Annotated in this window: 54 protein-coding genes and 1 other RNA gene (2 of these 55 running past the window's edge); 38 read left to right on the forward strand and 17 right to left on the reverse strand. The window is 68.6% G+C overall.

Annotated features, from left to right (window positions below; genetic code table 11):
- A protein-coding gene (locus tag ACLJRM_RS41335; RefSeq protein ID WP_410666149.1) for a sensor histidine kinase crosses the window boundary here: on the forward strand, window positions 1–1,331 show its 3' portion. Its footprint begins 142 nt before the window's first position; the window shows 1,331 of its 1,473 coding nt (coding positions 143–1,473); its start codon lies beyond the left edge, outside the window; it ends in the stop codon at window positions 1,329–1,331.
- A 1-nt stretch (window position 1,332) separates the two neighbouring features.
- Here ACLJRM_RS41335 and ACLJRM_RS41340 read toward each other — a convergent pair whose 3' ends face one another.
- Window positions 1,333–2,223, reverse strand: a complete 891-nt coding sequence (locus tag ACLJRM_RS41340; RefSeq protein ID WP_410666150.1) for a serine/threonine dehydratase — start codon at window positions 2,221–2,223, stop codon at window positions 1,333–1,335.
- 46 nt (window positions 2,224–2,269) lie between these two features.
- Here ACLJRM_RS41340 and ffs point away from each other — a divergent pair.
- Window positions 2,270–2,364: signal recognition particle sRNA small type (gene ffs, locus ACLJRM_RS41345), an RNA gene on the forward strand.
- Window positions 2,365–2,477: 113 nt separating this feature from the next.
- Here the strand turns inward: ffs and ACLJRM_RS41350 are convergent.
- The gene (locus ACLJRM_RS41350) at window positions 2,478–3,311 is read right to left on the reverse strand and encodes a spermidine synthase (protein WP_410666151.1); all 834 of its coding nucleotides are present in this window, start codon (window positions 3,309–3,311) and stop codon (window positions 2,478–2,480) included.
- Between the two features lie 30 nt (window positions 3,312–3,341).
- On the opposite strand from ACLJRM_RS41350, the gene ACLJRM_RS41355 reads away from it, so the two are divergent.
- Window positions 3,342–5,420 carry a DNA polymerase III subunit gamma and tau gene (locus ACLJRM_RS41355; protein ID WP_410666152.1) on the forward strand — a complete coding sequence of 693 codons (2,079 nt, stop codon included), beginning with the start codon at window positions 3,342–3,344 and terminating at the stop codon, window positions 5,418–5,420.
- A gap of 60 nt (window positions 5,421–5,480) precedes the next feature.
- On the opposite strand, the gene ACLJRM_RS41360 is transcribed toward ACLJRM_RS41355, so the two are convergent.
- Window positions 5,481–6,323, reverse strand: a complete 843-nt coding sequence (locus tag ACLJRM_RS41360; protein WP_101611197.1) for an N-acetylmuramoyl-L-alanine amidase — start codon at window positions 6,321–6,323, stop codon at window positions 5,481–5,483.
- A gap of 89 nt (window positions 6,324–6,412) precedes the next feature.
- Between ACLJRM_RS41360 and ACLJRM_RS41365 the strand changes: the two genes are divergently transcribed.
- Window positions 6,413–6,769: a YbaB/EbfC family nucleoid-associated protein gene (locus tag ACLJRM_RS41365; RefSeq protein ID WP_005166259.1), complete on the forward strand. Its 357-nt coding sequence runs from the start codon at window positions 6,413–6,415 to the stop codon at window positions 6,767–6,769.
- A 1-nt stretch (window position 6,770) separates the two neighbouring features.
- Window positions 6,771–7,367 (forward strand): recombination mediator RecR, encoded by a 597-nt coding sequence (gene recR, locus ACLJRM_RS41370; protein ID WP_101611196.1) that lies wholly within the window; start codon window positions 6,771–6,773, stop codon window positions 7,365–7,367.
- A gap of 89 nt (window positions 7,368–7,456) precedes the next feature.
- On the opposite strand, the gene ACLJRM_RS41375 is transcribed toward recR, so the two are convergent.
- A complete protein-coding gene (locus ACLJRM_RS41375) occupies window positions 7,457–8,569 on the reverse strand; it encodes a UDP-N-acetylglucosamine 2-epimerase (RefSeq protein ID WP_101611195.1) in 1,113 nt (370 codons plus the stop codon).
- A 61-nt stretch (window positions 8,570–8,630) separates the two neighbouring features.
- Here ACLJRM_RS41375 and ACLJRM_RS41380 point away from each other — a divergent pair, with 61 nt between their 5' ends.
- The 12 genes from ACLJRM_RS41380 to ACLJRM_RS41435 all read left to right on the forward strand — a co-directional run bounded on the left by ACLJRM_RS41380 (window position 8,631) and on the right by ACLJRM_RS41435 (window position 21,653).
- The gene (locus ACLJRM_RS41380; RefSeq protein WP_101611194.1) at window positions 8,631–9,647 is read left to right on the forward strand and encodes a glycosyltransferase family 2 protein; all 1,017 of its coding nucleotides are present in this window, start codon (window positions 8,631–8,633) and stop codon (window positions 9,645–9,647) included.
- Window positions 9,644–10,942 (forward strand): hypothetical protein, encoded by a 1,299-nt coding sequence (locus ACLJRM_RS41385; protein WP_410666153.1) that lies wholly within the window; start codon window positions 9,644–9,646, stop codon window positions 10,940–10,942. The genes ACLJRM_RS41380 and ACLJRM_RS41385 overlap by 4 nt, the downstream gene beginning before the upstream one ends.
- A 73-nt stretch (window positions 10,943–11,015) precedes the next feature.
- Window positions 11,016–12,992: a DUF6541 family protein gene (locus tag ACLJRM_RS41390; protein ID WP_101611192.1), complete on the forward strand. Its 1,977-nt coding sequence runs from the start codon at window positions 11,016–11,018 to the stop codon at window positions 12,990–12,992.
- A gap of 59 nt (window positions 12,993–13,051) precedes the next feature.
- Window positions 13,052–13,753, forward strand: coding sequence for a glycosyltransferase family 2 protein (locus ACLJRM_RS41395; RefSeq protein ID WP_101613585.1), 702 nt, complete (start codon window positions 13,052–13,054; stop codon window positions 13,751–13,753).
- 12 nt (window positions 13,754–13,765) lie between these two features.
- Window positions 13,766–14,203 carry a DUF2304 domain-containing protein gene (locus ACLJRM_RS41400; protein WP_101611191.1) on the forward strand — a complete coding sequence of 146 codons (438 nt, stop codon included), beginning with the start codon at window positions 13,766–13,768 and terminating at the stop codon, window positions 14,201–14,203.
- Window positions 14,204–14,247: 44 nt separating this feature from the next.
- On the forward strand, window positions 14,248–14,745 hold the full coding sequence (locus ACLJRM_RS41405) for a uridine kinase (protein ID WP_174720477.1): 498 nt from the start codon (window positions 14,248–14,250) through the stop codon (window positions 14,743–14,745).
- Between the two features lie 447 nt (window positions 14,746–15,192).
- A complete protein-coding gene (locus tag ACLJRM_RS41410) occupies window positions 15,193–16,734 on the forward strand; it encodes an ABC transporter substrate-binding protein (RefSeq protein WP_101611189.1) in 1,542 nt (513 codons plus the stop codon).
- A gap of 85 nt (window positions 16,735–16,819) precedes the next feature.
- A complete protein-coding gene (locus ACLJRM_RS41415) occupies window positions 16,820–17,821 on the forward strand; it encodes an ABC transporter permease (protein WP_101611188.1) in 1,002 nt (333 codons plus the stop codon).
- Window positions 17,818–18,753, forward strand: coding sequence for an ABC transporter permease (locus ACLJRM_RS41420; protein WP_101611187.1), 936 nt, complete (start codon window positions 17,818–17,820; stop codon window positions 18,751–18,753). Before ACLJRM_RS41415 ends, ACLJRM_RS41420 begins: the two co-directional genes overlap by 4 nt.
- 6 nt (window positions 18,754–18,759) lie before the next feature.
- Window positions 18,760–19,755 carry an ABC transporter ATP-binding protein gene (locus tag ACLJRM_RS41425; RefSeq protein ID WP_101611186.1) on the forward strand — a complete coding sequence of 332 codons (996 nt, stop codon included), beginning with the start codon at window positions 18,760–18,762 and terminating at the stop codon, window positions 19,753–19,755.
- Entirely contained in the window at window positions 19,752–20,870 is a 1,119-nt protein-coding gene (locus ACLJRM_RS41430; RefSeq protein WP_101611185.1) for an ABC transporter ATP-binding protein, read from the forward strand. The genes ACLJRM_RS41425 and ACLJRM_RS41430 overlap by 4 nt, the downstream gene beginning before the upstream one ends.
- 141 nt (window positions 20,871–21,011) lie before the next feature.
- Entirely contained in the window at window positions 21,012–21,653 is a 642-nt protein-coding gene (locus tag ACLJRM_RS41435; protein WP_410666154.1) for an SDR family oxidoreductase, read from the forward strand.
- On the opposite strand, the gene ACLJRM_RS41440 is transcribed toward ACLJRM_RS41435, so the two are convergent.
- The gene (locus ACLJRM_RS41440; RefSeq protein WP_101611183.1) at window positions 21,646–22,209 is read right to left on the reverse strand and encodes a CGNR zinc finger domain-containing protein; all 564 of its coding nucleotides are present in this window, start codon (window positions 22,207–22,209) and stop codon (window positions 21,646–21,648) included. The two genes, ACLJRM_RS41435 and ACLJRM_RS41440, sit on opposite strands and share 8 nt — an antisense overlap.
- Window positions 22,210–22,296: 87 nt before the next feature.
- Between ACLJRM_RS41440 and ACLJRM_RS41445 the strand changes: the two genes are divergently transcribed.
- Entirely contained in the window at window positions 22,297–22,995 is a 699-nt protein-coding gene (locus ACLJRM_RS41445; RefSeq protein WP_101611182.1) for an SDR family oxidoreductase, read from the forward strand.
- Window positions 22,996–23,176: 181 nt separating this feature from the next.
- Window positions 23,177–23,923, forward strand: coding sequence for a 23S ribosomal RNA methyltransferase Erm (gene erm, locus ACLJRM_RS41450; RefSeq protein ID WP_410666155.1), 747 nt, complete (start codon window positions 23,177–23,179; stop codon window positions 23,921–23,923).
- On the opposite strand, the gene ACLJRM_RS41455 is transcribed toward erm, so the two are convergent.
- On the reverse strand, window positions 23,826–24,749 hold the full coding sequence (locus tag ACLJRM_RS41455) for an EamA family transporter (protein ID WP_410666156.1): 924 nt from the start codon (window positions 24,747–24,749) through the stop codon (window positions 23,826–23,828). The two genes, erm and ACLJRM_RS41455, sit on opposite strands and share 98 nt — an antisense overlap.
- 87 nt (window positions 24,750–24,836) lie before the next feature.
- On the opposite strand from ACLJRM_RS41455, the gene ACLJRM_RS41460 reads away from it, so the two are divergent.
- A complete protein-coding gene (locus tag ACLJRM_RS41460) occupies window positions 24,837–25,775 on the forward strand; it encodes a LysR family transcriptional regulator (protein ID WP_101611178.1) in 939 nt (312 codons plus the stop codon).
- On the opposite strand, the gene ACLJRM_RS41465 is transcribed toward ACLJRM_RS41460, so the two are convergent.
- Window positions 25,732–26,337 (reverse strand): TetR/AcrR family transcriptional regulator, encoded by a 606-nt coding sequence (locus ACLJRM_RS41465; RefSeq protein ID WP_410666157.1) that lies wholly within the window; start codon window positions 26,335–26,337, stop codon window positions 25,732–25,734. The genes ACLJRM_RS41460 and ACLJRM_RS41465 overlap by 44 nt on opposite strands.
- Before the next feature lie 58 nt (window positions 26,338–26,395).
- On the opposite strand from ACLJRM_RS41465, the gene ACLJRM_RS41470 reads away from it, so the two are divergent.
- The gene (locus ACLJRM_RS41470) at window positions 26,396–27,022 is read left to right on the forward strand and encodes a peroxiredoxin-like family protein (protein WP_410666158.1); all 627 of its coding nucleotides are present in this window, start codon (window positions 26,396–26,398) and stop codon (window positions 27,020–27,022) included.
- 90 nt (window positions 27,023–27,112) lie between these two features.
- On the opposite strand, the gene leuA is transcribed toward ACLJRM_RS41470, so the two are convergent.
- Window positions 27,113–28,870 (reverse strand): 2-isopropylmalate synthase, encoded by a 1,758-nt coding sequence (gene leuA, locus ACLJRM_RS41475; RefSeq protein WP_410666159.1) that lies wholly within the window; start codon window positions 28,868–28,870, stop codon window positions 27,113–27,115.
- A 245-nt stretch (window positions 28,871–29,115) separates the two neighbouring features.
- Between leuA and ACLJRM_RS41480 the strand changes: the two genes are divergently transcribed.
- Genes ACLJRM_RS41480 through ACLJRM_RS41490 form a run of 3 tightly spaced genes read left to right on the forward strand, consistent with a single transcriptional unit; the run spans window position 29,116 to window position 31,957 of the window.
- The gene (locus tag ACLJRM_RS41480) at window positions 29,116–29,481 is read left to right on the forward strand and encodes a hypothetical protein (RefSeq protein ID WP_410604919.1); all 366 of its coding nucleotides are present in this window, start codon (window positions 29,116–29,118) and stop codon (window positions 29,479–29,481) included.
- Between the two features lie 23 nt (window positions 29,482–29,504).
- Window positions 29,505–30,110, forward strand: a complete 606-nt coding sequence (locus ACLJRM_RS41485) for a chemotaxis protein CheB (RefSeq protein ID WP_410666160.1) — start codon at window positions 29,505–29,507, stop codon at window positions 30,108–30,110.
- Window positions 30,107–31,957, forward strand: a complete 1,851-nt coding sequence (locus tag ACLJRM_RS41490) for a CheR family methyltransferase (RefSeq protein WP_410666161.1) — start codon at window positions 30,107–30,109, stop codon at window positions 31,955–31,957. Before ACLJRM_RS41485 ends, ACLJRM_RS41490 begins: the two co-directional genes overlap by 4 nt.
- A 1-nt stretch (window position 31,958) precedes the next feature.
- Here the strand turns inward: ACLJRM_RS41490 and ACLJRM_RS41495 are convergent, their stop codons facing one another.
- Window positions 31,959–32,720 carry an ANTAR domain-containing protein gene (locus tag ACLJRM_RS41495; RefSeq protein WP_410666162.1) on the reverse strand — a complete coding sequence of 254 codons (762 nt, stop codon included), beginning with the start codon at window positions 32,718–32,720 and terminating at the stop codon, window positions 31,959–31,961.
- Between the two features lie 142 nt (window positions 32,721–32,862).
- Between ACLJRM_RS41495 and ACLJRM_RS41500 the strand changes: the two genes are divergently transcribed.
- On the forward strand, window positions 32,863–33,756 hold the full coding sequence (locus ACLJRM_RS41500) for an ANTAR domain-containing protein (protein WP_101611172.1): 894 nt from the start codon (window positions 32,863–32,865) through the stop codon (window positions 33,754–33,756).
- On the opposite strand, the gene ACLJRM_RS41505 is transcribed toward ACLJRM_RS41500, so the two are convergent.
- Together ACLJRM_RS41505 and ACLJRM_RS41510 are read right to left on the reverse strand one after the other, a co-directional pair.
- On the reverse strand, window positions 33,749–34,342 hold the full coding sequence (locus tag ACLJRM_RS41505; protein ID WP_410666163.1) for a hypothetical protein: 594 nt from the start codon (window positions 34,340–34,342) through the stop codon (window positions 33,749–33,751). The genes ACLJRM_RS41500 and ACLJRM_RS41505 overlap by 8 nt on opposite strands.
- 9 nt (window positions 34,343–34,351) lie before the next feature.
- The gene (locus ACLJRM_RS41510) at window positions 34,352–35,191 is read right to left on the reverse strand and encodes a helix-turn-helix transcriptional regulator (protein WP_410604925.1); all 840 of its coding nucleotides are present in this window, start codon (window positions 35,189–35,191) and stop codon (window positions 34,352–34,354) included.
- A gap of 103 nt (window positions 35,192–35,294) precedes the next feature.
- Here ACLJRM_RS41510 and ACLJRM_RS41515 point away from each other — a divergent pair, with 103 nt between their 5' ends.
- Window positions 35,295–36,764 carry an MFS transporter gene (locus tag ACLJRM_RS41515; protein WP_410666164.1) on the forward strand — a complete coding sequence of 490 codons (1,470 nt, stop codon included), beginning with the start codon at window positions 35,295–35,297 and terminating at the stop codon, window positions 36,762–36,764.
- Here ACLJRM_RS41515 and ACLJRM_RS41520 read toward each other — a convergent pair.
- On the reverse strand, window positions 36,725–37,321 hold the full coding sequence (locus ACLJRM_RS41520) for a nitroreductase family protein (protein ID WP_410604927.1): 597 nt from the start codon (window positions 37,319–37,321) through the stop codon (window positions 36,725–36,727). The genes ACLJRM_RS41515 and ACLJRM_RS41520 overlap by 40 nt on opposite strands.
- A 229-nt stretch (window positions 37,322–37,550) precedes the next feature.
- On the opposite strand from ACLJRM_RS41520, the gene ACLJRM_RS41525 reads away from it, so the two are divergent.
- Complete coding sequence (locus ACLJRM_RS41525; protein WP_101611168.1) at window positions 37,551–38,816, forward strand: aspartate kinase; 1,266 nt, start codon at window positions 37,551–37,553, stop codon at window positions 38,814–38,816.
- Entirely contained in the window at window positions 38,816–39,853 is a 1,038-nt protein-coding gene (locus ACLJRM_RS41530) for an aspartate-semialdehyde dehydrogenase (protein WP_101611167.1), read from the forward strand. Before ACLJRM_RS41525 ends, ACLJRM_RS41530 begins: the two co-directional genes overlap by 1 nt.
- A gap of 114 nt (window positions 39,854–39,967) precedes the next feature.
- Here ACLJRM_RS41530 and ACLJRM_RS41535 read toward each other — a convergent pair whose 3' ends face one another.
- Both ACLJRM_RS41535 and ACLJRM_RS41540 read right to left on the reverse strand, forming a co-directional pair.
- Window positions 39,968–41,074, reverse strand: a complete 1,107-nt coding sequence (locus ACLJRM_RS41535) for a DUF4034 domain-containing protein (protein ID WP_410666165.1) — start codon at window positions 41,072–41,074, stop codon at window positions 39,968–39,970.
- 9 nt (window positions 41,075–41,083) lie between these two features.
- On the reverse strand, window positions 41,084–42,592 hold the full coding sequence (locus ACLJRM_RS41540; RefSeq protein ID WP_410666166.1) for a M48 family metallopeptidase: 1,509 nt from the start codon (window positions 42,590–42,592) through the stop codon (window positions 41,084–41,086).
- A 239-nt stretch (window positions 42,593–42,831) separates the two neighbouring features.
- Between ACLJRM_RS41540 and ACLJRM_RS41545 the strand changes: the two genes are divergently transcribed.
- Both ACLJRM_RS41545 and ACLJRM_RS41550 read left to right on the forward strand, forming a co-directional pair.
- The gene (locus ACLJRM_RS41545) at window positions 42,832–44,022 is read left to right on the forward strand and encodes an RtcB family protein (RefSeq protein WP_410666167.1); all 1,191 of its coding nucleotides are present in this window, start codon (window positions 42,832–42,834) and stop codon (window positions 44,020–44,022) included.
- Between the two features lie 73 nt (window positions 44,023–44,095).
- On the forward strand, window positions 44,096–44,467 hold the full coding sequence (locus tag ACLJRM_RS41550; RefSeq protein ID WP_101611163.1) for a hypothetical protein: 372 nt from the start codon (window positions 44,096–44,098) through the stop codon (window positions 44,465–44,467).
- A gap of 31 nt (window positions 44,468–44,498) precedes the next feature.
- Here the strand turns inward: ACLJRM_RS41550 and ACLJRM_RS41555 are convergent, their stop codons facing one another.
- A complete protein-coding gene (locus tag ACLJRM_RS41555; RefSeq protein ID WP_101613581.1) occupies window positions 44,499–45,644 on the reverse strand; it encodes an MFS transporter in 1,146 nt (381 codons plus the stop codon).
- Window positions 45,645–45,836: 192 nt separating this feature from the next.
- Between ACLJRM_RS41555 and ACLJRM_RS41560 the strand changes: the two genes are divergently transcribed.
- Both ACLJRM_RS41560 and ACLJRM_RS41565 read left to right on the forward strand, forming a co-directional pair.
- Window positions 45,837–47,279 (forward strand): catalase, encoded by a 1,443-nt coding sequence (locus ACLJRM_RS41560; protein WP_101611162.1) that lies wholly within the window; start codon window positions 45,837–45,839, stop codon window positions 47,277–47,279.
- A gap of 445 nt (window positions 47,280–47,724) precedes the next feature.
- Window positions 47,725–48,255: a hypothetical protein gene (locus ACLJRM_RS41565; RefSeq protein WP_101611161.1), complete on the forward strand. Its 531-nt coding sequence runs from the start codon at window positions 47,725–47,727 to the stop codon at window positions 48,253–48,255.
- Window positions 48,256–48,520: 265 nt separating this feature from the next.
- Here the strand turns inward: ACLJRM_RS41565 and ACLJRM_RS41570 are convergent, their stop codons facing one another.
- A complete protein-coding gene (locus ACLJRM_RS41570) occupies window positions 48,521–49,567 on the reverse strand; it encodes an alpha/beta hydrolase (protein WP_101611160.1) in 1,047 nt (348 codons plus the stop codon).
- Window positions 49,568–49,714: 147 nt separating this feature from the next.
- Between ACLJRM_RS41570 and ACLJRM_RS41575 the strand changes: the two genes are divergently transcribed.
- The 6 genes from ACLJRM_RS41575 (at window position 49,715) to ACLJRM_RS41600 (ending at window position 53,779) form a co-directional block, all read left to right on the forward strand.
- The gene (locus ACLJRM_RS41575) at window positions 49,715–50,290 is read left to right on the forward strand and encodes an NADPH-dependent FMN reductase (protein WP_101611159.1); all 576 of its coding nucleotides are present in this window, start codon (window positions 49,715–49,717) and stop codon (window positions 50,288–50,290) included.
- A 139-nt stretch (window positions 50,291–50,429) separates the two neighbouring features.
- Window positions 50,430–50,852, forward strand: a complete 423-nt coding sequence (locus ACLJRM_RS41580) for an organic hydroperoxide resistance protein (protein ID WP_076156049.1) — start codon at window positions 50,430–50,432, stop codon at window positions 50,850–50,852.
- Window positions 50,853–50,909: 57 nt separating this feature from the next.
- Window positions 50,910–51,386 carry a Dps family protein gene (locus ACLJRM_RS41585; protein ID WP_101611158.1) on the forward strand — a complete coding sequence of 159 codons (477 nt, stop codon included), beginning with the start codon at window positions 50,910–50,912 and terminating at the stop codon, window positions 51,384–51,386.
- Between the two features lie 135 nt (window positions 51,387–51,521).
- A complete protein-coding gene (locus tag ACLJRM_RS41590; RefSeq protein WP_410666168.1) occupies window positions 51,522–52,895 on the forward strand; it encodes a glutamate decarboxylase in 1,374 nt (457 codons plus the stop codon).
- A 62-nt stretch (window positions 52,896–52,957) separates the two neighbouring features.
- Window positions 52,958–53,584 carry a TIGR03085 family metal-binding protein gene (locus ACLJRM_RS41595; RefSeq protein WP_410666169.1) on the forward strand — a complete coding sequence of 209 codons (627 nt, stop codon included), beginning with the start codon at window positions 52,958–52,960 and terminating at the stop codon, window positions 53,582–53,584.
- A 9-nt stretch (window positions 53,585–53,593) separates the two neighbouring features.
- Window positions 53,594–53,779, forward strand: coding sequence for a 2-hydroxymuconate tautomerase (locus ACLJRM_RS41600; protein WP_410666170.1), 186 nt, complete (start codon window positions 53,594–53,596; stop codon window positions 53,777–53,779).
- A 15-nt stretch (window positions 53,780–53,794) separates the two neighbouring features.
- On the opposite strand, the gene ACLJRM_RS41605 is transcribed toward ACLJRM_RS41600, so the two are convergent.
- Window positions 53,795–55,198: the 3' portion of a prolyl oligopeptidase family serine peptidase gene (locus ACLJRM_RS41605; protein WP_410666171.1), read on the reverse strand. 441 nt of this gene lie beyond the right edge of the window; 1,404 of the gene's 1,845 nt are visible here — the last part of the coding sequence; its start codon lies beyond the right edge, outside the window; its stop codon occupies window positions 53,795–53,797.

Below are 55,198 nucleotides of genomic sequence, written 5' to 3' on the forward strand. Positions count from 1 at the left end.
TCGACGCCCGGCTCGACGAGACCAGCCAGCGTGCCGGCCGCCCGCCGCCTTCGGGCCGCCCCGGCGGGGAAAGGGTTCCCGAGGGTTTGCGGGCCTACGGCCAGAGCACCGGTTCGTTGTTCGTGAGCGTGTTCCCGGACGGTCGTGTGCTCGCCGCGGTGCTGCGGTCCAGTTACGACGCGAAGATCCTCGACCCGTTCCCGCACGACGAGATCACCCGGACCCAGATCGACACCTTGCTGCGGTCGGCGCCGGGCAGCGAGCCCAGCGATGTGAACCTCGGGCCGCTCGGTGAGTACCGCGTGGTGGCGAAGCCGCTTTCCAACGGCGGCATCTCGATCACCGGACTGCCCACCAAGGACGTCACGGACACGTTGTGGAACCTGGGTTTCATCTTCGGCGGGGTCGCCGTCGGCGGCATCGTGCTGGCGGGCGCGCTCGGCGCGGTGACCGTGCGCCGCACCATGAAACCTCTCGACCGGCTGGCCGCCACCGCGACCAGGGTCGCCGAACTCCCGCTGGACCGCGGCGAGGTCGCACTGTCCGAACGAGTGTCCGAAGTGGACACCGACCCGCGGACCGAGGTCGGCAAGGTCGGCTTCGCGCTCAATCGCATGCTCGGCCACATTTCCCACGCGCTGTCCGCCCGTCAGGCCAGCGAGAGCCGGGTGCGCCGGTTCGTCGCGGACGCCAGCCACGAACTGCGGACCCCGCTCGCGGCCATCCGCGGCTACGCGGAACTCACCCGGCGGTCCGGCTCCGAGGTGCCGCCCGACATCGCCTTCGCGATGGGACGGGTGGAATCGGAATCGACGCGGATGACCGGGCTGGTCGAGGATCTGCTGCTGCTCGCGCGGCTCGACTCCGGCCGTCCGGTGGTGCACGAACCTGTCGATCTCTCCCGGCTGGTCGCGGACGCCGTCGCCGACGCGCACGTCGCCGGGCCGGAGCACAGGTGGCTGCTGGAGGTCCCGCCCGAACCGATCACCGTCCTCGGCGACGCGGATCAGCTGCACCAGGTGGTGATCAACCTGCTGGGCAACGCCCGCACCCACACCCCGGCCAGCACCGAGGTCGCCACCTCTCTGTCCATAGTGGATTCCCTGGCGACACTGTCCATTGTCGACGGAGGGCCGGGGATCCCGCCGGAGATCCTCCCGGACGTCTTCGAACGGTTCGCCCGCGGCGACGATTCGCGGTCGCGGGCGGCGGGCAGCACCGGACTCGGCCTGGCCATCGTCGCGGCCGTCGTCGGCGCGCACGGCGGGCAGGTCCGGGTCACCAGCCGCCCGGGGCGGACGGAGTTCCAGGTCCGGTTGCGGGCCGCCTGATTCAGGGAGTCCATTCGCTGTTGGCGCCGCACAGGATGACGCAGGGCAGCTCGCCCTCGGTCCGCCCGGCCAGCCACGCGGCGAACGGCACCGCGGCGGCCGGTTCGACGGCGAGGCGGAACTCCTCCCAGAGCCGGTCGCGCGCGGCCAGCAGTTCCGCGTCGCTGACCAGCACCGACGTCACCCTGTCGCGGAGCACGCCGAAGGGCACGCTTCCGATCCTGGTCGCGCCCAGCGCGGACGCCGCCACCGAGTCGATCTCCACGTCCACCGGCCCGCCCGCCTCCAGTGCCGCGCCGAGCGCGCGGCACCGCTCCGGCTCGACGGCGAACGTCGGCAACCCGGCCAGCGACGTCCCGGCGACCAGACCCCCACCGCCGACCGCGACCAGGAACGCGTCGACGTCCGGCGCGTCCTGGATCACTTCGGCCGCCACAGTGCCCTGACCGGCGATAACGGCGGGATCGTCGTACGCGTGCAGGTACCGCGTACCAGGCTCGGAGGCGGCTTCGAGCGCCTTCGCGGCCGCCTCGGCGTACGTCGCTCCATGACGGATGAGCTTCGCGCCCGCCGCCTCGATCCGGGCCGTCTTCGCCTGCGGAGCCGACTCCGGCACAAACACCGTCGCGGGCAGATTCAGCAGCGAAGCCGCCATCGCCACGCCCAGCCCGTGGTTACCGCCGGACGCCGTCAGCACCCGCTCCGGCGACGGCCCGCTCACCAGCGCGTTCACCGCGCCCCGCAGTTTGAACGACCCGCTCCGCTGCAGATGTTCCAGTTTGAGGACCAGGGGGCGCCCGTCGACCTCGGCGCGCAACACCGGCGTGCGTCGCACGAACGGGTGGACGGCTTCGGTTGCTTGGAGGACATCGGCCCAGGTCGGAGTACTCATACCCCCCACTGTCCTCCATACCGGGACGGGAGTGACTACACTGGTCCTCGGACCCCGCGCGGCGTCCATCTTGTGAACCTCCCCAGGGCCGGAAGGCAGCAAGGATAAGCAAGCTCTGACGGGTGCGCGGGGTCCCCTTGATTTTTGGGGTGCAACCCCAAACCCGCCCGGCGGGGCTTCGCCCCCCGGACCCCCCACGGTTGGTCGCTCAGGTGACCAAGGTGCGGTGATCAGTGTGCGGTGAGCAGCGGGGCTCAGAAGATTCCGAAGACGTCTTTTGGCGGGATCGGCGACGGTAGGGACTCCGCGTCGGTGATGGGGCGCGCTTTGCCTTGCAGGTCGCGGAGGTCGTTTCCTGCCACGCAGCGGGCCGGGTAGGCGGACGAGGCGGCCCGGCGGGTCAGGTCCGGCACGGGGAGTTCCGTGCGGGACGCGGCGACCACGATGTTGCCGAAGCGGCGGCCCCGGAGGACGCCGGGTTCCGCGAGCAGGACCAGGTGCGGGAACGACGTCGCCAGTGTCGCCAGGAACCGGCGAAGGAACGGCAGGTTCGGGCCGTCGGAGACGTTGGCGACGTAGGTTCCCGCCGGCCGGAGGACCCGCGCGACCTCGTTCGTGAACTCCACGGTCGCGAGCCCGCCGGCGAGTACCCCGCGTTCGAAGGCGTCCACGATGACCAGGTCGGCCGAAGCGTCGTACCGGCCGGAGACGCCTTCGCGGCCGTCGCCGACACGCACCTTCAGCCCCTTCAAGCCCAACTGCTCGCGGACGAGCGCGACGAGTTCGCCGTCGGCGTCGAAGACCAGTTGCCGTGAGCGTGGCCGTGCGGCGGCGACGTACCGGGGGAGCGTGCAGGCCGCCCCGCCGACGTGCAGTGCGTCGAGCGGGCCTTCGCCGAGGCAGTCGACGACGTCGGCGATCCGGCGGATGTAGTCGAACTCCAGATCCGTGGGGTCGTCGAGGTCGACGTGCGACTGGGCGACACCGTCGACCGAGATCGTCCAGGCGTTGGCGCGGTCGGCGTCACGGATCAGTTCGGCGGTGCCGAAGCGGACCGGATACGTGCCTGGGGTCGGTGCTGGTCTCACCCTGTCGGCCCCTCCCGGTAGTCTCGCCGCGTGGCTCTAGCTCTATACCGAAAGTACCGTCCGGCTACCTTCGCCGAGGTCGTCGGGCAGGAGCATGTGACCGATCCGCTGCGCATCGCGCTGGCGGCAGGCCGGATCAACCACGCCTACCTCTTCTCCGGCCCACGCGGCTGCGGAAAAACGTCGAGCGCGCGCATCATGGCGCGTTCGCTGAACTGCGCCAAGGGCCCGACGCCGGATCCGTGCGGCGAGTGCAACTCGTGCCGCAACCTCGCGCCCGAAGGCCCCGGCAGCGTCGACGTCACCGAGCTCGACGCGGCCAGTCACGGTGGTGTCGACGACGCCCGTGAGCTGCGGGACAGGGCCTTCTACGCCCCGGCGGACTCGCGCTACCGCGTCTTCATCATCGACGAGGCGCACATGGTCACCACGCAGGGCTTCAACGCCCTGCTGAAGATCGTGGAAGAGCCGCCGGAGCACCTGATCTTCATCTTCGCGACCACCGAACCGGACAAGGTGCTGCCCACCATCCGGTCGCGGACGCACCACTACCCCTTCCGCCTGATCCCGCCCAAGTCGATGCGGGAACTGCTCGAACGCAACGTCGCCGCCGAGGGCGCGCAGGTCGAGCCCGCGGTGTACCCACTGGTCATCCGCGCGGGCGGTGGTTCCGCGCGGGACACGCAGTCGGTGCTGGACCAGTTGCTCGCGGGCGCCGGGCCGGATGGCGTCGACTACCCGCGTGCGGTGTCCCTGCTCGGCGTCACCGACGTCGCGCTCATCGACGGCATGGTCGACGCGCTGGCCGCGGACGACGCGTCCGCGGTGTTCGGCACCGTCGAGAGCCTCGCCGAGGCCGGGCACGACCCGCGCCGGTTCGCCACCGACCTGCTCGACCGCCTGCGCGACCTGGTGATGCTGCGTTCGGTGCCGGACGCGGGTGAGCGCGGACTGGTCTCCGCGCCGGACGACGAGCTCAAGAAAATGAAGGAGCAGGCGGGCAAACTGGAGCCCGCCACGCTCTCGCGCTACGCCGACATCGTCCACAGTGGACTCCTGGAGATGCGGGGCGCGACCTCGCCGCGGCTGGTGCTGGAACTGCTGACGGCGCGGATGTTGCTGCCGTCGGTCGCCGAGGGCACCGACGCGCTGCTCGCCCGCCTCGAACGACTCGAGCGCCGCGCCGCTTCGGCACCGGCCCCCGTCGCAGGTGCCGTCCAAGCCGCGCCTGCCGCGCCGGTCGCTCAGTCCGCGCCGGTCGCGCAATCCGCTCCGGCACCGGCTCCCGCGGCTCCCGCGGGTGAGCCCGTGCGCGAGTTCCAGCGGCCGTCGCAACGGTCCGCCGCTCCCGCCCAGCAGCCCGAGCCCGCCCGGCAACCCGCACCGGCGCCTCAGCCCGTCGCGCGTCCCGAGCCGGCCGCCGAACGCCCTGCCCCGCAGCGACCTTCCGCGCCCACTCCGCCTCCTGCCGCGCCCGCGCCTGCGGCGGCGGCAGTGTCGTCGCCGTCGGCGGGCGGGACGGACACGGAAGGGATCCGCGGCCGCTGGCCGAACGTGCTGACCGCGATCCGCAAGGCCCCCGGCGGCACCGTGACGGCGTCGATGCTGACGCAGGCCAGTGTGGCGAACGTCGAGGGCAACGCCGTCACGCTCACGCACAACGCCGAACCCCTGGCGCGGCGGCTTTCCGAGCCGCACAACGCGGAGCGCATCGCGGCCGCGTTCAAGGAGGTCTTCGGCGGCGACTGGCAGGTGCGGTGCGTCCACGGCGCCGCACAGGCCCGGCAGGCCTCGGCTCCCAAGGCCGCTGCGGCGGCGCCGCCGTCCGGGCCCGAGCGGTCCTTCACCCGCCGGTCCGCCGAGGCGCCCGGTGCCGCTCCGGCGCCTCCGCCGCCGAAGCCGGAGCCCCAGCGGCCGAAGGTGGCGACAACCGAGCCGGACATCCCGCTCCCGCCCGAGCCGGTCGAGGACGACGAAGAGCTCTACTCCGAGGACGCGAGCCCCGCGCCGCCTCCTCCTCCGCTCCCGCCCGACAAGGACCCGGAAGAGATCGCCAGGAAGCTGCTCACCGACCACCTCAACGCGCGCCCGCTCGAAGAGCGCAACTAGTCCTCTGCATGCGGTAGTTGCGCGTGCAAGGACCGCAACCAGAGGACTAAACGCGAGGGGTCAGCCCGCGAGGTAGTCCGCGATGGCCTTCGCGATGACGGCGGCATACTGCTGGCGGCCTTCTTCGCTCGACATCGTCGCGGCCTCGGCGGCGTTGCGCATGTTCCCGCATTCGACGAGCGCGACGGGCCGGGTCGAGAGGTTGAGCCCACCGAGGTCGGCGCGCGGCGCGAGGCCGTTCGTGCCCAGGTAGGTCGACGTCGGGAAGCCGCCGGCGCGGATGCCGTCTCGCAACGCCGTCGCGAGTCTCGTCGAGGGCTCGCCCTGCTGGGCGTTCAGGGGCGGGGCCGAATACGCGACGTGGAAGCCGTGCGCGCCCGCGGAATTCGAGCCGTCGGCGTGGATCGACACGACCGCGTCCGCCCCGGAGTCGTTCCCGATCGCGGCACGCTCGTTGACGCACGGCCCGACGCCGGTGTCGTTCTGCCGGGTGAGGATGACCCGGATCCCCTTGGCGCTCAAGGCTTCCGAGATCCGCTGCGAGACGTCCCAGGTGAACGCGTGCTCGGAATAGCCGGAATTCGTCGACGTTCCGGTGGTGTTGCACGGTTTCGTCTTGCCGCGCCCGGCCGGGACCTGCTTGTTGATCTCACCGGGCCTGCCGGAGTTGCCGCCGTTGTGACCGGGATCCAGCACGACGACCTTGCCCGTCTTCGGCTGCGACGTGGCGGGAGGCGGCTGGGGCGCGCTCGAAGGCGGCACGCTCGGCGCGGAACTCGGCTGCGGGAGGGTGGTGAGGACGGTCGTCGTCCCCGGGGCGGCCGGAGTCGGCGGCGGTGCCGCGGGGGTCTCCACGCCGCACGCCGTGAACAGCGCCAATCCGATCGCCACCACAAGACCCATCCGTCGTCGCACGGCGCCAACGGTGCCACACGAGTGACGGCTAGGCTGGTAGGCGGCACAGGATTTTCCAGGAGAGGACCGATCGGATCATGGTGCAACCCGGTGGCGGCTTCGACCTGTCGCAGATCATGCAGCAGGCCCAGCAGATGCAGCAGAAGCTGGTCGAGGCCCAGGAAGAGCTGGCCAACACGGAGGTGACCGGCACCTCCGGTGGCGGCCTCGTCACCGCGACCGTGTCCGGCGACAGCCAGCTCAAGTCGTTGGCCATCGATCCCAAGGTGGTCGACCCCGACGACGTCGAGACCCTGTCCGACCTGGTCGTCGCGGCCGTGCGGGACGCCTCGGCCAACGCGCAGAAGCTCACGGAACAGAAGCTCGGCCCGCTCGCCGGCGGCCTCGGCGGCGGGATGCCGGACCTCGGCGGCTTCCCCGGGCTCGGCGGCTAGCTTGTACGAGGGTGTCGTCCAGGATCTGATCGACGAGCTCGGGCGACTGCCCGGCGTCGGTCCCAAAAGCGCGCAGCGGATCGCCTTCCACCTGCTGGCGGCCGATCCCGCGGACATCGCGCGGTTGCAGGAAGTGCTCGGCAAGGTCAAGGAAGGCGTGCAGTTCTGCGAGATCTGCGGCAACGTCTCGGAACAGGAGACCTGCCGGATCTGCCGCGACACCCGCCGCGACCTCACGGTCATCTGCGTGGTCGAGGAGCCGAAGGACGTGCTCGCCGTCGAACGGACGCGCGAGTTCAAGGGCCGCTACCACGTACTCGGCGGCGCACTGGACCCGTTGTCCGGCATCGGGCCGGAGCAGCTGCGCATGCGTGAGCTGCTCGCGCGGATCGGTGGCGCGGAGATCAGCGAGATCATCATCGCGACCGACCCGAACACCGAAGGCGAGGCGACCGCGACGTACCTCGTGCGGATGCTCCGCGACTTCCCCGGCCTGTCGGTGACCCGGCTCGCTTCGGGCCTGCCGATGGGCGGTGACCTGGAGTTCGCGGACGAGCTGACGCTGGGCCGCGCGCTTTCGGGGCGGCGGGCGCTCTAGGTTCCGGATGCTATGAAAGGCCCGTTACTCGCAAATTTTGCAAGTAACGGGCCTTTCATAGCGCGCGCGGAGCGCGAAAAGCGAAGGCGTCAGCAGTAGCCGAGGCGCGCCAGCGTGTCGACGATGATCTCCGACGGGTGGAACTTCTCGACCCAGGACTCACCGCGGCGGTTCTGGTAGGTGTCGAGGAAGTTCTGCAGCTTGTCCCCGCGCATCTCGGTCAGCACGACGGTCTCGCCGAGGTGCTGCGGCGTCTCGGTGCGCTCGCGGTGCACGGCGCACGGCAGGCCGAGGTAGTAGCACTCGGCCGAAAGGCCGCCCGAGTCGGTGACGACGTACTCGGCGCGCGCGACCAGCGGCAGGAACTTCAGGTACCGCATCTTCGGCTGGATGATGAAGTTCTTCTCGTCGAAGAGGTTCGCCAGGCCCAGCGCGCGGATCTTTTCGCGCTCGGGCGCGCCCGCCATGTAGAGGATCGGCATCTGCTTGCTCTGCTCGCGCAGGATCTCCAGCGCCTCGCGGTACTTGTCCGCGCGCGAGACCAGCTCGAAGCGGTGCAGGGTGGCGAGGCCGAACTTCTCCGGCAGCCCTTCGAGGTCGAGCGGCCCGTTGATGGCCAGCCGCATCGCGTCGATCGCGGTGTTCGCCTCGGTGTCGACGACGACGCCGCGGGCGTTGCGGAGGTTGTTCACCTCACGCGCGCTCGGCGCGAAGTGCATGTCGACGATCTTCGCGGCGATCTTCCGGTTCAGCTCCTCCGGCAGCGGCGACATGATGCTGCCCGACCGCGCGCCCGCCTCGACGTGCCCGACCCGCGACTTGAGGATCCGCTTCCCGATGAGCGAGCCGTACGGCGTGGTGAAGGTGTCGCCGTGCACCAGCACGAGCGGGGGACGGCCGTCCTCGACCAGCGCGGCCTTCAGCTCGGCGCGGCGGCTCCACGCGGTGCGCAGCACCTGCGCGGCCCAGCCCGGCACCTGCGCGGGCGACTCCAGGTTGTGCGCCTTCTCCTTCGGGACCAGCCAGACGTCGGGCTCCGGGAGGTTCAGGTCGGCGAGAACGTCCGAGACCTCGTCGACGTGCTGAGCGGTGAACCAGATCTTCGGCCGGACCCCGCGTTCGAGGATGCCGTGGTAGACCGGCGCGATTTTGATCAGTTCCGCCGTGGTGCCGAGAATGAAGGAAATCACCGGAAGAGCCATTCTGTCGGGGTCTGCGGTGCCCGAAGGATACTGGTGGGCCGCGCAAGGTAGCCTCGCCGGGGTGAGTGCGAATTCGCTCCTCCCGGCCCTGTCCGTCGTGATCCCGGTCTACAACGAGCAGGACTGGATCGACCGCAGTGTGGGCGCGCTGATCGCGTCGGCACAGGCGGCGAACTGGCCGGTCGAGGTCGTCGTGGTCGACGACGGTAGCACCGACGGCACCGGCGACAAGCTGGCCCGGCTGCAGGAGCTGTACGGCATCACCGTCCTCACCCAGCCGAACAGCGGCCGGTTCGAGGCGCGCCGGGCGGGCATCGCGAAGGCGTCCGGGACGCAGATCCTGCTGCTCGACAGCCGCGTGATCGTGGATTCCTCCTCGCTCGTCTTCCTTCGGGACCAGCTCGTCGACCACCCCGAGCGCACGGTGTGGAACGGTCACATCAACGTCGCGTCCGAACACAATCCGTATGCGGGATTCATGGCCGGGCTGGTCAAGATCCCGTGGCGCCGTTATTGCGCGAACCCGCGGTTGATGTCGTTCGGTATCGAAGAGTTCGACGTCTTCCCGAAAGGCACCGGATTCTTTTCAGCGCCGAAGGACGTTCTCGAGGATTCGTCCAACGCGTTCGAGTCGCTCTTCGAAGACGTCCGTTTCGCCAGTGACGACACGGGTGTTCTGCGCTGGATCGCCGAACGCCACCGTATCTTCCTCGCCCCGGAGTTCTCCGCGACCTACCACGGCCGCGATTCGTTCAAGAAGTTCGTCGGGCAGTCGTATTTCCGCGGCACCACGTTCGTCGATTCGTATCTCGCGTCGCCCGGGCCCGCGCGCAACGGCCTGTTCGCCGCGATGGCCGTCGGCGTGCTCGGGCTCGGTATCGCCGCGAAGCGCCCGAAGACCGCCGTCACGCTGGCCGCCGTCGGATCGACAGCCGCCGGTTTCGCGGTGACGAAGTTCGGCGCGACCAAGGCCGAGGCCAAGGCGGTCGCCCAGCTCACGCCCGTGTTCGCCGCCGGATTCGGGGCGGGCGCGCTGCGCGGCCTCTTCCTGGCGCTGCGGGCCCGGCTGCGTAAATGAGCACCGCGGTGACTGGCGAGAAACTGGCGAAGGACACCGGCAAGTCCGCCGGGCGGATCGGCGTCTACCTGCTGATCGCGATCGCGCTCGGCTATGTCTTGACCGTCGTCTGGGGCCGGACGCTGTCCAAGGCCGACAACGCTGTCCTGCTCTCCTTCTGGGGAATGTTGATGGGGCTGGGCGCCGCCCTGTCCCCGCTGGAGCAGGAGATCTCGCGCCAGTCCGCGCACGCCGCGCTCGAAGGCCGCAAGGCCGGACGGCCGGCGGTCCTCGCCTTCGTCACCAGCGCGATCGCCGTGGTGGTCGTCGGCCTGGTCACCCTGCTCCCGCCGATCACGGACAAGGTCTACGGCGGCCAGTTCGCGCTCGCCGTGATCGTGCTGGCGGGCGGCCTTTCGTTCGCCTTCCAGTTCGCCGCGCGCGGCCTGCTCATCGGCCAGGACCACGTCCGGTCCTACTCCTGGCTGATCCTCGTCGAAGCGGCCGTGCGGATCCTCGTGGTCGGCGCGCTGGTGGTCGCCGGGCTCACCCAGCTGTACTGGTTCGCCATCGCCGCCGCGACCGGCTCGTTCGCTTGGCTGCTCTTCGCCCGCGGCGCGGCCCGCCTGGTCGACCCCAAACTCGACGCCGACGAGCCCGCGAAGCCGATCGTCACGAACATGCTCATGCTGCTCGCGGGCGCCGGGCTCACCGCGAGCGTCATCACCGGCTACCCGGCGCTGGTCAGCCTGCTCGCGCCCGGCGGTGACAAGGACAAGCTCGGCGTGCTCTTCCTCGCCCTGTTCGTGGCCAGGACGCCGCTCACGCTGATGGCGCCGGTCCAGGCGCTCGCCGTCCCGACCGTGGTGCGCCTGTCCAGCACCGAGGAGGGCAAGCACCGGCTGCGCAGGCTGCTCGCGCTCGGCTCGATGGCCGCGCTCGCGCTCGCGGCCCTCGGCGCGCTGATCGGCTGGCTGATCGGCCCGTGGGTGGTCCGCCTGGTCTACGGCGCCAAGAACGATCCCGAGGCCTGGTGGATGGCCGGGCTGGTCTGGTCGTCGGTGCTGCTGGCCACGATGCAGCTGCTCGCCGCCGTCCTGGTCGCGCAGGCGAAGGCCAAGAAAGTACTGATCACCTGGGCCGCCGTCGTCGTCGCGACCGCGCTGGTCCTGCTGTTCTTCCCCGGCGACACCGTCGTGCGTGCCGTCGTGGGTCTCGCCGCGGGTCCGACGGTCGGGCTCCTGGTGGTCATGGCGTTCGTGGTGAGAGGCACCCCCGGGACGGGCAACGCACAGCCGTCCGAAACGTCTCGATAGTGTGGCCGCGCCATCGCGCGCCGCGAACGGGGTGGCGTTTCTTAACGCCGAATAGGGTTGGACAGCGAATTCGATGAACGTTCTTTTGGTGTTGCTGGCGTTCTGGCTGCCGGGGCTCGTCTTCGGCGCCGCGATCAGGCTGCGCGGCTGGACCCTCGCCGCCGCGGCCCCGCTGCTGACCTTCGGCCTCGTCGCCATCGGCATCCCGATCCTCGGCGGTTTCGGCATCCGCTGGAACATGCTGAACGTCGGCCTGTGGGTCCTGCTGCTGTCGGTCGTCGGTTTCGGCCTCTCGTTCCTCGTGCTCCGCTTCACCGCGAAACGTCACCCCGACTGGGACGAAGACGACGAGGACGCGCCGAGCCGTTCTTTGGGTGACCACCTGCTGATCGGCGCCGGTGTCCTGGTCGGGCTCGGCGTCGGCACGGTGACCTTCCTGCGCGGTTCGCACACCCTGGAGAACGTCCAGCAGGGCTGGGACGCCCCGTTCCACGGCAACCTCGTGCGCTGGATCGCCGAGCACGGTGACGCGCGCGCGTCGACGGTCGGCACCATCGCGAACCTGCCGAACCAGACCGACTACTTCTACCCGGACACCTATCACGCGCTGCTCGCCCTGGTCTTCGGCAAGGGCGGCCTGACGATGATGCCGACGCTGAACCTGGCGGCGCTCATGGTCGTCCTGACCGTTCCACTCGGTGTCGCGGCGATGTGCCGCGCCTGGCGCATGCCGGTCCTCGCGACCGCCGCCGCCGCGGCCGTGTCCACCTGGTTCACCGCGTTCCCGTACGACTCGCTGTGGCGCGGCCCGCTGTGGCCGTACGTCGCGGGCGTGGCGCTCGTGCCCGCGATGCTCGCGCTCGCCCGTCTGCTGCTCAAGCCGCACGGCATCGCCGGGCCGGTCGCGATCGGCGTCGGCGTCGCCGGGCTGGCAGGCCTGCACACCAGCCTGATCTTCGTGATCATGGTCTATTTCCTGCTGATCCTGCTCGCGGTGCTGTTCCGCCTCGAGAAGATCGGCTGGCGCCGCAGCGCCGCCTCGCTGGTGGCGACGATCGCGATGGCGGCCATCCTCGGCGTGCCGCAGGTCCTGCCCGCGCTCTACAACGCGGGCGGCGTGACCAGCGCGTACTGGGCGTCGGAAACCAGCGTGTCCGGCGCGCTCGGGCAGACCATCACGTTCTCGCCGATGGCGGCCTTCCCGCAGTGGTGGATCGGCATCCCGGCGATCATCGGGGTGTTCTTCCTGGTCCGGCACCGGCGGATGCTCTGGATGGTCGGCGCGTACGTCGTCCTCGGCGGCCTGTTCGCCGCGACGATCTCGCTGGAGACCCCGCTCATCCACACCCTGACCGGGCCGTTCTACAACGACCACTGGCGGCTCGGCGCGCTCGTGCCGCTGGCGGGCGCCGTCGCGTTCGGCGAGTTCGTGCACACCGCGTCGGGCAAGTTCGCCGACAAGATCCGCGAGCGGAAGCCGAACCTGAACCCGGTCACCGCGGCCATCGCGGGCGCGCTGGTGATCGGGCTGGTCGTCACGGTGCTGAGCCGCGGCGGCTACATCGGCCGCAACTCCGCGCGGCTCGCGCTGAACTACGGCGCGGACGGCCCCTCGGTCAGCAAGGGCGAGGAAGAGGCCTACGCCTGGCTCGGGAAGCACGTCGTACCGGGCGAGCGCGTCATGAACGACAAGGCCGACGGCTCGGTGTGGATGTACGCCCTTTCCGGGGCCCAGCCGGTCGAGTGGACCAACTACGGCGCCGAGTTCACCACCAAGGCGGGCTGGCTCAGCGTGTTCCTGAACGACATCAACCGCGATCCGCGCGTGCGCGCCGCGCTCACCGATCTCAAGGTGCGCTACGTGCTCGTCGGCAAGGGCAAGGTGGCCCCCAACGCGCAGTCCGCGGTGGGCCTCCAGCGCCTCGACATCACTCCGGGTTTCAAGCGCGTCTTCCACAACCCCGACGCGTCGGTTTACGAAATCGAAGGTCAGCAAGGTGTGGTCGCCGCCGGCGCCACCACCGGGTCCGACACCGCTCACGGCCAGTAAGAAGATAGAGTGATCCAGTGTCCAGTACGTCCGTGACCACGCGTCGCGTACTCATCGTGATGCCTGCCTTGAACGAGCAGGCCACTGTCGGCGCGGTCATTTCCCAGGTCAAGCAGTCCTTGCCGGGCATGGACGTGCTGGTGGTGGACGACGGTTCGTCCGACGACACGGCCAGGCTCGCCCGTGCGGCGGGCGCGGAGGTGGCCCGCCTGTCGGTCAACCTCGGCGTCGGCGGGGCGATGCGCACCGGCTTCCGGTACGCGGCCGCCCGCGGCTACGACGTCGTCGTCCAGGTGGACGCCGACGGCCAGCACGACCCCGACGAGGTCGCCGCCCTGCTCGACGCGCTCGACGACGCGGACATCGCGATCGGTTCGCGGTTCGCGGGCAAGGGTTCGTACAAGGCGAGCGGCCCGCGGAAATACGCGATGGTCGTCCTCTCGCTCGTTTTCTCCCGGCTCGGGAAGACCAGGCTCACCGACGTGACCTCCGGGTTCAAAGCGATGGGCCCGAAGGCGATCAAACTGTTCGCGGGGTACTACCCGGCCGAATATCTCGGCGACACGGTCGAGTCGCTGGTGATGGCGATCCGTGCCGAACTGAAGATCAAGGAAATCCCGGTGATCATGCGGGAACGGATCGGCGGGACGCCGAGCCATTCCCCGGTGAAATCGGCCGTCTACCTCGGCCGAGCCGGACTCGCCCTGCTGCTGGCGCTGGTGCGCCGCCGCCCCGCCGTCGACTCGTCGGATTCGGCGTAAAAGGAGCTGATTATGGCTGGCTGGCGCATTCTCAGCATCGTTGTCGCCTGTCTTGTGCTGTTCGTCGTCCTCGAGATGATGCGACGGCGGAAACTGCGGGAAAAGTACGCGGGTGTTTGGCTCGTCCTCGCCATCGGCGTGGTGGTGCTCGCCCTCGTTCCGCAGGCCGCCGACTTCATGGCCCGCATAACCGGCGTCCAAACGCCGTCGAACTTCGTATTCCTCTTGGCCGGTGTGGTGCTGGCGCTGGTCGCGCTGCACCTGTCGACCGAGGTCGGGCATCTCGAAGAAGAGGTCCGGACCTCTGTCGAGGAGATCGCGCTGCTCCGCTGTGAACTCGCCGACGCCCAGCGTGACCTGGAAGAACGCGTCGCCGCGCTCGAAGCCAGGACGGCGACGCCCGACAACGTCAAAGGGCTCCCCGAAGTGAGCCCCGCACGCGCACGCTGATCGACGCGATCCTGGCGGCCCCGCCCCGGCTGGGCGCCGTTCGCGTGCTCGCCATCGACGGGCCTTCCGGAGCCGGGAAGTCCACACTGGCCGGAAAGATCGTCGCGGACCTCGGCGGCCGCGGAATCCGTGCCGCCCTGGTCAGTACCGACGAATTCGCCACCTGGGAAGAGCCCGTTTCGTGGTGGCCGCGACTGGAAACCGGTGTCCTGGAGCCATTGCGCGCGGGCGAGCCGGGCGGCTACCGGCGGATGGACTGGTCCAGCGGCGTCCCTCTGCCGGGTGAAGAAGTCGAGCTCGACGTCCCCGACGTCCTGGTGCTGGAAGGCGTTTCCAGTGGCAGGGCGCGGATCCGGCCGTCGTTGTCCCTGCTGGTCTGGCTGGACGGCGGGAGCGAAACCGAGCTCCTCGACCGCGGCGCGGGCCGGGACGGCGAGGCATCGCGGGCGGAGCTGCGGCGCTGGCAGCTGTTCGAACGCGGCTGGTTCGCCGTCGACGGGACCGAGGCCGCGGCGGATCACGTGGTCACGCCATGGTCGTGAGTGGCGATCTCGCTACCCGGCCGGGGGTTGTCCACTTCTGTCAGTGAACCATTGAGCCTAGTGGCGGACACCCATTTGTGTTAGTGACCCGGCACTCTGCGCGTTAGTGGTGCTGAATTGATTACGCTCCGTCCGGAATTGCCGACACTTTGCGGTCGTATTGGTCTTCGTGTAGCGCGATCGTAACCTCGCGTGCTTAAGTGCGGGCCGAGTTCCCGCTAGTGTCGGCGGGCACACCGATCGTCCGCGGAGTTCGAGTTTCCGATCGACGCCGGCGGTGACTAAAACACCGAAATTCTCCTCAAGGGGTGCCAGATGCAGCAACTGCGGGTGACCCGAGCACGCCGTGTGGCCCTGATCGGGCTTGCCGGCGCACTCGCGGTCTCCATTTCCGCCTGTGCCGATTCGAAGCGTGAAGAAGGCGCAGGGGGTGGTTCAGGAGGCACCATGGTCTTCGGCGCCGCCGGTAACCCGAAGACTTTCGACCCGCTCTTCAACGACGACGGTGAGACCTTCCGCATCATCCGCCAGATGATGGACACGCTGATCATGAACAAGCCGGGCACCGCGGATCTCGAGCCCGGCCTTGCGGAGAAGTGGGAAGGCAGCAACGAAGGCAAGACTTGGACCTTCTCGCTGAAGAAGGGCGTCAAGTTCCACGACGGCACCCCGTTCAACGCCGAAGCGGTCTGCTTCAACTTCAACCGCATGTTCAACATGAAGGGCGCCGCCGCCCAGAGCCAGATGATCTACTACGGCGACGTCTTCGAGGGCTTCGCCAAGAACGAGGGTGACGCTTCCGGCGCCCCGGTGTTCAAGGACTGCCAGGCCAAGGACGAGTCGACCGCGATCCTGAACCTGAACAAGGCCAAGGGCGCGTTCCCCGCCGCCTTCACGCTGCCGTCGCTGTCGATCCAGAGCCCGGACGCGCTGAAGAAGTACAACGCCGACAACGTCACCCAGAGCGGCGACTCGTTCGCCTACCCGGAGTACGCCACGGCGCACCCGACCGGCACCGGCCCGTTCAAGTTCGAGAGCTGGGACCAGGCCAAGGGTGAGATCACGCTGTCGAAGGCGACCGACTCGCCGACCCAGACGGCCAAGCTCGACAAGCTGGTCTTCAAGGTCATCCCGGACGAGAACGCCCGCAAGCAGGCGCTGAAGGCCGGCGACATCCAGGGCTTCGACTACCCGTCGCCCGCGGACTACGGCCTGCTGCGCAACGACGGCGAGCAGGTGCTCATCCGCCCGTCGTTCAACATCCTGTACCTGGGCATCAACCAGAAGAACAACCCGAAGCTGAAGGACCTCAAGGTCCGGCAGGCGCTGGCCTACGGCCTCAACCGCGACCAGTTCGTGAAGTCGAAGCTCCCCGAGGGCGCCGAGACCGCGACCCAGTTCGTGCCGAAGGCGATCGACGGCTACAACGACGGCGTCACCAAGTACCCGTTCGACCGCGAGCGCGCCAAGCAGCTTCTCAAGGAAGCCGGCGCCGAGGGCATGACGCTGAAGTTCTACTACCCGACCGAGGTCACCCGGCCGTACATGCCGAACCCCGCCGACATCTTCACCTCGCTGTCCGAGGACATGAAGGCCATCGGCATCAAGGTCGAGGCGATCGCCAAGCCGTGGAACGGTGGTTACAAGGACGACGTCCAGAAGGCAGGCAAGCAGGACGTCCACCTGCTCGGCTGGACCGGTGACTACAACGACGCCGGTAACTTCGTCGGCACGTTCTTCGGCCGCGAGAAGGCGGAGTTCGGGTTCACCAACCCCGAGCTGTTCAGCGCCCTCTCCGCCGCGGACGCCGCCCCCGCCGGTGAGGCGCACACCAAGGCGTACCAGGAAGTCAACAAGCAGATCATGGACTACCTGCCCGCCATCCCCATCTCCTACGGCCCCCCGGCGATCGTCGTCGGCCCGAAGGTGAAGGGCCTGGTCGCCAGCCCGCTGACCGACGAGCGCTTCTACACCGTCACGGTCAACTGATCCACCACCACTGAGTCGCAGGGGGTGGGTGCTACCGCACCCGCCCCCTTCGGCCCATTCCCGGGCTGGCAACAAAGGAACGCACGTGCTCCGTTTTCTCGTGCGTCGGCTGCTACAAGCGATACCGACGCTCTTGATCCTGTCCATTTTGATCTTCGCCTGGCTCCGGTCACTGCCCGGTGGTCCCGCCGGCGCCCTCCTGGGTGACAAGGCGACCCCGGAGAAGATCGCCGACCTCAACCGGATTCTCGGCCTCGACGATCCGATCTTCGTCCAGTACTTCAAATTCCTCGGCCGGGCCATCACCGGCGACTTCGGCAACTCGCTGGTCTCCGCCCAGCCGGTCATGTCGGAGATCGGGAACTTCCTTCCCGCCACTCTCGAACTCGGCTTCTGCGCGATGCTGATCGCGGTGGGCCTCGGTATCCCGTTCGGTTACCTGGCCGCCCGGTTCCGCGGCGGGGCCGTCGACAACGTCATCATCGTGCTTTCGCTGGTCGGCGTCGCCGTGCCGGTGTTCTTCCTCGGTTACATGATGCAGGACGTACTCGCCGCCCCGCTGGGACTTCCGTCGCAGGGCCGCCAGATGGCCGGGCTCGACGCCACCACGGTCACCGGCTTCGCGGTCTTCGACGGCATCATCACCCAGGAATGGGACGCCGCCTGGGACGCGATCACCCACTTGATCCTTCCCGCGTTCGCGCTCGCCACCATCCCGCTCGCGGTGATCGTCCGGATCACCCGCGCGTCGGTGCTGGACGTGCTCAACGAGGACTTCATCCGCACGGCCAACTCGAAGGGCCTGACCCAGCCGGTCGTCCGGCGCCGTCACGTGCTCCGCAACGGTCTGCTGCCGGTGGTCACCGTCATCGGCCTCCAGACCGGCGCGCTGCTCGGTGGCGCCGTGCTGACCGAGCGGGTGTTCAACTTCCGCGGCCTCGGCTTCCTGCTCGCCGAAGGCATCGAGCGGCGTGACTACCCGCGTCTGCAGGCGCTGCTGCTGTTCGGCGCGCTGGTCTACGTGCTGGTGAACATGTTGGTCGACGTCTCGTACGGGCTCATCGACCCGAGGGTGCGTGTCCGATGAACACATTGCTGAACAAGAAGAAAGAGCCCATCGACAGGCTCGCCGAGTCGTCGGCGAAGGGGCGCAGCCTCGGCGGTGAGGCGCTGCGCCGGATGCTGCGGAGCCCGGTGGCCATCACCGGCGCCGTGATCACCGGCCTGTTCATCCTGGTGGCGATCCTGGCGCCGTTCATCGCGCCGAAGGACCCCTACGAGCGGTACCTGCAGAGCGAGGTCATCCTCGGCCAGGGAATCATCCCGGGCGCGCAGGCCGGCTTCCCGCTCGGTGTCGACGACTTCGGCCGCGACTATCTCTCGCGTCTGCTGGTCGGTGCCCAGAACACCCTGCTCGTCGGTGTGCTCGCCACGATCATCGGCGTCGTGGTCGGCATGATCATCGGCGGTCTCGCCGGTGCGTTCGGCGGCTGGGTCGACACGGTGCTGATGCGCCTGGTCGACGTCATGCTGTCGGTGCCTTCGCTGCTGCTGGCGATCTCGGTCGCCGCGCTGTTCCAGAAGCCGAGTCAGTGGACCGTGATCGTGGCGGTGTCGATGGTCGGCGTGCCGATCTTCGCGCGGTTGCTGCGCGGTTCGATGCTCGCGCAAAGACACAGCGACCACGTGCTCGCGGCGACGTCGCTCGGCGTCAAACGCGGTTCGATCGTGTTGCGGCACATGCTGCCGAACTCGCTCGGCCCGGTCATCGTGCAGGCCACGCTGACCCTGGCGACCGCGATCCTCGAGGCGGCCGCGCTGTCGTTCCTCGGTCTCGGCGACCCGGACCCGAACCGGGCGGAATGGGGCATCATGCTGAGCCGCAGCGCTCGGCAGTTCCTCGACATCCGCCCCGAGCTCGCGTACTACCCGGCCATCGCGATCATCATCGTCGCGCTCGGGTTCACGCTGCTCGGCGAGTCCTTGCGGGAAGCCCTCGATCCGAAGAACAGGCGGTGATTTCTGATGGCACTCCTCGAAGTACGCGACCTCAAGGTCGTTTTCCAGCGGCGCGGTGAGAAGCCGTTCACCGCGGTGGACGAGGTCAGTTTCGACGTCGAACCCGGCCAGACCGTCGGCCTCGTCGGCGAGTCCGGCTGCGGCAAGTCCGTGACGTCACTGGCGATCATGCGGCTGCTCGCGAAGCGCGGCAACCACGTCAGCGGTTCGGTGTCGTTCGAAGGCACGGATCTGCTTCGCCTGTCGGACAAGGAAATGCGGGACCGCCGGGGTCGTGACCTCGGCATGGTCTTCCAGGACCCGCTGTCCTCGCTGAACCCGGTCATCCCGATCGGCCTGCAGATCACCGAGGTGCTGGAGCGGCACCGCGGGATGTCGCGCAAGGTGGCGTCGGTGGAAGCGGCGGAACTGCTGGACAAGGTCGGCATCCCCGACCCGTCGCGGCGGCTTTCCGAGTACCCGCACCAGCTTTCCGGTGGCATGCGGCAGCGCGCGCTGATCGCGATCGCGCTGGCGTGCCGTCCGCGGCTGCTCATCGCCGACGAGCCGACCACCGCGCTCGACGTGACGATCCAGGCGCAGATCCTCGCGCTGCTGCGGGAACTGGTGCAGGACACCGGAACCGCGCTGGTCATGATCACGCACGACCTCGGTGTCGTCGCCGGTCTCTGCGACGAGGTCAACGTGCTCTACGGCGGCAAGATCGTCGAGCGCGCCGAACGGCACGCGCTGTTCGCCGAGCCGCGGCATCCGTACACGCACGGCCTGCTCGCCTCGATCCCGCGTCTCGACGCGGGCCGCGGCGAGAAACTGATTCCCATCAAGGGATCCGTCTCCGACAACATCCCGTGGGCCGGCGGTTGCGCCTTCGCGCCCCGCTGCCCGAACGCTCTCGGCGTGTGCCGGGAGGTTTCACCGCAGCTGACCCCCGATCGCGGTGGGCTGCTGCGCTGCCACAACCCGGTGATCCCGGCCGTGGCCGCACGAGGAGGGGCACGATGACCTCAGTGGTTCCGCAGCAGGAAGTGCTGCTCGAGGTCAACGACCTCAAGGTGCACTTCCCGATCAAGCGCGGCATCGTCGTCGACAAGACGGTCGGGCACGTGTACGCCGTCGACGGCGTCGACCTGGCCATCCGCAAGGGTGAAACCTACGGCCTGGTCGGCGAATCCGGCTGTGGCAAGTCCACTTTGGGCAGGGCGATCCTCCGGCTGACCGAGCTGACGAACGGCAACGTCGTCTTCGACGGGACGGACGTCGCCGGGCTCAAGGGCGAGGCGCTGCGCAAGGCCCGCCGCCGGATGCAGATGGTGTTCCAGGACCCGATGTCCTCTTTGGACCCCCGGCAGTCGGTGGAATCCATTCTGCGGGAAGGCATGAAGGCGCACGGCCTCGACAAGGACAAGGAAGCGACGGCCAAGCGGCTGCGCGAACTCCTGTCCGCCGTCGGGCTTCCCGAGTCCTCGCTGCGGAAGTACCCGCACGAGTTCTCCGGCGGCCAGCGCCAGCGCATCGGCATCGCGCGGGCGCTCGCCGTCGAGCCGGACCTGATCGTCGCCGACGAACCGGTGTCCGCGCTGGACGTCTCGGTGCAGGCGCAGGTGATCAACCTCCTGGAAGACCTGCAGCAGAAGCTCGGGCTCACCTACCTGGTGATCGCGCACGACCTCGCGGTGGTGCGGCACATCTCCGACCGCATCGGCGTGATGTACCTCGGCTCGCTGGTCGAAGAGGCCGACGCGGACGCGCTGTACGAGAACCCGCTGCACCCGTACACGCGGGCGCTGCTCTCGGCGATCCCCGTGCCGGACCCGGAGGTGGAGGACAACCGGGAGCAGATCCTGCTCGCGGGCGACCTGCCCTCGCCGGCGCGGCCGCCGTCCGGGTGCCGGTTCCACACGCGGTGCCCGTGGAAGCAGCAGAGCCTGTGCGACACCGACCGCCCGCAGCTGCGGGAGATCGGCGCCGGGCACCGGGTGGCCTGCCACTACGCGGAGGACATCCGTGACGGCCGGATCCGGCCGCACGAGGTCAAGGCGGAACTCGTCGAGTCCGGGGACCTGAACCCCGACATCGGCGGTCTGCCGGACGTCGGCTCGGCGGCCGAGATCCTGTAGGTCTTCGGGTCACCGAATGCCAGGAAAGGCCCGTTACTTGCAAATTTTGCAAGTAACGGGCCTTTCCTTGCACGGGGGGCCGCCACGCACGACCCTCGCGTGACCAGGCACGGGCCGCCGCCATCAGGCAGACTCGGTGTCATGCGGGTCACAGTGCTGGGTGCGTCGGGGCGGACGGGGATTCACGTGGTCCGGCTTCTGCGGGGGCGGGGACATCAGGTGCGGGCGGGCTTGCGCAGCCGTCGCCGGGCCGAGGAGGTCGCCGGGCTCGGCGCCGAAACCGTGGTCGCGGACGTCACCGCCGACGCGGACGACCTCGTCGAGGCCCTCGCCGGTTCCGAGGTGGTGATCAGCGCGATCGGCGCGCCCGATCCGGATCAGGCTTCGGTCGACCTGGTCGACCGCGACGGCGTGATCACCGCGATCCGCGCGGCGGAGAAGGCGGGCGTCGCGCGCTTCGTCCAGCTTTCCGCGCAGTTCGCGGATTCGCCGGATCAGGGCGATCGCCTGGTGCGCTCGATCCTGATGGCGAAGCAGATCTCCGACAGCATCCTCCGCCGCTCCAGCCTGAACTGGACGATCGTCCGTCCCGGCACGCTCACCGACGATCCGCCCACCGGGCACGTCAAGATCGCCGGTCACCTCGAACCGGGCCGGGTTTCCCGCGCCGACGTCGCCGCTGTCATGGTCGCGACCCTCGAGGAATCGTTGGCCGAGAACCAGGGGTTCGACGTCATCGGCGGCGACATCCCGATCCCGTCGGCGCTGTCTTCGTTCAGCTGAGCGCTTTCTTCCGCTCCCGCGACGCCCGCAGGTTCGCGACGTTCCCGCAGGTCTTCACGTCGTGCCAGACCCCGCTGTTGTTGCGCGAGACGTCGTAGAAGGCCGAACGGCAGCCGTCGAGGCGGCACAGTTTCAGTCGCGGCCAGATCCCGGACTGCTGCGCGAGCAGCGTCTCCGTCCACAGTGCCGACGCGAGCCAGTGCCGTCCGGTGCCGGACGGGAACAGCCGGACGACGCCGTCCCTCAGCGCCAGGTCCGCCTTGATCGGCTTCTCGACGGCCGCGTCGTCGCCGTCCAAGAGCGAAACAAACGACTTTCGCAGGTCTCGAAGCGCGCGAAGGTCGCCTGAGTCCAGCGTGATCTCGGGCACGTCGGCGTCCCGGGTCCGCGACCATTCCGCCAGCGCTTCGCCGACCCAGGGCCGCGCCAAGTCGGCGTCGCCCAGCAGGTCGAGGCCGTGCGTCTTGATCGCCTTCGTGTTGAGGAAGTCCTGAACGAGCGCCAGCCCCGAGGGGGCGGTGCGCAACCGGTACCGGTCCGTCGCGGTCCATGACATAGGTCAAGCGTACTTGACTCTGTCGGTGCGCGCCCCCATGCTGACGACAGAAGCAAAAGCCGAACACTTCTGTCAAGGGAGCAAGTCATGACCTCCATCGAGGGTGCCGTCGTCCTGGTCACCGGCGGGCAGCGCGGGCTCGGCAAGGCGTTCGTCACCGAACTGCTCGACCGCGGCGCCGCCAAGGTCTACGCGACCGCCAGGACGCCGCGCGAGGAGACCGATCCGCGGATCGTCCCGCTCCCGCTCGACGTCACCGACGCGGAGTCCGTCCGCGCGCTGACCGAGAAGGCGGGCGACGCCACGATCGTCTTCAACAACGCCGGCGTCCTCGGCCTCGGCTCGCTGCTGACCGAACACGTCGACGCGCACCGTCCGGTCTTCGAGACGAACGTCTTCGGCGCGCTGCGCATCGCGCAAGCGTTTGCGCCGCAGCTCAAGGACGGTGGCGCGCTGGTCAACGTCCACTCCGTCCTGTCGTGGGCCGCCGGTTCGGGTTCGTACGGCGCGTCGAAAGCCGCGTTCTGGTCGATCACCAACTCGCTCCGGATCGAGTTCGCCGAGCAGGGCACGCAGGTCGTCGGCGTCCACCTCGGCTACACCGACACCGACATGACCCAGGGCCTCGAGGTCGAGAAGAACGACCCGCGCGACGTCGCCCGCCAGGTCGTCGACGGCCTCGAAAAGGGCGAGACCGAGGTGCTCACCGACGACGTCACCCGCCGGGTGAAGGGCGCGCTGTCCGGGCCGGTCGAACACCTCGGCACCAGCCGGATCGGTGCGTAGAAAACCGCTGGCGGAAGCACTCCCGCCCAGGTAGCTTCGCCGCCATGTGTGCTTCCGCCTTCACCAGGACCCGCCGCGCCTAGCGGCGGATCCACGCGTCCAGCAAGGAACCGCCGCCCGAGCGAGTCATCGCCGGGCCTGCTCCAGGCTGCCCGGCTCACCTCGAAGCCGCGGAGATCCCTTGCGCACACATCGTCCTGGCCGTCATGAGCTCGGCCAGAACTTCCTCATCGACCTGAACACCGTCGAAACCGTCGTGAAGCTCGTCGCCGGAACCGACGGGCCGATCATCGAATTCGGCACCGGCGACGGCGCGCTCACCCTGCCGCTGGAACGGCTCGGCAGGCCGCTGACGGGCGTCGAAATCGACGCCCGCCGTGCCGCCCGGCTGGCGGGACGCGTCCGGCCGTCCACGGAGATCGTCATCGCGGACTTCCTGCGGTTTCCCCTGCCGAAGACGTCTTACGTCCTGGTCGGCAACCTGCCGTTCCATCTGACCACCACGACGCTTCGTCACGTCCTCGCCGCGCCTGGCTGGACCGACGCCGTGCTGCTCGTGCAGTGGGAGGTGGCGCGCCGCCGGGCGGGGGTCGGCGGCGCGACCATGATGACCGCGCAGTGGTGGCCGTGGTTCGACTTCCGGCTGGCCGGACGGGTCCCCGCGGCGGCGTTCCGTCCCCGGCCCGGCGTCGACGGCGGCCTGCTGACCATGACCCGCCGCGAGCGTCCGCTCGTCGACGACGCGGATCGTGCGCGCTACCAGGACTTCGTACGGCGGGTGTTCACCGGGAACGGCAGGGAAATCGCGTCGGGCGCGCTGCCCAAGAGGCTCACCGCACGCCAGTGGGCTGAGGCGTTTCGGCTTCGGCGAGGAAGTCCGGCTCGCGCGCGCGGCGCTTGGTCGAACCGAACAGCACCCCGCCGATGACGACGGCCGCCGCGACGACTTCGAGCAGCGTCGGCCGTTCGTCGAGCACGAGGAACGCCATAGACAGCCCGACCACCGGCACCAGCAGGGAGAACGGCGCGACCACGCCCGCCGGGTTGCGGCGCATCAGCGACGTCCAGATCCCGGAGCCGATGATCGTGCCGAACACCACGACGTAAGCGAGACCACCGAGGCCGATCAGCCCGGTGGGGGTGCCGAGCGTGCTCAGCGAGTGGCCGATCTCCGCCGGGCCTTCCATCACCAGCGACAGCGCGAACATCGGCAGCGGCGGCACCACGGACATCCAGAGGACGAAGTTGAGCGGGTTGTCCGGTGCCGCTTGCCGCGTGCTCAAGTTCCCGAAGGCCCAGCTCAGCGCGCCGAGCAGGGTCAGGATCACCGGCAGCAGGGCGGCGTTCCCGGCCTGCTGCCAGGCGATCGTCGCCATCCCGGCGACGGCGAGCAAGATCCCGGCCAGCTGCCGTCCGGAGACACGTTCCCGCAGGAAGACGGCGCCGAGCAGGACGGTGAACGGGGCCGAAGCCTGCAGCACCAGCGACGCGAGGCCGGTCGGCATGCCGGTGTCCATCGCGATGAAGAGGAACGCGAACTGACCGGTGCCGAAGCCGAGCCCGTAGCCGAGCAGGTGGCGGATCTTCACCTTCGGCCACGGCACGAACAGGATGGTCGGGATCGCGATGACCGCGAAGCGCAGCCCGCCGGCGAAGACGGGAGGGAACTGCCCGAGGGTGGCGTGGATGGCGAGGAAGTTGCAGCCCCAGAGGACGACGACGAGCAGGGCGAGCAAACGGTCGCGAGCGGGCATGCCTTCACTCTTACGGGGGCATATCGTGAAGGACAAGCGCTAATATTTTCAGTGACCGTTCAGTTTCGCTTCACATATGCTGGCGGGATGGACATCGGCCGGTTGCGGACCCTGCGGGAGTTCGCCGACCGCGGCAGCGTGACGGCGGCCGCGAAGGCGCTGCACTGCACGCCGTCCGCGGTCTCCCAGCAACTCCGCGCCCTGCAGAGCGACGTCGGGCTCGCGCTGACGGAACCGGCGGGCCGTGGCCTCCGGCTGACCGACGCCGGCCGCGCGCTGGTCGCCCGCGCGGACGACGTGCTCGCCGCGCTCGACCGCGCGGAGTCCGAATTGGACACTTACCGCCGGGCCCCGCGCGGCCGGGTCCGGGTGGCGATCTTCCAGTCGGCCGGGCTGATGCTGCTCCCCGGCCTGCTGCGCCGGACGGCGGAATTCGAAGGGCTGGACGTCATCGTGCGTGACGTCGACATGACGCCGCCGGAGGTCCCCGGGCTCGTCGCGGATTACGACATCGTGGTGGCGCACCGGGACGAGCACGCGCCGTCGCTCGGCTCGGAACGGCTGGAGACGAGGCACCTGCTGCGCGAACCGCTCGACGTCGCGCTCCCTGTCGGGCATCGGCTGGCCAAACGGCGCCGCATCGAACTCGCCGAACTGGCCGACGAACGCTGGATCAGCGTCAACGCCGGGTTCCCGGTGGACGACATCCTCCAGTCGCTGATCATCCGCACCGGCGTCCGCCCGCAGGTCGTCCAGCGCATCAACGACTTCCGCATCACCGAACGGCTCGTCGCCGCCGGACACGGCATCGCGCTGCTGCCCCGGTACACCATGGACACCCGGCGGGGCAGCGGCCTGGTCTGCCGTCCGCTGGCCGGGATCAAGGCGGCGCGGCATGTGGAGGCTGTCTGCCGGCTCGGCGCGTCTTCGCGGCCCGCCGTGGCGAAGATTCTCGACGCGCTCGCGGACGAGGTCGCCGCGCTCACGGGCGAGCGTGACTCCGCAGGTGGTCCAGCGCGAGCTTGAGCGCGTCCTCGATCGGGGTGACGTCGTGGCGCAGGTGGGCCATCAGCAGCCCGCCCTGGACGCACGCCATCGCTGTCTGGGCGAGTCTCGCCGGGTCGGCGTCTTCGGCGAGTTTTCCCTGAGCCCGCAAGGATTTCAGGCCGCTTTCGAGATGTGACTCCCATTCGCGGTACGCCTTGTCCAGCAGCGGCGCGATCTTCGGATCGTCCCCGAGTTCGCCGGCGAGGTTGCCGAGCGGGCAGGCGATCGGCCCCTTGGGGGTGGTCTGGATGGCGAGGATCTCCTGTGACCACTGCTCGAAATCGGCCCAGCTGTGCAGCGCGAAGATCGTCGGCTGGTTGCCGAGGATGTTCTCCAGGAAGCGCGCGATGACCGCTTCGACGAGCTGTTCCTTGTTCTTGAAGTAGTGGTACATCTGCGATTTCCCGGCCCCGCTCGCCGCGAGCACCTTGTCGACGCTCGTCCCGGCGACGCCGTTGACGTACATCAGCTCCGCCGCCGCGTCGACGATCGCGTCCCGCGTCAGCCGTCCACGAGGTGTTTTCGCCGGTTGACCATCCATGTACCGGATAGTACAGTCGGCTGCACTGTACCGATCAGTACAACGCAAGGAGCTGATGATGGGGGATCTCAACACCGACCTCGCCGCGCTGCGAGGCTCCGTCGCGAGCCAGGTTCCGGCCGAGATCGCCGAGGTGCTCAAGGCCGACCACGCGACGTTCGTCGGGATGGTCGCGGAGACGGCCGCGAAGCCGGGGACGGCGATGCCGGATCTCACGCTGCCGGACGCGAGCGGCGGCAGGGTGCCGGTCAAGGACGGACCGGCCGTCGTGGTGTTCTACCGCGGCGCGTGGTGCCCGTACTGCAATCTGGCGCTGCGCACGTATCAGCAGGAAGTCTTGCCGGAGCTGGAGAGCCTGGGGGTGAAGCTGATCGCGGTCAGCCCGCAGCTCCCGGACGACTCGTTGTCCACGAAGGATCTCGAGTTCACCGTTCTGTCCGATGTGGACAACGAACTCGGGCGCGCGCTCGGCATCACGTTCCGGCTGGCCCCGGAGACGAAGCCGGCTTTCGACACGCTCATCGGCGACGTCGAGAAGATCAACGGGGCGGCGGAGTGGGAGCTGCCGTATCCGACCGTCCTGGTCGTGGACCGCGAAGGCGTCATCCGGTTCATCGACGTCCACCCGGACTACACCACCCGCACCGCCCCGGCCGACATCCTGGCCGCGGTGAAGGCTCTGTAGGAGCGGCTGAAGGGGCCCTTCCCCGCATCGCATGCAGCGAAAGGGCCCTTCACCGCATCGCATGCGGTGAAAGGCCCCTTCGGCTGAGCGCTAGCGGTTCGCCCGGTTCACCGCCGAGACGACGGCCCGCAGCGAGGCGGTCACGATCGACGGGTCGATCCCGATGCCCCAGTACACCCGGTCGGAGATCGCGCACTCGATGTACGACGCCGCCCGAGCGTCGTCGCCCGGCGAGAGCGTGTGCTCGCTGTAGTCCAGCAGCCGCAGGTCGAACCCGACCGTCGACAGCGAGTCGAAGAAGGCCGCGATCGGCCCGTTCCCGCGACCGGTGACCTCGTGCTCGTCACCCTCGACCCGCACGGTGGCGGTGATGTCGTACTCGCCGTCGCCGTTGTCCCTGACGTGCTGGCGCACCAGCTCCAGCGGCGTCTTCAGCTCCAGGTACTCGGCCGAGAACGCGTTCCACATCGTGGTCGGGTCGACCTCGCCGCCCTCGGTGTCGGTGTGGCGCTGGACGACCTTCGAGAACTCGATCTGCAGGCGCCGCGGCAGGTCGAGCTGGTGCTCGGCCTTCATGATGTAGGCGACGCCGCCCTTGCCGGACTGCGAGTTCACCCGGATCACGGCCTCGTAGTTGCGGCCGATGTCCTTCGGGTCGATCGGCAGGTACGGGACCTCCCACGGGTGTTCGTCGACCGGCGTCCCCGCCTTGTCGGCGGCGGCCTTCATCGCGTCGAGACCCTTGTTGATCGCGTCCTGGTGGCTGCCGGAGAACGCGGTGAACACCAGGTCGCCCGCCCACGGGCTGCGTTCGTGCACCGGCAGCTGGTTGCAGTATTCGACGGTCCGCTTGATCTCGTCCATGTCGGAGAAGTCGATCTGCGGGTCGACGCCCTGGCTGTAGAGGTTCATGCCCAGCGCGACCAGGTCGACGTTGCCGGTGCGCTCGCCGTTACCGAACAGGCAGCCTTCGATCCGGTCCGCGCCGGCCTGGAAGCCCAGTTCGGCGGCGGCGATGCCGGTGCCGCGGTCGTTGTGCGGGTGCAGCGACAGGATCACCGAATCACGGCGCTCCAGGTTGCGGTGCATCCACTCGATCGAGTCGGCGTAGATGTTCGGCGAAGCCATCTCGACGGTGGCGGGCAGGTTCAGGATGACCGGCTTCTCCGGCGTCGGCTGCCAGATCCCGGTGACCGTGTTGCAGACCTCGAGCGCGTAGGACAGCTCGGTGCCGGTGTAGGACTCCGGCGAGTACTGGAAGCGGAAGTCGGTGTCCGGCTGCTTCGCCGCGTAGTCGACGACCAGCTCGGCCGCCTGCGAAGCGATCTTCGTGATGCCGATGCGCTCCTCGCGGAACACCACGCGGCGCTGCAGGATCGACGTCGAGTTGTAGATGTGGACGATCGCGCGCGGCGCCCCTTCGAGCGCCTTGAAGGTGCGCTCGATCAGCTCGGGACGGCACTGGGTCAGTACCTGGATGCTGACGTCGTCCGGGATGGCGCCCTCGTCGATGATCTCGCGGACGAAGTCGAAGTCGGTCTGCGAAGCCGCCGGGAAGCCGACCTCGATCTCCTTGTAGCCCATGCGGACCAGCAGGTCGAAGAACTTGCGCTTGCGCGCGGGAGACATCGGGTCGATCAGGGCCTGGTTGCCGTCACGCAGGTCGACCGCGCACCACAGCGGCGCGGTGTCGATGCGCTTGTCCGGCCAGGTGCGGTCGGGCAGGTCGATGTCCTCGACCAGCTCGGACCAGGGGCGATAGCGATGAACGGGCATCGAAGTGCCGCGCTGGGTGTTCCACGGGGCCTGCTCGGAAGGGGCCGGGCGCGTGGGCTTACGGATGCTCATGAGGGGACGGTTCTCCTGAAGAATCGGGTGCGACGACCGGCACCACGAAGCCCCGCGACGGGGAGCCGGTCAGATCAGGCCCCGTCGCGGCAGCGAAGCAGGAGAGCTCGAGCCACGACGCCACCTTAACCGCGAGATCTCCCGAAAGGAAACCCGGGCCGCGATCGAACCGTGACCGCCAGGGGCGCCCATTCGGGTTACTCGCGGGTAGCAATCGGACCAGGCGGCGTGCCACACTGCCCGGCATGGGCGAGCACGCTGAAGAGAAGGAAACCGCTGATCAGAAGACCCGGCGCAAGGTCGACTGGCGAGCGGGAGGCGGTCGCGCGGCCGGGATACTGGCGAGCGTCGTCCGCTGGGTCGGCCTGATCTTCGCCGCGATCCTGGTCCTGCACGTCGTCTTCGTGATCGGCGAGGCGAACGCCGACAACGGCATCGTGTCGTTCGTCCGCGGCTGGGCCGACGGGCTGCTGCTGGGCTTCAAGGACCTCTTCATGCCCGAGGACGCCAAGCTCCGGGTGCTGATCAACTACGGCATCGCCGCGGTTTTCTGGATGGTGGTCACCGGCATTCTCGCCAAGATCATCCGGCGCATCGGCGGTTCCGCCTAGCCTCGGAGCACTACGATCGGAAGATGCTCGGCCCCAGCCGTCTCCGGGTGGCGGACTACGAGATCGTCGCCATCGGATCTTCGGCGGGCGGAGTCAAGGCACTGCTCGAGGTGCTCGGCGCTCTGCCCGCCGGTTTCCCCGTGCCCTTGGTCATCGTTCAGCACCTCGATCCGCGCCACGACACCATCCTCGCCGACATCCTCGACCGCCGGTCCGGGTTGAGGATCAAGCTGGCCGAGTCGGACGACGTCATCAGGCCGGGCGTCGTCCACCTCGCGCCGCCGGACCGTCATCTGCTGGTGAATCCCGGTGGCAGGCTCAGTCTGTCCACGGTGGACAGGGTGAAGTTCGTCCGGCCGTCGGCTGATCTGCTCTTCGAATCCGTCGCCGCCGTTTACGGTCCGTCCGCGCTCGTCTGTGTGCTGACCGGGACGGGTTCCGATGGCGCGGCGGGGGCCGGAATGGTGAAGTCACGGGGCGGTACCGTTGTCTCCGAAGATCCGGAGACCGCCGAATTCAAGGGCATGCCCCAGGCCGTGACGAAGTCCGTATCGGTCGATCTGGTGCTCCCGCTGGACCAAATCGCCGGTGCGCTCGTCGGTCTGGTCGAGGGAACGAGGACGTTATGAGCACGCCGGAAGGCGAAATCGACCACGGTGAGGAACTCGAGGTCCTGCTGACCTTCATCAGGGATTCCCGCGGTTTCGATTTCACCGGCTACAAACGGACTTCGCTGGCCCGCCGGATCCAAAAGCGGATGCAGACCGTGAAGATCGCCGGGTACTCCGAGTACCGGGATTTCCTGGAGCTCAACGCCGAAGAGTTCCCGGAACTCTTCAACACCATTCTGATCAACGTCACCAGCTTCTTCCGGGATCCCGAAGCGTGGACCTTCCTGCAGAAGACCGTCGTGCCCGAACTGGTCGCGAAGGTGGCCGTCACCGACGAGATCCGGATCTGGAGCGCGGGGTGTTCGAGTGGCGAGGAGGCCTACTCCCTCGCGATGATCTTCGCCGAGCACCTCGGCATCGAGGAGAGCACGCAGCGGGTCAAGATCTACGGGACCGACGTCGACGAAGAAGCCCTGCGTGAAGCGAGGACGGGCCTGTATTCCTCGAGGGTGCTGGAGCGGCTGCCCGAAGATTTGCGGGTGAAGTATTTCGAGCCGAGTGGAAATCTGTTCGCTTTCCGGCGCGACCTCCGCCGCCGGGTGATCTTCGGCAGGCACGACATCACGCGCGACGCCCCCATTTCCCGCGTCGACCTGCTCGCCTGCCGTAACACCTTGATGTATTTCAACGTCGAAGCCCAGGCGAAGATCATCGAACGCTTCCATTTCGCGCTCAACGAAGGTGGCCACCTGTTGCTCGGAAAGGCCGAAATGCTGCTTTCCGACGGTGTCCGGTTCGACGTCGCGGACATGCGGAACAGGGTGTTCAAACTGCGGACGGGGGGTACCACCGTGCGGGCCCCGCGCTTCGACGTCCGGGCCGGAGCGGGAGTGCGGGACGCGAATCGAAGGCGTCACGTGAGCGAACTCGCCTTGGCGTCCTCGCCGGATTCGGTACTGGGCGTCGAACGCGACGGCACGGTCGCCTTGATCAACGGCTCGGCGAGGTTGCAGTTCGGACTTTCCTCCCACGATGTGGGCAGGCCGTTCCACGATCTGGAGATCTCGTACCGGCCGATCGAGCTCCGCTCCGTCATCGACCAGGCGCACAGTGATCGCCGCAGTGTCCGGGTCGATTCCGTGAGACGGCAGAAGAACGGCGAAGAGACGCAGTACTTCGACATCATCGTCCGGCCTCTCCTCACCATCGAAGGTGAGGACATCGGTGTCGCGATCACGTTCGTCGACACCACCGAGGCCACCAGGCTGCAGCACGAGGTGAAGCGCGTGCAGGAGGACCTGGCCACGGCTTACGCGGAGCTCCAATCGACCAACGCCGAACTCGAAACGGTCAACGAAGAGCTCCAGTCGAGCATCGAGGAACTCGAGACGACGAACGAGGAACTCCAGTCCACGAACGAGGAACTCGAGACCACCAACGAGGAACTCCAGTCGGGCAACGAAGAACTCGAGACGATGAACGAGGAGATGCGCATCCGCACCGCGGAACTCGACGAGACGCGCATGTTCTTCGAAGGCGTGCTGTCGAGCGTCGAGGCCGGGGTGGTCGTACTGGACGGCGATCTCCGGGTGCGCAGCTGGAATCGCGGCGCCGAGGAACTGTGGGGCCTGCGGGCCGGCGAGGTCTACCTGGAGGAGTTCTTCGCCCTCGACTTCGGCCTGCCGACCACCGGGTTCCGCGACGTCGTCGAACTCTGCAACGAGACCGGGCAGCGGGCCGCCCAGGTCGAGATCGACGCGGTGGACCGGAAAGGCAGGCCTCTGGTCGCCTCGGTCAGCTGCTCGCCGTTGAGCGGGCCGGGCGGCGGAGTCGTCTTGATGACGGAAAAGCGACCGGCCGACTGAGTCAGCGCTTGGCACCCGGTCGTAGCGCGCGTTTGGGGACCGAACCCACGAGATCCGACACCGTCATGCGGCGGCTGACCAGTTGTTCGCACAGTTCGCTGATCCGGCGGTTGTGGCCGCGCGCGTAGTGGCGCAACACGAGGAACGCGTCGGTCGGGTCGATTTCCAGCCGGGCGGAGACCAGGCCCTTCGCCTGCTCGATGATCACCCGGCTGTCCAGCGCTCCCTGCAGTTGCTCGGAGGTCCTGGTCAGGCCGGCGATCGCGCGGTGGTTGAGCATGCCGATCGCCGCCGCGTCGGCGAAGGCGATCGCGATCCGCAGGTCGGCCGCCGGCAGTGACGAGGCTTCCGTGGTCAGGATCGTGACCTCGCCGAGGACGTTTTCGCGTCGGCTGAACGGGAACGCGTGTACCGATCGGAAGCCGAGTTCGAGGGCGGCCGGGGCCAGCCGGTTCCAGCGTGCTTCCGCCCCGTCGAGGAGTACGTTGACGACCGGCTCGTCGCCGTCATGACAGTCGATGCCGGGGCCCTCCTCGGCGAGGACGTCGCCGAGTGGCGGATGTTCGAGCCGTTCGTCGGTGCACACCACGATCGGCCGGTCGGCGCGGTCGCCGGCCGCGGCCAGCCGGACAGCTGACGAGGCGATCAGTTGTGCGTAGCGGTTCGCCACACAGAGCCAATAACTCTTCGGGTCGAGCGCGGGTGCCAAAGTGTCGGCCAGCTCCACCAACGTGTCGGCGACCCATCTTTCGCGATCCTGCATCAGAATCCGGCCTTCCTGCGGACTTGCAGTGTCGAGGGCGCTGGGAAATCAACGCTAGTCCTCCGCATGACGAGGGGGAACCCGTAATGGCTCAGCCGTTCGGGTCACTTCGGCACGCCCGGCGCGGGCGTACGCTCAGCCCATGTGGGACGGCACCGGTGGTCGATACGACCCCCCGGCCCTGCGCAGGCTGATCGAAACCGAGCGCGGGCGGGCGGATCGCGCGGCGGCCGTGGCCCGGCGGCACGAATGCCTGACGGAGACGGCTTCCGCGTCGATGCGGCCCTTCCACGTGCGGATGGCGGAACTGCACCGCGCCACCGAACACAAGCACCGGGCAGCGGCGGATCTGCACACCGGCTACCTCGACGCCGTCGGGCGCTGGGCGGACCGGCCGCAGGAGCCGGCCGTCCTGCCCCCGGCGTTCATGACGGCGGCCGCCGAGACGTCCGGCATCCGGAGTCTGGCGGTGGCCTTGTTCACCACGGACGGGACCGAGGCGTCGGTCGTGGTGTCCGATCCCATCGCCGCCAGGGCGCACGACCTCGAATACAGCCTCGGCGAAGGACCTTCCCGGGGAACGCCCCTGAAACCGGGGGTCTGCGGCGAACCGGAACTCGTGAGCCGGTGGCCGCAGTTCGGGCCCGCGGTGCGGGAAATCGGGGTCCGGGCGGTGGTTTCGGCGCCGCTGGGCCTGGACGGGGTGCCGATGGGCAGCCTCACCGCGTACCGGTCCGAGCCCGCACCGGACGCCGAGGTGGCCCGGTCGCTGGAGGTCCTCGCCGGAGCGCTGACCGGCACCGCGTTGGACCCGGGTATCCGGCTCGACGGTGACGACGGCTTGCCGGTGCATCCCCTGTTCGGCGACGTCGACGTCTGCGTCGTGACACACCAGGCCACCGGGGTGGTGATGGCCAACCACGACTGCTCGGCGGCCGACGCCCTGGCTCTCATCCGCGCCCACGCCTTCGCCCGGAACGAGACCGTCACCGAGCTCGCCCGTGCCATCGTGGCCAGGACGTACCGGCTCAGCTGACCGCGAGACGTTCGTATGCCTCGACGGCGGCCTTCGGGTCGTCCGCGGTGAACTTCACGACACGGACGGTCTCGGTCTTCCCCAACGGCCTGGTCACCGTGATCGGCTCGCGTAGCTCCGCGACCAGATTCGTCTCGTAGGAATTGTCATGGCTGAGCCAGGTTCCGTCGCGGAACGCCTTGGCCTTGGCGGGATCGTGGCTTTCCTTCGAATGCCGCAGGCCGACGATGTTCTCCCTCGGAATTCTCAGGTCGTAGAACGAGCTGTAGCGCACTCGCACTTCAGACGAAGAAATCACGTGAGGCCGGACCACGGTGCCCGCGTAGACGCCGAAGACGAGTAGTGCCGAGTACACGCCCAGAACGAGCAGCAGCAGGTCGACGACCAGGCCGAAGTCGAGTAGCCAGAAAAGACCCGCTTCGAAGGCGCTCACCACGGCGAGAACGATGAAGATCGGTTTGCCGTCGGAGCCGTACGGCACCGCCACGGTGTCCTCGGTGACTCCGTCTTTGCGGCCTCTCAGATACAGCCAGAGGCCTTTCATCGTGCGTGATTCGTTGCGGACGAGACTGCGTAAAGCCCCCATGACCCCAGATTAGCGATCGAATTGGGTCAGGATCTTCAGCGCGTCGGCGGAGCCCGGGTCCTTCGGCGTGTAGATCTCGAGCCGGTGGTCGGGGCTGTCGGGCTGGAGCCACACCTGGTAGTCGACGCTCACCGCACCGACCGTGGGGTGCTGGAGGTGCATGGCGCCGACGGTGCAGTCGGCGACGTCACCGGTCGCCCAGAGCGTCGCGAACTCGTCGCTGCGCATCGAAAGTTCGCCGATGAGCCCGGCGAGACGGGCGTCCGTGGGGTAGCGGCCGGCGGTGAGCCGCAGGTAGGCGACGTGAATGGGCGCGAGTTCGGCGCGGTTGCGGTGCAGGTCGCGGGTGAGCGGGTCGAGGAAGAACAGGCGCGGGAGGGACGGCCGCCGGTCCGGATCGCCCGGCGCGTCGAAGTCGAGGTGCTCGGCCATGAGCGTGTGCCCGGCGTGGTTCCACGCGAGGACGTCGCCGCGACGGCCGAAAACGAGCGCGGGCACGGCCTCGCCGAGGTTCTCCAGCAGCGCGAGGACCCGGGGGTGCGGGTCCTCCGGACCGGGGTCGGTCAACTTCGGCAGCGCGGCCTGCCGGGCGAGGTTGTGCAGGTGACCGGTCTCGACGTCGTCGAGCCGGAGTGCTCGGGCGAGCGCGTCGAGCACCTGCCGTGAAGCGGTCTCGGCCAGACCCTGTTCGAGCCGTGTGTAGTACCCGGCGCTCACTCCGGCGAGCTGGGCGAGTTCCTCGCGGCGCAGTCCGGGCACGCGGCGGGAGGTGCCGTAGGTGCGCAGGCCGATCTCGGCGGGAGTCACCCGGTCACGACGGCTCTTGAGGTAAACGCCGAGGCTTTCCATGACCCCGAGCCTAGGTTTTCGCGCGGCCGCGTGGGTGTACCCGCTGGGTGTACCCACGGCACGGGGATGGCTGCCCGCCCGAAGCCGGTGCAGCGTCGAGGGCATGACACGACCGCACACCCGGGCCTGGTTCGGCCTGCTGGTGATCCTCTGCCCGGTGTTCCTGGTTTCCATGGACGGGTCGATCCTGTTCCTCGCGATGCCCAGGATCAGCCAGGCGCTCGCCCCGACGGCCGACCAGGCGTTGTGGATCCTGGACGTCTACGGCTTCGCGGTCGGCTCGCTGCTGATCGCGTTCGGCAACCTCGGCGACCGGTACGGGCGGCTGAAACTGCTGATGATCGGTGCCGCCGTCTTCGGTGCGGCCTCGACCGCCGCGGCGTTCGCCCCGGGCCCGGAGCTGCTGATCGCGTTCCGCGCGCTGATGGGGCTGGCAGGCGCGACTCTGCTGCCTTCGGCGCTGGCGGTGTTGAGCGAACTGTTCCCCGATCCGCGGCGACGCGCGCAGGCCATCGGTGTCTTCGCGGCCGCGTTCGCCGCCGGTTTCGCGATCGGCCCGGTCGTCGGCGGGGTCCTGCTGGAGCGGTTCTGGTGGGGTTCGGTCTTCCTGGTCAACCTGCCGGTGATCGCGGTGTTCCTGCTGCTCGGGCCGGTGCTGCTCCGCGAGGTGCGGGCCACCGGGAAGGGGCGCGTCGACACGCTGAGCGTGGTGCTCTCCGCCGCCGGTCTCCTGCTCGCGATCTACGGGATCAAGCACGTGGCGGCCGACGGCCTGTCCGCCGTCGCGGTCTCCGCGGGAATCGCAGGCGCCCTGCTGCTGGTGTGGTTCGCCCGGCGTCAGCGAGGTCTCGACCATCCGCTCATCGACTTCTCCCTGTTCCGCGACCGTGTCTTCACGATCGCGATCGTCACCGGCTTCCTGCCGCTGGCGGCCTGGTCGGCGGCCGCGTACCTGTCCGGGATCCACCTGCAGTCCGTGCTGGGGCTGCCCGTCCTGCACGCGGCCCTCCTGGCGCTGCCCGGGGCGGCCGTCCTCACGATCATGTGCGTGGTCACCCCGGCTCTGGTCGAGCGGATCGGCAAGCGCGCGGCGCTGGTCGGTTGCCACTTCTCCATCGCCGCCGGGCTGGCGCTTCTGCTCATGACCGGCGTCACGGGCGGGGTGGGCTGGTACGTCGCTTCGACGGTGGTCGCCGGTGTCGGCTACGGCATCTCGTTCAGCGTCGTGGCCGACACGGCCGTCGCCGCGGTGCCCGCCGAACGGGCCGGAGCGGCGGGCGCCATCGCCGAAACCGGCAACGAGATCGGCAACGCGCTGGGGATCGCGCTCATGGGGTCACTCGCCGCGCTGGTGTTCCGCCTGGCCGGACCGGATCTCGCGCCCACCCTCGACGGAACCCTCCAGCTGCCCGGTATCGCGCCCGCCGCCGCCACTGACGCGAAGGAGGCCTTCGTCTCGGGCCTGCACACCGCCGTCGCGGTGCTGAGCCTGCTGCACGTCGGGCTGGGAGGTCTCGCTCTGCGATGGCTCCCTCACTCGGAGAAAGCGCTCGCACCCCAGGTGTCGGTGTAGGCGAATTCCGCCAGCGAGACCCGCTCACGTGGCGCCTTCTCGCGCTCGATCCGCCAGTCCTCCTCGAGTACCGACGGGTCGGCGGGGGAGCCGACGGCGATGGCGACCTTCGGGACGACGTCGTCGGGGAGCCCGAAGAAGTCCTTCGCCGCTTCGGCGGAGAAGCCCGCCATCTGGTGCGCGATCAGGCCGAGTTCGACGGCCTGGAGCACGAGGTTCTCGCTCGCGAGACCCAGTCCGTACTCGGCGTACGGGACGTCGCCCTTGTCGTTCGTGGTCACCATCACGCCGATCAGCAACAGACCGGCGCGATGGGCCCAGTCGCGGTTGCCCGAGTTGAGCGTCGAGAGGATCCGGTCGAACGACGGCGTGCCCCGCAGGCCGACCAGGTAGCGGGCGGGCTGGGTGTTGCCGAAGGACGGTGCCCAGCGGGCCGCCTCGAGCAGTGCGCGAAGCTGGTCTTCGGTGACGACGGCGGCCTCGTCGTAGGCGCGAGGACTCCACCTGGCGGCCATGATCGACGCGATCGGGGTACTTGTTTCGGCGGGCTTGTGCACCGCCGGACCTTAACAAGGGGGTGCTCTCCGTCACTAAAGTGAAAGCCCTCCGACTATTTCGTTGGTGTTAAGGAAGATTTACTTCGAGAAGTCCTCGAAGTAGTGGTCAGGCCCACTTACGACGGTGGCGGGCGTGCGTGTCCCCGGTAGGCTTTCGCTCAAATAAGGGACGCGGGGGCTCCTTCGGTGCCCACCATGGAGCCGCCCGGCCCGTCGAGGAGGTTCGGGCGTGGCCCTCGTGGTCCAGAAGTACGGCGGTTCGTCGCTGGAAAGTGCCGACCGGATCAAACGCGTCGCGGAACGCATCGTCGCCACCAAGAAGGCGGGCAACGACGTCGTCGTCGTCTGCTCCGCCATGGGCGACACGACGGACGAGCTGCTCGACCTGGCTCAGCAGGTCAACCCGGCCCCGCCGGAGCGTGAGATGGACATGCTGCTCACCGCGGGTGAGCGCATCTCGAACTCGCTCGTCGCCATGGCGATCTCCGCGCAGGGCGCGGAGGCGTGGTCGTTCACCGGTTCGCAGGCAGGGGTGGTGACGACGTCGGTGCACGGCAACGCGCGGATCATCGATGTCAGCCCCAGCCGCGTGACGGAAGCCCTCGACCAGGGCTACATCGCGCTGGTGGCGGGGTTCCAGGGCGTGTCGCAGGACACCAAGGACATCACCACCCTCGGCCGCGGCGGTTCGGACACCACCGCCGTCGCGCTGGCCGCGGCGCTGAACGCCGACGTCTGCGAGATCTATTCCGATGTGGACGGTGTGTACACCGCCGATCCCCGTGTCGTGCCCGACGCCCGCAAGCTCGACACCATCGCCTACGAGGAGATGCTGGAGCTGGCCGCGAGCGGCTCGAAGATCCTGCACCTGCGCTCGGTGGAGTACGCGCGCCGCTACGGCGTCCCGATCCGAGTCCGTTCTTCCTACAGTGACAAGCCGGGCACCACGGTGACCGGTTCTATCGAGGAGATCCCCGTGGAACAAGCGTTGATCACCGGTGTGGCGCACGACCGCTCCGAAGCCAAGATCACGGTGACCGGCGTGCCCGACACCGCCGGCGCCGCGGCCAGGATCTTCCGGGTGATCGCCGACAACGAGATCGACATCGACATGGTGCTGCAGAACGTGTCCAGCACGTCGTCCGGCCGCACCGACATCACCTTCACGCTGTCGAAGGCCAACGGTGCCAAGGCCGTGCAGTCGCTGGAGAAGATCAAGGACGAGATCGGTTTCGAGTCGGTCCTCTACGACGACCACGTCGGCAAGGTGTCGCTCGTCGGCGCGGGGATGCGTTCGCACCCCGGTGTCACGGCGACGTTCTGCGAGGCGCTCGCGCAGTCGGGCGTGAACATCGAAATCATCAACACCTCGGAGATCCGGATCTCGGTGCTGATCCGGGACTCGCAGCTCGACGACGCGGTGCGAGCGATCCACGAGGCATTCGAACTCGGCGGCGACGAAGAAGCCGTCGTCTACGCGGGGAGTGGTCGCTGATGTCGAACGGTTTGCGGGTAGGGGTCGTCGGGGCGACCGGCCAGGTCGGCGCGGTCATGCGCCGTCTGCTGGCCGAACGGGGTTTCCCGGTCGCCGAGATGCGGTACTTCGCTTCGGCGCGGTCCGCCGGTTCCAAGCTTTCTTGGCAGGATCGGGAAATCGTCATCGAGGACGCGACGACCGCCGATCCGTCCGGTTTGGACATCGCGCTGTTCTCCGCCGGTGGCTCGACTTCCAAGGCGCAGGCGGAGCGGTTCGCCGCGGCGGGCGCAACGGTGATCGACAACTCGTCGGCCTGGCGGATGGACCCCGAGGTCCCGCTGGTCGTCAGCGAGGTCAACCCGGAGGCGATCAAGGAAGCGCGCAAGGGGATCATCGCGAACCCCAACTGCACCACGATGGCCGCGATGCCGGTGCTCAAGCCGCTGCACGCCGAGGCCGGACTGGTGCGGCTGGTCGCCAGCACCTACCAGGCCGTGTCCGGCAGCGGGCTCGCCGGTGTCGAGGAGCTGGAAGGCCAGCTCGCCGCGGCGGCGCCGAACGCGGGCGCGCTGACCCACGACGGCGCGGCGGTGACCTTCCCCGAGCCGAAGAAGTACGCGCGGACCATCGCGCACAACGTCCTCCCGCTCGCCGGGTCCATTGTGGACGACGGCTTGTTCGAGACGGACGAAGAGAAGAAGTTCCGCAACGAGAGCCGCAAGATCCTGAGCATCCCGGAGCTGCGCGTTTCCTGCACCTGCGTGCGGGTGCCGGTGTTCTCGGGGCACTCGATCTCGATCAACGCGGAGTTCTCGCAGGCGCTTTCGGTCGCCCGCGCGACCGAACTGCTGACCGGCGCTCCCGGCGTGGAGCTGTCCGAGATCCCGACCCCGCTGCAGGCCGCGGGCCAGGACCCGTCCTACGTCGGGCGGCTGCGGACGGACCCGGGCGTCGACGGCGGTCGCGGTCTGGCGTTGTTCCTGTCGAACGACAACCTGCGGAAGGGCGCGGCGCTCAACGCGGTACAGATCGCGGAACTGATCGCGAACTCCTGACGCACCGGACGCTGTGAAAGGCCCGTTACTTGCAAATTTTGCAAGTAACGGGCCTTTCATTGCACGCGCGACCGGAAACCGACCGCAACTAGAGGACTAAACGCGCGGGAGTGGTCAGGGCTTCGTGGCCCCGGCGCAGGCCGCGTACCGCGTCGCCAGGAACTCGCCCCGCGCGTCCCCGCTGTAGGCCCACACCCCGCTGTCGGCCCGGGTCCCCAAGAACCGGAACTGCTCGACGGCTTCGTCGAAGCGCCCGTTCTCCACGAGCGCCTTCGCCGCGTACGCCCGGTCTCCTCGCGTCGCCGGGTGATCGCGCCCCTCGCCGTTCAGCCAGGCCACGATCCCGTCGAGCGCGCCGGCGACCCGCGGGTCACGCCACGCGGGAGTGTCCTGGAACTCGGATTCGTGCGCGGCGATCAGCAGCAGCGGGGCCAGCTTCGGCGACTTCGCCGCGGCGGTCTCGGCGAACTCCCACATCCGCTCGTTCGAGCCGAACCACTTCGCGCACCAGTACTGCAGTGCCCGCGTGTGCGCCCCGCGGTGCTGCGGGTCGCGTCCGGCGAGTTCCGCCCAGATCTCCAGGTACTGGTCGTTTTCGTACTGCCGTCCCATCGCGATCGCGAGCGCGGTCACCCACGGCGTCGGGTCCTCGGGGGCGAGCGCGGACGCCTCGCGCACGGCCTCCTCGGCCTGCTCCAGCACCCGGAAGAACGCGGCGAACTGCTCCTCGGTGACGTGTTTCGCCTGCAGGCCGCTGCGCACCTCCCACGCCACGTGCACCAGCGATTCCGCGTTGACGAGCGCGGCGCCCGGGTCACCGGGGCGGGCCTTGCGCCACGCCCGCAGCCATTCGTCGTCCTGCGCGGCGGCTTCGCCGAGCGCGCCGTTCACCAGGTTGCGGCGATCCCAGTTCCCCCAGGTCGACGCCAGCAGTGCGGCGGCGCCTTCCCATTCACCCCGCGCGGTCGGCTCCTGGACCGCGAGCACTTCTTCGTCGGTCCAGTACTCCTTGGTCGACACCTCGCCGTCGGCCGGGAGCCCCCAGCGCGTGACGTCCGGGATCCTGCCCTTGAACTTGGGCTTCTCCTGCGGCAAGAGCGCGGCGAACTCTTCCGGCGTCAGCACGTTCTTGAGTTCGTCGATCTCGACGCCGCGTCGTTTCGCCTCCTTCATCATCGCGAAGACGGCCTTGCGTTCACGGGACTTGAGCAGCCAAAGCATCGAAACTCCTTAAGAACGAACAAGAGTGGGAGACGGCCGGTAGCCGGCGGACACCCCGGCGGCCGTCAGCAGCGCGCGCAGCGGCGCGGTGTCGGCTTCGGCGGCGGTGGCCTTGTCGAGCGCGGACGGCAGCCGCTCGTCCAGCGGCTCGTCCACGGTGAACGGCGCCGGTCCGGACCACGACAGCGACCATCGCGCCACGCCGACGTCGGTGAGGGCCGCGTGGACCACGATCCCCACCCGCCTGCGGACGGAGACGGCGGCGAACTCCCGGCGGGCACGGGGCCCGGCGCCGGCGGGCGGTTTCGCAGCGGTGTCGGCGGGGTCGGCGAGTTCCTCGTGCCTGCCCGCGTCGAGCAGGTCCAGCGCCATGTCGAGGGTGCGTTCGCCCAGAATCTCGGCGGCCGCTTCGGCCGCGACGTGACGACGGCCGATGGCGACCAAGGACGGCCAGTCGGTCCGCCGCATCGCGAGCGCCTCGTCGGAGAAGACGGTGAACAGCGCCCTGTCGAGCATCTTCTCGGCGCCGGTCAGCAGGTCGGCCGCCGGGTGCCCGCCGCCGGAGCGGACCGGGATCCGGGCCCCGGCCTCGAGCGTCGCGACGCGGTCCCGGGTCGCCGGGTGCGTGTCCCACCGCGAGGTCTTGTCCTCCGGCGGGTTCCGCCGCATCTCCTCCATCTGCTCCGCCCTCCTCGGGTCGGTGAGCAGTGCGCGGTAGCCCTCGCCGAACCGGTCCGGGAGGTAGCCCGCGTCCCAGCCGATGGCGGCGTAGTTGTTCATGAAGAACCGCCAGGTGACGGCCAGCGCTTCGATCTCACGCAGGGCCGAGGTCGCCGCGTCGGTCCCGGCGAGCCGCGCGGAGACGGCGTCGGCCGCGAGTTCCTGGGCTCGGCAGACACTCATCGAGACGACGAAGTACAGCTTCGCGTACTGCTTGAAGAGCCAGCCGACGAAGCGCTCGAAGTAGCCTTCGCGGCCGAGGCCGCTGACGACTCTCGCGATGGATTTGCGCCCGCGATAGGTCAGCGCGGAGAACCGCGTGTCCTTGTTGCCGTAGTGGCCCAGCTCATGCGCGAGCACCGCCCGGAACTGGTCCTGGCGCAGACCCATGATCAGCGGGACACCGATGATCATCCGACGGCGCAGCACCCGCAGCCCGAGCCACGAGGTCCGCTCGGTGACCGCGGCGTTCACGTCCGCGTCGAGATAGATCTCGTCCGGCGGCCGGGTGCCCGCCTCGTCCGCCAGCTCCCGGACCAGCGCCCAGAGCGCGGGCTGGTCCTCCGGCGTCACCTCGACGCCGGGCAGGTCGTCGCCGGTCGCCCGCTCGACCGTGAGCAGGGTCTTGAGCAGGATCCAGCCGACCGGGACGGTGACGATGCCGAGCTTCACCGCCGCGAAAACGTTGTGGCGCAGCGCCAGCACCTCGAGCGTCACGATCCCGCCCACGAACGCCAGCACGAGCAGCGGGAATCCCGCCAGCAGGACGGCAGCGAGCAGCCCACGTAAAGACTTCACTGTGAAACGGACCTTCCCCAGAGTTGGTGTACCCCCGACACCGAGCGCTCATTGTGCCCGAAGCACCTGTCATGACCGATCTCTTTTCGAATACGATCGAAGACTTCGCGATGAACATCACCTCACCCGTGGTGGTCGCTTGTGGACTGTCCACTGTGGATGGCGGTAATTGCCTTGTCCGGTTCGTCCGGCCCGTGCATGCTCAAGGGCGACAAAACGTTTTCCACGAAGGGAAAGTCATGTACACGGCGGTCGAAGGCTCGCGGGTTCCGATCCGGATGTGGGCCGACCCCACGTCGGTCGAGGACCAAGCCATGCGACAGCTGCACAACGTCGCCAACCTGCCGTGGGTGCACGGCGTCGCGGTCATGCCCGACGTCCACTACGGCAAGGGCGCGACCGTCGGCAGCGTGATCGCGATGCGCGACGCCGTGTCCCCGGCCGCCGTCGGCGTGGACATCGGCTGCGGGATGAGCGCGGTGCGGACCTCGCTCACCGCCGCCGATCTGCCCGACGACCTGCTGAAGCTCCGCCGCCGGATCGAGTCGGCCGTCCCGGTCGGTTTCGGCCTGCACAAGACCCCGGTGAACCCGGCGAAGGTGCACGGTGTCGGTGGCTGGGACGCGTTCTGGAAGTCCTTCGGCGACCTGCACGCCGGCGTCCGGGAGCTGCACGACCGTGCCGCCCGCCAGATCGGGAGTCTCGGTGGCGGCAACCACTTCATCGAGGTCTGCCTCGAACAGGGCGGCGACGACGAAGGCCGTGTCTGGCTGATGCTGCACTCGGGTTCGCGCAACATCGGCAAGGAACTCGCCGAACGGCACATGGCCGTCGCGCGGAAGCTGCCGCACAACGCGGACCTGCCGGATCCGGACCTCGCGGTGTTCGTCGCGGGTACGCCGGAAATGCAGGCGTACCGGCGCGACCTGTTCTGGGCGCAGGACTACGCGGCGCGCAACCGCGCCACCATGGTCGCGCTCGTCAAGCAGGCGTTGAAGGACGTCGTCCCGCAGACGACGTTCGACGACGCGATCAGCTGCCACCACAATTACGTCGCCGAAGAGACCTACGACGGTGTCGAACTGCTGGTGACCCGCAAGGGCGCGATCCGCGCGGGTTCGGGTGACCTCGGGATCATCCCGGGCAGCATGGGCACCGGTTCGTACATCGTGCGCGGTCTCGGGAACACGTCGTCCTTCCAGTCCGCGTCGCACGGCGCGGGCCGCCGGATGTCGCGGAACAAGGCCAAGAAGCTGTTCACCGCCGAAGACCTCGCCGCGCAGACCGCCGGGGTGGAATGCCGCAAGGACTCCGGTGTGGTGGACGAGATCCCGGCCGCGTACAAGGACATCGAAACGGTGATCAAGGCGCAGACCGACCTCGTCGAGGTGGTCGCGCACCTGAAGCAGGTCGTCTGCGTGAAGGGCTGAGTTACCGGGCGGTTCGTGGGTGGTGGTCAGGGGAACCCGACGTACCACCCACGAAATCGCTACCCTGGATCTCATGAAGAGGTTGGGAATCGCGGCGCTCATGGCGGCCGCCGGACTCGCGCTGGCCGGCTGCAGCGAGGTCACGAACGCCATCGATCAGACGAACAAGGCCGCGACGAAGGTCGGCGCGTGCGCCGAGGCGCTCAGCCTCACCGACCTCAATCCGGACCCGGCGACGCTCAAGGAGCGGGCCGCGGACAAGGAGAAGCGCCTGCGTGAGCTGGCGTCCAGCGTCGGCGAGCAGGACGTGGCGGGCGCGCTCACCGGCATGGCCGACTCGTACCTGCAGGCCCAGAAGGAGAACATCCAGGACGCGGGCAAGATCGCGGACTGGACCAAACGCAACATCGACCGGGTCGACGCCCTGCGCAAGGTCTGCGCTTAACCCCCTCTCCGCAACCAGAGGACGAAACGCGTCAGGGGGAGGCGAGTGCGGGCGCCGGGGCGGCCGGGGTGCGGGACCGTCGCCAGAACAGGCCGAGCGAGGCGATCGCCAGCGCTCCGATCGCCGAGGCCGCGAACCCCCAGCCCGGGCTGGAGTGATCGATCACATACCCGATGATCGGGCTCCCGATCGCCAGCCCGATCCGGCTGGCCGCGTCCAGCAGCCCCATCGCCTCGCCGCGCACCCGCGGTGGCGCCGCCGCGCTGACCGTCTCGGTGCTCGCCGCGAGCGTCGGCGCGCACAGCACGTTGCTCGGGAAGAGCACGATCGCCAGCAGCCACCACGGGTGGTCGACCAGCCCGACCGGCAGCGTGAGCACCGCGAGCAGCACCATCAGCGTGCCTTGCGAAAGCGACCGCCGGACGGCCCCGTGTATCGCCCCGCCGAGCACGGAAGCGATGCACATCAACGTGATCAGCAGCCCGGACCAGGCGATGTCGCCACTCGCGCGCACCGTCGCCAGTGCGGCGAGCTCCATCCCGACCAGGCAGAACAGTGCGCCGGCGGCGATGAACATCGCCATCACGAGCCGTCCGGTGAGCCAGCTCCGCACGGGCGGCCGCTCGCCGGTGAACACCTCGGCGTCGGCCTCGGCGCGGATCGGCGGGTTCTGCCGGTAGATCAGCGTCGCCGAAAGCGCGAAGCAGATCCCGATGCCGGTGAGCGCGTACACCGCGGGCAGTTGCGTGATCGCCATGATCCCGGCCGACGGCCCGATCATGAACGACGCTTCCACCAGGATCGTGTCCAGCGAGTACGCCGCCCGCCGCTGCTCGAGTGGCACGAGCGCGGTGAGCACCAGCCGTGCGAGCGTCCCGGCGGGCACCGACAGCACACCCGCGGGGAGCGCGACCGCCAGCAGCACTTGATACGGCAGATGCGGCGCGCTGATCCAGAAGGTCGTCGAGGCCAGGCCGCAGATCGCAACCACCGGCCGCAGCCCGTAGCGGTCGACGTACCGGCCGACGAGCGGCGCCCCGATCGCGCTGCCGAGCGTGGTGGCCGCGCCGACCAGCCCGGCCTCGCCGTAGCCGCGGCCGAGGTCGTTGACCACGTAGAGCGTCATCGTCACGCCCATGGCCGTCATCGGGAGCCGGGCCAGGAACATCAGCATCATCGAGCTGGGAACCCCGGGCACGGCTAACACGCGACGGTACGGAGCGAGGGCCATACGTCCGATGAGAACTTAACCTGGTACGCGCGTGCAAGTTTTTTCCCGCCGGTGGTCACCCGGTCCGGGGTGTTTTCTTGACTGATTCCAGAATAAGCGAGAGGGTGGCGGTACCACCACGAAACAGGAGGCACCGGCGTGACCTTGCCGACCACGAACAACGTGGGTATCCCCGTCGCGAGCGACAACGACTCGCTGACGCTGGGTGCCAACGGTCCGATCCTGCTCCAGGACCACTACCTGATCGAGAAGAACGCCCAGTTCAACCGTGAGCGCGTGCCCGAACGCGTCGTCCACGCCAAGGGCGGCGGCGCGCACGGCTTCCTCGAGGTCACCGAGGACATCAGCCAGTTCACGAAGGCCGCGCTCTTCCAGCCCGGTGTGCGCACCGAGAGCCTGGTCCGCTTCTCGTCGGTCGCGGGGGAGAACGGCTCGCCCGACACGTGGCGCGACCCGCGCGGGTTCGCGGTGAAGTTCTACACCTCCGAGGGCAACTACGACCTCGTCGGCAACAACACGCCGGTGTTCTTCATCCGCGACCCGATCAAGTTCCCGGACTTCATCCACTCGCAGAAGCGCCGCGCCGACAACCACCTGCGCGACCACGACATCCAGTGGGACTTCTGGACGCTGCGGCCCGAGTCCGCGCACCAGGTCACCTGGCTGATGGGCGACCGCGGCATCCCGTCGAACTGGCGCGAGATGGACGGCTTCGGCTCGCACACCTACCTGTGGGAGAACGCGGGCGGCGAGAAGTTCTGGGTCAAGTACCACTTCAAGACCGACCAGGGCATCGGCTACCTGCCCCAGGCCGACGCGGACCGTATCGCGGGCGAGGACTCGGACTACTACATCCGCGACCTGTTCAAGAACATCGAGAAGGGCAACCACCCCAGCTGGACGCTGTACGTCCAGGTGATGCCCTACGCCGAAGCCGCGGACTACCGCTTCAACCCGTTCGACCTGACCAAGGTGTGGCCGAAGGGCGACTACCCGCTGATCAAGGTCGGCCGCTGGGTGCTCGACCGCAATCCGGCGAACTACTTCGCGGAGATCGAGCAGGCCGCGTTCGAGCCGTCCAACCTGGTACCGGGCATCGGCCCGTCGCCGGACAAGATGCTGCAGGGCCGCCTGTTCGCGTACCCGGACGCGCACCGCTACCGGATCGGCGCGAACTACACGCAGCTGCCGGTCAACGCGCCGAAGTCCCCGGTGAACAGCTACTCGCGCGACGGCGCGATGCGCTACAACAACCCGGGCGACCCGGTGTACGCGCCGAACTCCAAGGGCGGCCCGCACGCGAACGCGGAGATCGCCTCCGAGACCGCGTCGGGCTACGGCGTCGAGGACGAGGTCATCCGGTCGGCGTACAAGCTCCACGCCGAGGACGACGACTTCGGCCAGCCGGGCACGCTCGTGCGCGAGGTGATGGACGACGAGCAGCGTGAGCGGCTCGCGAACAACATCATCGGCCACGCTTCGAACGACGTGTCGCAGCCGGTGCTCGAGCGCGTCTTCGAGTACTGGCGGAACGTCGACAAGGACCTCGGCGACAAGGTCGCGGACGCCTTCCGCAAGTAGAACGACCTCTTCGAGAGGCTGCTCCCACCACCGAACGCACCCGGCGCGCGTCATCCCCCGCGCACCGGGTGCGTTTTCATGTCCCCACTCGCATGTGAAACCAGAAGGTGGCGTGGCGTGCGTGGGGGACAACCCGAGTGGAGCAGTGCGACACGCTTGTCCGACGGAGTGATGAAGCCAAACGATCACCATTTACACCACTGTGGGTGAACGAACCGTTCTGCCGTGTCGACCGGTAACAGGTGGTCATAAAATTGTGGGAAAAGGATGATCTTCAGGGGGACGCACAAGATTTTGTCGTTAATCAATTGCGGGGTTCTTCACCGGGAATGAATCCGGCACGTAAGGGTTAGAAAACGGTGCAAACCGGTGATCGGGTGGTGTTCGGCCGATACGGCGGGTATCGATTGACCTCGTCAGGTCCCAGAGGCCAGGAGGTAAGGGAATGAAAGGCAACATTGCCCGGACGATTGCCGCGGTCGCCGCAGGCAGTCTGTTGGCGGTGGCCTCAGCCGGCGCCGCAACGGCTAGTACCGATGGTGGAAAGGGTTCGTCGAACACGCAGGCACTCGCCGCTCAGGTGCTGCAGATGCGGGACGGGCTCACCAAGGTCGCCTATGCCGGTGACGTCTCCAAGACGCGGGCGGACTTGGACAAGCTGAGCCCCGTCCTCGGTGACATCGCCGCAGGCAAGCGCTACCAGATCCAGACCGAAACACAGAAGCTCGGCGACCTGGCCAAGGGTCGTTCCGACGAATCGAGCAGGCTGCTGGCCGACCCGAAGGCCAAGGCACGCCAGCTCCCGCCGCTGCCGGTGCCGATCCCCTCGCTCCCGGACCTGCCCGGACCGTTGAAGATCGTCAGTGACCTGGTGAAAGCCCTGTTGACCGCGGTGACCGGCATCCTCGCCGGCCTGCTCGGCGGACTCCCTGTCCCGCCGCTGCCGATACCGCCGGTGCCGCTCCCCACGCCGTAATATCGCCGCGCGCCGACGGAAACCTTTCGCAGGGCGCGGGATCGCGACCAGCTCGCGCAGGTAGGTAGGGGCGCCCTACAAAAGGTTTCCGTGGCCTTCGGCCGAAATAGGGGCGCGGGATGAAGTCTCTCGTCGCGCTGACGCGCTACCGAGAGACAGGCGTAGTCCGTCAGGAGTCGTCTGGTTTCGCCGTGCAGGGCGGCGGGCCACGAAATGGGGGCCGGAGCCCGAGTGGGGACATTTCTCCTCACTCGGGCTCTGGCCGTCACTTCGGGGCGAGCCCCAGCCTCAGGGCGCCCGCCGCTTCGGCCGTCGCCTCGCGGAACCGCTGACCGACCCCGAGGAAGTTGATGTACCCGTGGATCAGGTCCGGCTGGCGGCTGAGCGCCACCGGAACCCCGGCCTTCCGCAATTTCTCCGCGTAAGCCTCGCCCTCGTCGCGCAGCGGGTCGAAACCGGCGGTCGCGATATACGCGGGCGGCAATCCGGAAACGTCGCCGTGCAGCGGCGACAGTTTCGGGTTGTACAGATCGGTGCCCTTCGGCACGTAATGCCCTTCGAACCAGGTCATATCCGAGTCGGTGAGGAACAGGTCCTCGGCGAACAATTCCCGGGAACGGCGGCGCACGGTGAAATCGGTCGCCGGGTAGAACAGCAGCTGGAACGCCGGGACCCCGCCGCCGCGTTTCACCGCCTGCTGCGCCGTCACCGCCGCGAGGTTCCCGCCCGCGCTGTCGCCGCCGACGGCGATACGGGCCGGGTCGGCGCCCAGGTCCCGCGCCTTCGCGAAGGCGTACTCGAAGGCCGCGATCGCGTCTTCGGTGGCGCCGGGGAACTGCGTTTCCGGCGCGAGCCGGTACTCCACCGAAAGCACCCGCACGCCGGCCTGTTTCGCCAGGTATCGGACGGTGTTGTCGTGGGAGACGCGGCTGCCGACCACCCAGCCGCCGCCGTGGAAGAACACCAGCAGCGCGGACGGATCCGGCAGCCCGGCCGGGGTGTAGAGCGTGGCGGGGACGTCGCCGTCACCCGTCGGGATGAGCAGCTCCCTGGTGGCGACCGGCTCGATGATCTTCCCGCTGACCAGGTGCCTGCTCGCCAGGAGCAGGCTGCGTGACTCTTCGACGCTCCCTCGCACCAGCGATGCCTTCGCCAGCTTCTGCAGGCGAAGCAGGAGCTGGGCGTCCAGCGCGAGCTCCTGCCCGTCCAGGCGGAGCGGCGGTCCGGCGATGGCCCTTCTGGCCGGCCTCGGGAGCCAGAACGCCAGCTGCGAAAACGCGGCTTCGGCACGGATCTGGAGCGGTATCGCCATGCTTCCTCCTGAGGGCTTCTCGCCAGGTTACTTTCGAGTAGGTATGCCGTCCAGCGGGAACCGGGCCTTTGCGGCGAACGGGTGTGACGCAGGCCTCCGTTCCAGATCCTGGTCCTCCACTTAAGTAGAGGGGTTAGCCTCGAAAGCGTGACTTCGACGAACGCGGTTCATGTCCTCGGCATCGGCGGCTCTCTGCGGGAGGGCTCGCAATCCGAGCGCGCGCTGCGCATCGCTCTGGGCGGCGCGGCCGAAGCCGGGGTCACCACCGAGCTCATCTCGGGGCCGGAGCTGGTTTTGCCGTTCTACGACACCGCGTTGGAAGAGCGGCACGAACAGGCCGTGCGACTGGTCGAGGCGATCCGCCGCGCCGACGGGATCATCGTGGTCTCGCCCGGCTATCACGGCGCGTTGTCCGGCCTGGTCAAGAACGCCCTGGACTACGTCGAAGACCTGCGCGAAGACGCCCGCCCGTACCTCGACGGCCGCGCGGTCGGCCTCGCCGCCGTCGCGTACGGCTGGCAGGCCGCGGTCACCACGCTGGAGCAGCTGCGCACGATCACGCACGCGCTGCGCGGCTGGGCCACCCCTTTGGGTGGTTCGATCAACACCGCGGAGACCAAGTTCGACGAAGGCGGGGGCGCCTCCGACGACAAGTCCGTCCGCACCCTCCGCCTGATCGGCACCCAGGTCGCCGAGTTCGCGCTGAGTCGCGCCGGTCACTGATTCGTTTGCTTCGGTCTTCTTCCGGGTAATTCCCGGAAGTGATGCCTGCCATGGGGTGGCAAGGTTTCGCGGTTGCGGGACGTTGGCACCACAGAGACGCTCAACGGGGCGTGTCTTGAGACCAGGAGGTAGGCGAAGAATGGCTGAGGCTCTGTACACCGCTGTGGCCACCGCTCGCGGCGACGGCCGCAACGGTGAGGTCACGTCCTCTGACGGCGTCATCGACGAATCGCTGGCGATCCCGAAGGAGATGGGCGGACCCGGTGGTGACAAGACCAACCCCGAGCAGCTCTTCGCCGCCGGCTACTCCGCCTGCTTCCACTCCGCGCTGCAGCTCGTCGCGCGCCAGGCGAAGGTGAAACTGGACGGCTCGACCGTCACCGCCGAGGTCAGCGTGCTCAAGCAGGGCGAGGGCTTCGGCCTGGGCGTCGCACTCAACGTTTCTCTTCCCGGCCTGGAGCAGGCGCAGGCCGATCAGCTCGTCGAGCAGGCGCACCAGGTGTGCCCCTACTCGAACGCGACCCGCGGGAACATCGAGGTCGCGCTGTCCGCGTCGGTCTGATCCCGGACGCGGCAGGTCCACTCCCGAACCGGCTATTTTCTGAAAGGAACACCGAAGATGGGCAAGTCTCCGATCAAGAGTCCGCTGAGCGAAGCCGACAAGGAGATCACCGGTAACGCCTTGCAGGCCACGCTGGTCGATCTGGTGGATCTGTCGCTGATCGCGAAGCAGGCCCACTGGAACGTCGTCGGCTCGAACTTCCGCAGCGCGCACCTGCAGCTCGACGAGCTGGTCGCCACCGCGCGCCAGTACGTCGACGACGTCGCCGAGCGCGCCAACGCCATCGGCGTCTCGCCGAACGGCCAGGCGAAGGCCGTCGTGGAGAGCTCCGGCCTCCCGTCGTATCCCGACAACTGGCAGTCCGTCGAGTCCACGGTCGCCGCGATCGTCGACATCCTCGCGGCGCTGATCGAGCGGCTGCGCAAGCGCATCGACGAGACCGACAAGAGCGACCTGGTGACCCAGGACCTCCTGATCGCGATCACCCAGGAGCTCGAGAAGGCGCACTGGATGTGGCAGGCGCAGCAGGCCTGACCCTCCCTGTCACGCCCGCGCGGCGTGAAATGAAGGGGACTTTCATTGCGAAATTTGCAATGAAAGTCCCCTTCATTGCATTGGCCGGGGGTGAGTCCGCGTGCCGGTTCCACGCCGCCGGGCTACGTTCGGTCCATGGTGCTGCACAAGGGGAAAGCGACCGACCCGGACCGCGAGGGCGGGACCAACCCGCTGTACGCCGGCGCGTACCCCGCGCTCGCCGCGAGCATCCGCCTCCCGCACGACAGCCTCGCCGAAGATCCGCTGCCGCCCGACACCGCGCTCCAGCTGGTGCGCGACGAGCTGATGCTCGACGGCAACGCCCGGCTCAACCTCGCCACGTTCGTCACCACGTGGATGGAGCCGCAGGCCCGCGAGCTGATGGCCGAATGCGTCGACAAGAACATGATCGACAAGGACGAGTACCCGCAGACGGCGGAGCTCGAGCGGCGTTGCGTGAACATCCTCGCAGACCTGTGGCACGCGCCCGATCAGAACGCGATCATGGGCTGCTCCACGACCGGTTCCTCGGAAGCCTGCATGCTCGCCGGGATGGCGCTGAAGCGCCGCTGGTCGAAGCTCGGGCGCACCGGCAAGCCGAACCTGGTGATGGGCGCGAACGTCCAGATCTGCTGGGAGAAGTTCTGCGAGTACTGGGAGGTCGAGCCGCGGCTGGTGCCGATGGAAGGCGACCGCTTCCACCTCACCGCCGACGAGGCGATCGCCCGGTGCGACGAGAACACCATCGGCGTCATCGCGATCCTCGGGTCCACTTTCGACGGCAGTTACGAGCCCGTCGCGGAGATCGTGGCCGCGCTCGACGGGCTCCAGGAACGTTCCGGCTGGGACATTCCGGTGCACGTCGACGGCGCTTCGGGCGCGATGATCGCGCCGTTCCTCGATCCGGAGCTGGTCTGGGACTTCCGGTTGCCGAGGGTGGCGTCGATCAACACCTCCGGGCACAAGTACGGGCTGGTCTACCCCGGCGTCGGCTGGGTGGTGTGGCGGGACAAGGCGGCGTTGCCGGAAGAGCTCGTCTTCAACGTCAACTACCTCGGTGGCGACATGCCGACTTTCGCGCTGAACTTCTCGCGCCCCGGCGCCGAGGTGGCCGCGCAGTACTACACGTTCGTCCGGCTCGGACGCGAAGGTTTCCGTGCTGTGCAACAGGCTTCGCGTGACGTGGCGACCCAGCTGGCCGACGGGATCGCCGGACTGGGGCCCTTCGAGCTGCTCACCCGCGGCGATCAGTTGCCCGTGTTCGCCTTCACGACGAAGGCGGACGTCGAGGGCTTCGACGTCTTCGACGTGTCACGGCGCCTTCGCGAGCGTGGCTGGCTTGTCCCGGCGTACACGTTCCCGGAGAACAGGACCGATCTCGCGGTGCTGAGGATCGTGGTGCGCAACGGTTTCACCCACGACCTCGCGGATCTGCTGCTCGCCGACCTCCGGCGCCTGCTGCCCGAGCTCGACCACGGTCCGCGACGGCGGACGGCGTTCCATCACTGAGCCGGGTGCCCTGCGTCACGCCGGATTTCCCCGGGCCCTACCGGCGCGTAACGTCGGGGGGTATGGGAGTCGCCGGAGACGAACGTCAAGCGTTGAGCGAGCTTTTCGAAGAGGTCGGCCCGGACGCGCCGACCCTGTGCACGGGCTGGAAGACGCGGGATCTCGCGGCGCATCTGCTGGTGCGTGAGCGCAGGCCGGACGCGATGCCCGGGATCCTGGTGCCCGCGCTGGCGTCGTACACGCAGCGGGTGCAGGACTCCTACGCCGCGCGCCCGTGGGCCGACGTCGTGGGCAAGGTCCGGTCCGGCCCCGCCTGGTACTGGCCGACGTCGATCGGCGCCGTCGACGAGCTGACGAACAGCGCGGAATTCCTGATCCACCACGAGGACGTCCGTCGCGGGCAGCCCGGCTGGGAGCCCCGTCCCGCAGACCCCGCGCGGGACGCGGCGGCGTGGAAGTCGGCGAAGCAGGCGTCGAAGCTGAACCTGCGGAAATCCCCGGTCGGCGTGATCCTGAAGACCCCCGAAGGCCGCGAAGCACGGGTCAAGGAAGGCCCCGACACCGTGACCGTGGTCGGTGCGCCGATCGAGCTGCTGCTGTTCGTCTTCGGCCGCGACGCCGCCCGGATCACCTTCGAAGGTGACGCCTACGCGGTGGACAGGCTCCGGAAGCACGACCGCGGGCTCTAGAGTTCGGCCATGCCGATGAGCAGTGTTTCGATGTTCCCCGGCCGGACGGCCGAACAGAAGCAGGCCCTCGTGCGCGAGGTGACCGACGCCTTCGTCCGCACCTGCGGTGGCAAGGCCGAAGGTGTCTGGGTGACCATCAACGAGATTCCCGCCGAACACTGGGCGTCCGGCGGGACTCTCTTCTCCGAGCGCTGACCCCGCTCGCCGGGGTCAGCGAAGCCCGACGGCCCTCAGCGCGAAGAACACCTCGATCGCCGTCTGCTTGATCGTCTCGGCGATCACCAGCGACCCGTGGCCCGCGTCGAAACGGTAGAACTCGAACGAGATCTCCCGCTTCTCGAGCCTGTCGAGGTAGTTCTCGACCTGCCGGATCGGGCAGCGCGGGTCGTTGTCCCCGGCGAGCACCAGCACCGGCGCCGTCACGGCCTCGACGTAGGTGATCGGCGAGCATTCCCGGTACACCGCGGGCACCGTCTCCGGCGAACCGCCGAACAGCGCCCTGTCGAACGAGCGAAGCTGCTCCATCTCGTCCTCGTACGCGGCGACGTAGTCCGCGACGGGAACCCCGGCGATCCCCGCGGCCCAGCGCGCGGGCTGGGTGCCGAGCGCCAGCAGGCTCAGGTAGCCACCCCACGAAGCGCCGTTCACCACGCACTTACCCGGATCCGCGAGTCCACTTTGGACCGCCCAGTCGTACACGGCGGCGACGTCTTCGAGTTCGGTCAGGCCGGGACGTCCTTCGATCGCGTCGCGCCAGGCGGAACCGTAGCCCGTCGAGCCGCGGTAATTGACCTCGACGACGGCGAATCCGGCGTCGAGCCAGACGGCGCGGTAGGCGGAGAACCGGTCTTCGTCGGCCGAATGCGGCCCGCCGTGCAGGGAGAAGACCGTCGGGAGCGGGCCTTCGGGCGCGTCGGCGGGACGGGACACGAGCGCGTGGATCTGCCCGCCGATCCCGTCGACGAACGCGTCGGTGACCGGCGCTGACTCCGGAGCCCGCTCGCCCGGCGGTTCGAGGAGGACCGAGTCGGTGCCGTCCGCGGTCCTGGCGCGGACGGCGGTCGGCCGCGCGGCACTGGACCACGAATACTCGACGGTGCCGTCGGGCCGCACCCCGGCGCCGCCGATCCGGCCCGGCGGGGTGTCCAAAGAGGACAATCCGCCGCTCGCGAGGTCGTAGCGGTGCAGGGAACTGCGGCCCTGGTGGAAGTGGACGACGAGGAGCGCGTGCGCGTCCGGGTACCAGCCCGCGATCACTTCGCCCGGCAGATCGAGCTCGATCTCCAGCTCGGTGTCCGCGGCGGTGTCCCAGATCAGCAGTTCTTCGCGACCGCGCCGCTCGTGCAGCACCAGCAACCGCTGGTCGCCCGCGACCGGCGAGAACTCGAGCGCGCCGAGGCCCTTGCCTTCGCCGTCCCATTTGTCGGCAACCGTGGTGAAGCCGTCGGTCGACAGGACGCGCAGCGCGGGGTGGCGCGAATCACCGTGCTCGGAATGCGAGATCACGAGCCGCGACTCGTCGCGGGAGAGCGAGGAGATCCCGGCGTCGTCGTCATGACGGTAGAAGCTGGTGGTCTCGCCGTCGATATGGGCGAAGAGTTCGCTGCCGTCGTC

Source organism: Amycolatopsis sp. lyj-84, assembly GCF_046549075.1.
Classification (GTDB): domain Bacteria; phylum Actinomycetota; class Actinomycetes; order Mycobacteriales; family Pseudonocardiaceae; genus Amycolatopsis.

Excerpts from the sequence above, each read along its gene's own strand:
- ACLJRM_RS41340 (WP_410666150.1), bottom strand. The coding sequence starts at position 2,223 with ATGAGTACTCCGACCTGGGCCGATGTCCTCCAAGCAACCGAAGCCGTC.
- ACLJRM_RS41360 (WP_101611197.1), bottom strand. The coding sequence starts at position 6,323 with ATGGGTCTTGTGGTGGCGATCGGATTGGCGCTGTTCACGGCGTGCGGC.
- ACLJRM_RS41365 (WP_005166259.1), top strand. The coding sequence starts at position 6,413 with ATGGTGCAACCCGGTGGCGGCTTCGACCTGTCGCAGATCATGCAGCAG.
- ACLJRM_RS41375 (WP_101611195.1), bottom strand. The coding sequence starts at position 8,569 with ATGGCTCTTCCGGTGATTTCCTTCATTCTCGGCACCACGGCGGAACTG.
- ACLJRM_RS41385 (WP_410666153.1), top strand. The coding sequence starts at position 9,644 with ATGAGCACCGCGGTGACTGGCGAGAAACTGGCGAAGGACACCGGCAAG.
- ACLJRM_RS41390 (WP_101611192.1), top strand. The coding sequence starts at position 11,016 with ATGAACGTTCTTTTGGTGTTGCTGGCGTTCTGGCTGCCGGGGCTCGTC.
- ACLJRM_RS41395 (WP_101613585.1), top strand. The coding sequence starts at position 13,052 with ATGCCTGCCTTGAACGAGCAGGCCACTGTCGGCGCGGTCATTTCCCAG.
- ACLJRM_RS41400 (WP_101611191.1), top strand. The coding sequence starts at position 13,766 with ATGGCTGGCTGGCGCATTCTCAGCATCGTTGTCGCCTGTCTTGTGCTG.
- ACLJRM_RS41410 (WP_101611189.1), top strand. The coding sequence starts at position 15,193 with ATGGTCTTCGGCGCCGCCGGTAACCCGAAGACTTTCGACCCGCTCTTC.
- ACLJRM_RS41420 (WP_101611187.1), top strand. The coding sequence starts at position 17,818 with ATGAACACATTGCTGAACAAGAAGAAAGAGCCCATCGACAGGCTCGCC.
- ACLJRM_RS41425 (WP_101611186.1), top strand. The coding sequence starts at position 18,760 with ATGGCACTCCTCGAAGTACGCGACCTCAAGGTCGTTTTCCAGCGGCGC.
- ACLJRM_RS41430 (WP_101611185.1), top strand. The coding sequence starts at position 19,752 with ATGACCTCAGTGGTTCCGCAGCAGGAAGTGCTGCTCGAGGTCAACGAC.
- ACLJRM_RS41435 (WP_410666154.1), top strand. The coding sequence starts at position 21,012 with ATGCGGGTCACAGTGCTGGGTGCGTCGGGGCGGACGGGGATTCACGTG.
- ACLJRM_RS41440 (WP_101611183.1), bottom strand. The coding sequence starts at position 22,209 with ATGTCATGGACCGCGACGGACCGGTACCGGTTGCGCACCGCCCCCTCG.
- ACLJRM_RS41445 (WP_101611182.1), top strand. The coding sequence starts at position 22,297 with ATGACCTCCATCGAGGGTGCCGTCGTCCTGGTCACCGGCGGGCAGCGC.
- ACLJRM_RS41455 (WP_410666156.1), bottom strand. The coding sequence starts at position 24,749 with ATGCCCGCTCGCGACCGTTTGCTCGCCCTGCTCGTCGTCGTCCTCTGG.
- ACLJRM_RS41460 (WP_101611178.1), top strand. The coding sequence starts at position 24,837 with ATGGACATCGGCCGGTTGCGGACCCTGCGGGAGTTCGCCGACCGCGGC.
- ACLJRM_RS41465 (WP_410666157.1), bottom strand. The coding sequence starts at position 26,337 with ATGGATGGTCAACCGGCGAAAACACCTCGTGGACGGCTGACGCGGGAC.
- ACLJRM_RS41470 (WP_410666158.1), top strand. The coding sequence starts at position 26,396 with ATGGGGGATCTCAACACCGACCTCGCCGCGCTGCGAGGCTCCGTCGCG.
- leuA (WP_410666159.1), bottom strand. The coding sequence starts at position 28,870 with ATGAGCATCCGTAAGCCCACGCGCCCGGCCCCTTCCGAGCAGGCCCCG.
- ACLJRM_RS41480 (WP_410604919.1), top strand. The coding sequence starts at position 29,116 with ATGGGCGAGCACGCTGAAGAGAAGGAAACCGCTGATCAGAAGACCCGG.
- ACLJRM_RS41485 (WP_410666160.1), top strand. The coding sequence starts at position 29,505 with ATGCTCGGCCCCAGCCGTCTCCGGGTGGCGGACTACGAGATCGTCGCC.
- ACLJRM_RS41490 (WP_410666161.1), top strand. The coding sequence starts at position 30,107 with ATGAGCACGCCGGAAGGCGAAATCGACCACGGTGAGGAACTCGAGGTC.
- ACLJRM_RS41495 (WP_410666162.1), bottom strand. The coding sequence starts at position 32,720 with ATGCAGGATCGCGAAAGATGGGTCGCCGACACGTTGGTGGAGCTGGCC.
- ACLJRM_RS41500 (WP_101611172.1), top strand. The coding sequence starts at position 32,863 with ATGTGGGACGGCACCGGTGGTCGATACGACCCCCCGGCCCTGCGCAGG.
- ACLJRM_RS41505 (WP_410666163.1), bottom strand. The coding sequence starts at position 34,342 with ATGGGGGCTTTACGCAGTCTCGTCCGCAACGAATCACGCACGATGAAA.
- ACLJRM_RS41510 (WP_410604925.1), bottom strand. The coding sequence starts at position 35,191 with ATGGAAAGCCTCGGCGTTTACCTCAAGAGCCGTCGTGACCGGGTGACT.
- ACLJRM_RS41515 (WP_410666164.1), top strand. The coding sequence starts at position 35,295 with ATGACACGACCGCACACCCGGGCCTGGTTCGGCCTGCTGGTGATCCTC.
- ACLJRM_RS41530 (WP_101611167.1), top strand. The coding sequence starts at position 38,816 with ATGTCGAACGGTTTGCGGGTAGGGGTCGTCGGGGCGACCGGCCAGGTC.
- ACLJRM_RS41535 (WP_410666165.1), bottom strand. The coding sequence starts at position 41,074 with ATGCTTTGGCTGCTCAAGTCCCGTGAACGCAAGGCCGTCTTCGCGATG.
- ACLJRM_RS41545 (WP_410666167.1), top strand. The coding sequence starts at position 42,832 with ATGTACACGGCGGTCGAAGGCTCGCGGGTTCCGATCCGGATGTGGGCC.
- ACLJRM_RS41550 (WP_101611163.1), top strand. The coding sequence starts at position 44,096 with ATGAAGAGGTTGGGAATCGCGGCGCTCATGGCGGCCGCCGGACTCGCG.
- ACLJRM_RS41555 (WP_101613581.1), bottom strand. The coding sequence starts at position 45,644 with ATGATGCTGATGTTCCTGGCCCGGCTCCCGATGACGGCCATGGGCGTG.
- ACLJRM_RS41565 (WP_101611161.1), top strand. The coding sequence starts at position 47,725 with ATGAAAGGCAACATTGCCCGGACGATTGCCGCGGTCGCCGCAGGCAGT.
- ACLJRM_RS41570 (WP_101611160.1), bottom strand. The coding sequence starts at position 49,567 with ATGGCGATACCGCTCCAGATCCGTGCCGAAGCCGCGTTTTCGCAGCTG.
- ACLJRM_RS41580 (WP_076156049.1), top strand. The coding sequence starts at position 50,430 with ATGGCTGAGGCTCTGTACACCGCTGTGGCCACCGCTCGCGGCGACGGC.
- ACLJRM_RS41585 (WP_101611158.1), top strand. The coding sequence starts at position 50,910 with ATGGGCAAGTCTCCGATCAAGAGTCCGCTGAGCGAAGCCGACAAGGAG.
- ACLJRM_RS41590 (WP_410666168.1), top strand. The coding sequence starts at position 51,522 with ATGGTGCTGCACAAGGGGAAAGCGACCGACCCGGACCGCGAGGGCGGG.
- ACLJRM_RS41595 (WP_410666169.1), top strand. The coding sequence starts at position 52,958 with ATGGGAGTCGCCGGAGACGAACGTCAAGCGTTGAGCGAGCTTTTCGAA.
- ACLJRM_RS41600 (WP_410666170.1), top strand. The coding sequence starts at position 53,594 with ATGCCGATGAGCAGTGTTTCGATGTTCCCCGGCCGGACGGCCGAACAG.